Genomic DNA, 57,494 nt, shown 5'->3' with positions numbered 1-57,494 from the left:
TCCGGCCGTCGGCCGTCGGGCGGACGCGTGGCGGGCCGCCGGGGCCGCCACGCGTCCGCGCGGCTCAGCTCGTCAGTGGAAGGCGTGCTCCGCCTGCGGGAACGTTCCGCCGACCACGTCCTCGGCGAAGGCCTTCGCCGCGTCGCCCATGGTCCGGCGCAGGTTCGCGTACTGCTTCACGAACTTCGGCATCTTCCCGCCGGTCAGGCCCATCATGTCCGTCCACACCAGTACCTGCGCGTCGCACTCCGAGCCCGCGCCGATGCCGACCGTCGGGATGTGCAGGGACCGGGTGACCTCGGCGGCCAGCTCGGCCGGGACGAGCTCCAGGACCACCGCGAACGCACCCGCGTCCTGCGCCGCCTTCGCATCGCGCAGCAGCTGGTGGGCGGCCTCGTCGCCGCGGCCCTGCACCCGGTAGCCCATGGCGTTGACGGACTGGGGGGTCAGGCCCAGGTGGGACATGACCGGGATGCCGGACTGCACGATCAGCTCGGTCTGGGCCAGCGACCGCTCGCCGCCTTCCAGCTTCACCGCTCCTACGCCGGCCTCCTTGACGAGGCGGGTCGCGCTGCGCAGCGCCTGCACGGCGCCTTCCTGGTACGAGCCGAACGGCAGGTCGCCGATGATCAGGGCCCGGCTGGTGCCCCGGACGACGGCCGCCGACAGCAGGGTCATCTCGTCCATCGTCACGGGGACGGTGGTCTCGTAGCCGAGGTGACAGTTGCCCATCGAGTCACCGACGAGCATGACCGGGATGCCGGCCTCGTCGAAGACGGACGCGGTCATCGCGTCGTAAGCGGTGAGCATGGGCCACTTCTCGCCGCGCTCCTTGGCGAGGGTGAGGTCGCGGACGGTGATGCGCCGGGTGCCCGTGCCTCCGTACAGGGTGGGGGAGGCCGCCTGGGCGGGTTCGCGGGCAGGCGAAACGGCATGCGTCATTGCAACTGCTCCTTGTGTCATCTCGAGGCGCCCTCACGGCGTCCCCGGACTCACCTCCCATGGTGGCATCCGGGCGGCCCGGGACGGAAGTGGGACGGCCCCGGCTACTCCAATGTGCGCGTTTCGTGACAAGCGGAACCCGTGGCGCACGGTCGTTCGTCCTCCCGGACGTACGACCGCGACAGGCGGTCGTGACGGAGGGCACGGAAGGCGCCGTCCATCGCCTAGGGTCAAGGGGCGGGGACGGAGCGCGAGCGCGAGCACGGCAGCGAGGGCAGTGGCATGGCACAGGCGTACATGACGGAGACGGGGAACGGCGGCTCGGAGCCCGAGCCCTCCGGATCCCGCCTCCGGCGCCGGATGGCCGCCCGGCGCAGTGGCCGGGGGATCTGGCGGCGCGGGATCGTGCTGGCGGCGTGCTCCGTGCTGCTCGCCCTGGTCATGGTCTTCCGCGCCAAGCTCCCCAACGACGTCGGCAACCTCGGCAGCCTCACCGAGACCTTCCTGCCCTGGCTGGGGCTCGCCGTTCCGGTACTGCTGGCCGCCGCCGTCTTCCGCCGCTCCGCGACCGCACTGATCGCGGTGCTGCTGCCGGCCGTGGTCTGGGTCAACCTGTTCGGCGGACTGGTCACCGACAAGTCCGGACCGGGCGGCAACCTCATGGTCGCCACCCACAACGTCGACGCCGACAACCCCGACCCGAAGGGCACCGCCGAGTCGGTCGCGAAATCGGGCGCCGACGTACTGGCCCTCACCGAGCTCAAGGCGGGTGCCGTCCCCGCGTACGAGGAGGCGCTCGCGGGCACGTACAAGTTCCACGCGGTCGAGGGCACCGTCGGCGTGTGGAGCAAGTACCCGCTGACCTCAAGCAAGCCCGTGGACATCAAGATGGGCTGGACCCGGGCCATGCGCACCACCGTGGCGACCCCCTTCGGCGACATCGGCGTCTACGTCGCCCACCTGCCCTCCGTCCGGGTCAAGCTGAACGCGGGCTTCACCGCGAACCAGCGCGACAACAGCGCCGACGCCCTCGGCGCGGCCCTCGCCGACGAGCCCCTCAAGAAGGTCATCCTGCTCGGCGACCTCAACGGCACCATGAACGACCGCGCCCTGTCCGAGGTCACCTCGCAGATGCGCTCCACGCAGGGCGCGGCGGGCGACGGCTTCGGCTTCAGCTGGCCGGCCCAGTTCCCGATGGCCCGGATCGACCACATCCTGGTCCGCGGGATCAAGCCGGAGGCCTCCTGGAGCCTGCCGCGCACGGGCAGCGACCACCTGCCGGTCGCGGCCCGGCTCACCGCCCTGCTGTAGCCGGGCGTCGGGACCGGGCGTCGGGCCCCGGGCGGCGAGCCGCCGCCCGGGGCCCGACGGGCGTCAGGTGCCCTCGCGCCAGCCGTTCGTGATCGGCAGCCTGCGGTCCTTCCCGAAGCCCTTCGCGGAGATCTTCGTGCCCGGCGGGTACTGGCGCCGCTTGTACTCCGCCGTGTCCACCATCCGCAGGGTCCGCGCGACCAGCTCCCGGTCGAAACCGGCCGCGACGATCGCCTCCAGGCCCTGGTCGCGGTCCACGTACAGCGCCAGGACGGCGTCGAGCACCGGGTAGTCCGGCAGCGAGTCGGTGTCCACCTGGCCCGGGCGCAGCTCGGCGCTGGGCGGCTTCACGATCGAGTTCTCGGGGATCGGCGGGGTCTCCCCGCGTTCGGCCGCGGCCCGGTTGCGGTACCGCGCGAGCCGGAACACGTCCGTCTTGTAGACGTCCTTGATCGGGCCGTAAGCGCCCACCGAGTCCCCGTAGAGCGTGGAGTAGCCGACGGCCAGTTCCGACTTGTTGCCCGGGGCCAGCACGATGTGGCCCTCCTGGTTGGACAGGGCCATCAGCAGGGTGCCGCGCAGCCGCGACTGGAGGTTCTCCTCGGCGAGGCCGGTGAGTCCCAGCGCGCCCATGTACGCGTCGAACATCGGCGCGATGGAGACGGTCCGGAAGTTCAGGCCGGTCCGGGCGGCCAGCTCGGCCGCGTCGCCCTTGGAGTGGTCCGAGGAGTACTTCGAGGGCATCGAGATGCCGTGGACGTTCTGCGCGCCGATCGCATCGCAGGCGATCGCGGCGACCAGCGCCGAGTCGATGCCGCCGGAGAGCCCGATGAGGACCGAGCGGAAGCCGTTCTTCAGTACGTACGCGCGCAGGCCCACGACCAGCGCGTCGTAGACCTCCTCGTCGTCGTCGAGGCGGTCCGCGTAGCCGCCGGTGACCACGGGCTCGTAGGGCTCCACGGGCTCCTCGGAGAGGATCACGCGGTCGATGCGCAGCCCGTCGTCCACCAGGCCCTCGGGGGCCTCGGCGGACGCGGCGGGCAGGTCGAGGTCGACCAGCACGCAGCCCTCGGAGAACTGGGGGGCGCGGGCGATGACCTCGCCGTCGCGGTCGACGACGATGGAGTCCCCGTCGAAGACCAGCTCGTCCTGGCCGCCGATCATGGCCAGGTAGGCGAGGGTGCAGCCGGCCTCCTGGGCCCGCTTGCGGACCAGTTCGAGGCGCTGGTCGTCCTTGTCGCGCTCGTACGGGGACGCGTTGACGGAGATCAGCAGTCCGGCCCCGGCGGAACGGGTGGCCGGGACGCGCCCGCCGTCCTGCCAGAGGTCCTCGCAGATGGCCAGGGCCACGTCGACGCCGCGCACCCGGATCACCGGCTGCGTGTTGCCCGGCACGAAGTACCGGAACTCGTCGAACACGCCGTAGTTGGGGAGGTGGTGCTTGGCGAAGCGCAGGACGACCTGCCCGCGGTGCAGCACGGCCGCCGCGTTCTCCGGGGAGCCGGCCGGGCGGCCGAGGCGGGGGGCGGCCTTCTCGGTGCGGTCGAGGTAGCCGACGACGACGGGGAGTTCGCCGAGGCCCTCGGCGGCCAGCCGCTCCGCGAGGTCGCGCAGCGCGGCGCGGGAGGCCTCCACGAAGGACCCGCGCAGGGCGAGGTCCTCGACGGGGTACCCGGTCAGCATCATCTCCGGGAACGCCACCAGGTGGGCGCCCTGCTCGGCGGAGTGCCGGGTCCAGTGGACGACCGAGTCCGCGTTGGCGGCGATGTTGCCGACGTGCGAGTCGATCTGATTCAGAGCGAGACGAAGTTGAGGCACGCGGATCAGTCTAATCGTCTTTCTGACGCGATGTCCTGGAAATGGCTCCGGGAACGCGTGAGGCGCCCCGCTCGGGGGCGCCTCACGGGCCGCGTCGGCAGCTCCCGCGGGGAGCTGCCAGGAGCTGCCGGTCAGCCGATCGGGCCGCTCCAGATCGCGTCGTCGTAGTCGCTCGGCAGGCCGGGCGAGATCTCGAAGTGCAGGCTCTTGGAGTCGTTGGCGACGTCGAAGAGGAACGAGCCGGTGGCGGACTCGCCCGGCATGACCGAGCCCTTGAAGAGCTTCGGCAGGGAGCCGTCGAAGACCATCTCGGCTTCGGTGCCCTTGTCGTCACGGGCGTGCGGCAGCGCGGTGGTCACGTCGATCGGCGCGTCCGACTTGTTGGTGATCTTCACGGTCACCTTCACCCCGCGGCCGGTGCGCTCCTTGGGGTAGGCGTTCTTGCCCACCGTGTACGGGGTCGCCTCCTGCACGGTCAGCTCGACGCCGTCCGCGTAGGTGAAGGTGCCGCCCCAGGGCAGCGCGGAGTTCTTCCCGGGGATGTCGGACGGGCTGGACTTCGGCTTCGGCGTCGGGTAGGTCGGGTAGCCGGACGGGTCGATGTCCAGCTCCGAGATCTCCTTGTCGATCTGCTTGTCCACCTCCTTCACGAAGGCGGCGGTGATGAAGAAGCCGGCCACGGTCGCGCCGAGGCTGAGGACGCCGAGGACCACGCCCACGATGGCCATGCCCTTGCGCGGGGCGCCGTTGCGGGCCTTGACGAGGCCGCCGATGCCCAGGCCGAGGCCGGTCAGGCCGAGGATGGCGCCGGACCAGAAGAGGAAGGGCGTGACGCCGGCGAGCACGCCGAGGATGCCGAGGACCAGGGCGGCGATGGCCAGCCCGTTGGTGGCGGGGGCCGTCTGCGCGTAACCGGGGTACGGGATGCCGTTGAAGCCCGTACCCGGGTGGCCCCAGGGGTTGCCGGGGCCGCCGGGCACGCCCGGGCCGCCGGGCATGCCGGGGCCGCCGGGTGCGGCGCCGTAGGGCGGGGCCTGCGGGGCGGAGGCCCCGGCGGGCGGTGCGAAGGGCGAGGGGGCCGGGGCGGCGGGAGCGGCGGGGCCGGCGGGCGCGGGCGGCCCGAAGGACGCGGGAGCCGGGGCTTCCGGGGCGCCCGGGGCCTGCGGGGCTGCCGGGGACGGGGCCCCTGCCGAGGCCTGCGGGGAGTCGGCGGGGGCCTGCGGGGTCTCGGCGTCCGACGGGGCCGGGGCGGGGGCCGGGGTCTTCTTCTCCAGCGAGGTGGGCTGCGCGGGCGCCGGTGTCGAGGGCGCCTCGGGTATGGGCGTACCGGCCGGCTCGGTCGGCGGGCCGGGCGTGTTGCTGGGCGGGTTCGGCGGGGTGCTCATACCGGCGGGCGCATCCTTATGTCGCGGCAGTGGTGATCACCGACAGAGTGCCACGCTGCCGCCCGGGCCCCACCCGGATTTCCGGCGCTCCCCGGCGCCCCCGGCCCGGCCGGGGGCGCAGCCTGCGGACCCCGCCGGCGCAAGCACCCCGGACCGTAGCGGGCGCCACTGCACCGCCCGTGACCTGCGGTTGGCGCGGTGCGCGCCGCTCCGGGCGCGCCCGCAGCGCCGGTCCGGCCCGGGGGCCCCGGCGGCCCGGGTGCCCGATGCCGGGGCGGGGGACCGGCCGCCGCGGGCGACACATCGTTGCCGAGTCGTTGGACTGCGCGGGCCCGCGCGGCGTGGTGCGTCTCACCCCGCCCGGACGGGGCCGAGGTGGCCGCCGAGGCAACGCGGGGCGTCGCGCAGACGTCTTCCGGGGCGTGGGACCCGGTCGGACGCGCCCGGGCGTGCGGGGCGGAGCTGCCCGCCGCCGGCCGCGGGCGGCTCGCCGGGCCCCGCGCGTCATGACCGCGGGCCCTGACCGGGGTGGGGTTCCGCGCAGAGGACCGACCCCGGGCGCGCGCTTAGGATCAGTCCAATATGTCCAGAAAAGGCACCTCCTCGGGCACCGCCTGGCCGGTCGCCCTCCTCATCGGCCTGGGCGCCGCCGCGTACACCGCGTGGGTGCTCGAAGTCGTCTTCTCCACGGGCCTCAACCCCATCGAGACGTACGTCAGCGAGCTCGCGGCCCAGAACCAGCCGCTCGGCGGCCTCTTCCGGGCCACCGACTTCACCGCCGGACTGCTCGCCTTCACCGGCGGCCTGCTGGCCCTGCTCCGGCTGGTCAGGCACCCGGAGTCCCGCCGCCCCTGGGCGGTCCTCGGCTGGGCCGGGGTCACCCTCTTCGGCGCGGCCACCGCCGCCGACGCCTGGCTGCCGCTCAGCTGCGCGCCCACCGTGGACCCCGAATGCGCCGCCCGCGAGACCGCCGGGCTGGTCCCCGCCACCCACCAGGCCCACGCCGTCAGCAGCAGCCTCGCCATGACCGGTGCCCTCGTCGGCCTGGTCTGCCTCACCGTCGCCGCGCGCCGCTACGGCTGGTTCGCCCCGCTCGCCCGCTACGGGCCCGCCCTCGTCGCCCTGGAACTGCTCGCCACCGCCTGGACCCTGACCGCCATCGCCCTGTTCACGGCCGGACGCGGGACCTGGGCCCTCGGCGCGGGTCAGCGGCTCCAGGTGCTGCTCGTGGCGCTCTGGCTCGGCCTGCTCGCCCATTCCGTCCACAAGGAGCGCCGTACGTGAGACCCAGGATCGTCCACGGGGTCGGCGACGACGGGGTCCCGCTGCACGTGCTCGTCGAGGGCCACGGGCCGGTGTGCGTCCTGTCCGCCGGACTCGCCATGGCCTGGTTCGACTGGGACCCGGCCGCCGCGCTGCTCGCTGCCGCGGGCCGCACCGTCGTCCGCTTCGACCGCCCCGGCCACGGCCTCAGCGGCCCGGCCCGTACGCCGCCCGGCGCCGCGGGCGAGGCCCGCCGGATCGCCGGGCTGCTCGACGCGCTGGGCCTGGACGGGCCCGTCACCGTGGCCGGGCACTCCATCGCCGGGTTCCACGCCGAGGCCTTCGCCCGCCTGTACCCGCGGCGCACCGCCGCCCTGGTGCTGCTGGACTCCAGCGTGGAGGAGGCCCCGCAGCCGCTGCTGCCCGCCGCGGTGCGCACCGGCGCCGCCCGCGCCCTCGGCCTGGCGGCGACCGCCGCCGGGCTCCCCGCAGCCCTGGGGCCCGCGGCCCGGCGCGCCGCCGTACGGGCCTCCCGGACCGGCGGCGCCGACCCGGCCGCGCGGGACCTCGTACGCCGCTGCTACCGCACCGGCCGGGTCTGGCGCGGGGTCCTGCTGGAGAACTCCCGCTACCTGGACGTGGCCGCCGAGGTGCTGGAGCTGCGCCGTACGCATCCGCTGGCCGCGCCCGCCACCGTCCTCGCCGGCCACGACGGGAGCGCCGGCCGGGGCGCCCTGCGCTGGCTCGCCCGGCAGGCCGCACTCGCCGATGCGCTCGGCGCCCGGTTCGAGGTCGCCGAGCCCGCCGGGCACCTGGTCATGCTGGACCGCCCGGACCAGGTGGCCCGGGCGATCCGTACGGCCGCGACCGGCTGAGGCGGTGCGAAACCGCCTGGCGCGGTGCGGCCGGTTTGCGCCGTGCGACTACCCGGCGCCGTGCGGCCGCCCGGCGCGGTGCGGCCGCCTGGCGCGGTGCGGCCGCCTGGCGCGGTGCGGCCGCCTGGCGCGGTGCGGCCGCCTAGCGCGGTGCGGCCCCGCGCTTGCGGAGCATGTCCGCCATCAGGGTGAGCTCCGACTGCTGCGCCTCGACCATGCCCTGGGCCAGGGCCCGCTCCGCCGGGGTCCCGCACTGCCGTGCGCAGCCCTCGGCCATGGTCACGCCGCCCTTGTGGTGGTCGGTCATCAGCTGGAGGTAGAGCACCTCCGCGTCCCGCCCCCCGAGGCCGCCGAGCCGCGCGAGCTCCTCCTTGGTGGCCATGCCGGGCATCAGCGCACCGGAACCGGCGTCCTGCGCAGCGTGCCCGGAGTGCTCGCCGCCCGTCCCCATCCAGGACATCGGCGGCTCCCCGGCCACCACCTTCGGCAGCCCCCACAGGTCCAGCCAGCCCAGCAGCATGCCGCGCTGGTTGGCCTGGGTGTTGGCGATGTCGTAGGCGAGGGTCCGTACGGGCTCGTCCTGCGTGAGGTCCCGTACGACGAAGGACATCTCCACCGCCTGCTGGTGGTGGACGGCCATGTCCCGGGCGAAGCCCGCGTCGGGGGAGTGCAGCCCGGGCGGCCGCGACGGCGCGCCGTCCGCGTCGCCGCCGCTCGCCGCGGAGACCGTGGCCCCCGCGGCGAACAGCAGCGCGAGCAGCACCGCCGCGCCCGCCGCCCAGTACGTACGGCTCACTTGTCGGCCAGCCCGTTCGTGCAGGCCGCGCCGGGCTCGGGGGTCTGTGCGCCCTGCACGTACTTGGTGAAGAACTGCGCCACCCGCGGGTCGGCCGCGTCCTCCACCGTCAGCTGCTTGCCCCAGGCGCTGAGCATGATCGCCCCGGCCTGCTCCTTGACCGGGCTCATCAGCGTGTAAGGGGTCTTGCGGACCGTCTCGGCGAGCTTGTCCACGTCGCCCTTGGCGGCCTTCTCGCTGTACGTCACCCACACCGCGCCGTGCTCCAGCGAGTGGACGGCGTTCACCTCGGGCAGCGGGTTGGCGTACACGTCGCCGTTGCAGTTCATCCAGCGCGGGTGGTGGTCGCCGCCCACCGGCGGGTTCATCTCGTACTTCACCGGCGTCTCGACGTGGTTGCGGCCCAGCGTCTTGGCGTCCCAGCTCTGCTCGCCGTTGACGGGGGCCTTGCGGGCCGCGGCCTCGGCGTCCTTCTTCTCCTGCTGGTCGATCATCACCCACGCGCCGAAACCGACGAGGGCGGCGACGATGAGCGCCGAGGTGGTGATCGCGATGGCCTTGTTGCGCCGGTCGCGCGCCTTGTCGGCCCGGCGCATCTCGGCTATCCGCGCCTGACGGGAGTGCGGGTCGTTCTGGTCGTTCCGGTTGCTCTTGCCGGTCCTGCTCGCCATGTGCCGTGGTTCCTTCTGCTGAGGGGGGTGGAAGGTGATCCGGTGGTGCGCGGTGCGGCGCCGGACCCGTCAGGTCCGCAGCACTTGGAGGGCATGGAGATCGGGAGCGCGCGCCAGGGTCCCGGCGGGCCGGGGACGCGTGGTGCGCGAAGGGCGCGCGTCCGGCACCGGCCCCGTCCGGACGAAGTCCACGGCGGGCGGCGGGACGGGCAGCACGCCCGGGGTGACGTGCGAGAGGCCCGAGCAGCCGGGCAGCTCGTACGGGGCCAGGCAGACGACGTGCGCGTCGTGCCCCGGGGCCGCCGTGGCGGCGGCGTGCGACCCGCCCGGCCGGGCGCAGAGGAACAGTGCGCCGGCCAGCACCCCGAAGGCCATCAGGAGGACGGCGCGGCGCGCCGCGGGACGCCCTCGGCGCCCGCCCTGCGTGTGCTCCCAGCCCCCCATGGGCGCAGATGGTAATGCTCATGACGGGCCCGAGGTCAGTGCGGGGGTGCCGCGACCTTTGGCGGGTGCGTAATGTGGCGGAAACCACCGCTGGCGATACTGGGTCGGCCCGACTGTGCCCAAGCCCTCGCGGTGGTGGTGCACAGGCCGTCTGAACTGCGAGGATGAAGGCATGGACAAGCAGCAGGAATTCGTCCTCCGGACGCTTGAGGAGCGCGACATCCGCTTCGTGCGCCTGTGGTTCACCGACGTACTGGGCTTCCTCAAGTCCGTCGCGGTCGCCCCCGCGGAGCTGGAGCAGGCCTTCGACGAGGGGATCGGCTTCGACGGCTCCGCGATCGAGGGCTTCGCGCGGGTCTACGAGTCCGACATGATCGCCAAGCCGGACCCGAGCACGTTCCAGATACTGCCGTGGCGCGCCGAGGCTCCCGGGACCGCCCGGATGTTCTGCGACATCCTGATGCCGGACGGCTCCCCGTCCTTCGCGGACCCCCGCTACGTCCTCAAGCGCATCCTGGCCAAGACCTCCGACCTGGGCTTCACCTTCTACACCCACCCGGAGATCGAGTTCTTCCTGCTGAAGGACAAGCCGCTGGACGGTACCCGTCCGGTCCCGGCCGACAACTCCGGCTACTTCGACCACACCCCGCAGAACGTGGGCATGGACTTCCGCCGCCAGGCGATCACCATGCTCGAATCCATGGGCATCTCGGTGGAGTTCAGCCACCACGAGGGCGCCCCCGGCCAGCAGGAGATCGACCTCCGCTACGCCGACGCGCTCTCCACGGCCGACAACATCATGACCTTCCGCCTCGTCATGAAGCAGGTCGCCCTCGAACAGGGCGTGCAGGCCACCTTCATGCCGAAGCCCTTCTCGGAGTATCCGGGTTCGGGCATGCACACCCACCTGTCCCTCTTCGAGGGCGACCGCAACGCCTTCTACGAGTCGGGCGCCGAGTACCAGCTTTCGAAGGTCGGCCGCTCCTTCATCGCGGGCCTGCTCAAGCACGCGGCGGAGACCGCGGCCGTGACCAACCAGTGGGTCAACTCCTACAAGCGCATCTGGGGCGGCTCCTCGCGCACCGCGGGCTCGGGCGGCGAGGCCCCCTCGTACATCTGCTGGGGCCACAACAACCGCTCGGCCCTGATCCGCGTCCCGATGTACAAGCCGGGCAAGACGGGCTCCTCCCGCGTCGAGGTCCGCTCGATCGACTCGGGCGCCAACCCGTACCTGACGTACGCGGTCCTGCTGGCGGCGGGCCTCAAGGGCATCGAGGAGGGCTACGAACTCCCGGCGGGCGCCGACGACGACGTCTGGGCCCTCTCGGACGCCGAACGCCGCGCGATGGGCATCGAACCCCTCCCGCAGAACCTGGGCGAGGCCATCGCCCTGATGGAGCGCAGCGAACTGGTCGCCGAAACCCTCGGCGAGCACGTCTTCGACTTCTTCCTGCGCAACAAGAAGCAGGAGTGGGAGGAGTACCGCTCGGAGGTCACGGCCTTCGAACTCCGCAAGAACCTCCCGGTGCTGTAACCCCAGGTCACAGCCCCTGCGGGGCGCGCACGGCACTCCGGGCCGGTGGTCACCGACCACCGGCCCGGAGTCGTTTCACCGGACCTGGGCCGTCCGAGGGCCGCCTGGGTGTGTTGTGCCCGGGTGGGGTGCGGCCTGGTTCGGGGTGGGGGCGCCGGGAAGAGTTCGCCGTGGCCACCGGCGATCCACCCGTAGGGAGACAGGCATGACACGGACCATCGAGGACGCGGCGATCCACGACGACCTGCTGCGACGGCTGCGGGACCTGGAGGACCAGGACGCCCTGCGCGCCCTCCTCGTGCACGGCTGGAGGGCGCTGGACCGTAAGGACTGGCGGACCTGGACCGAATGCTGGGCCGAGGACGCCGTGCTGGAGTTCGCTCCCTGGGGGAGCATCCGCGGCAAGGAGGCCATCCGCAGGAAGGTGGAGGAGGCCGAGTCCCCGTACCCGGGCATGCAGCACCACATCCTGAACACCCACTTCACCGTGGAGGGCGACCGGGCGACCGGCGTCGGCTACATGTGGTTCGTCGCCGTCACCCGCCCCGGCCGGACCTCCGCCCCGTACGCCATGGGCGGCACCTACGCGTGGGAGTTCACCAGGGGCGCCGCCGGCTGGCTCCTGACGCGCCAGCAGCTCGGGCTCAGCTGGACCCAGGGCGACGACGCCGTGCGGGCGTTCGACGGGGACGGTCACTGAGCCGCGCCGCAGGACAACCGTCGAAGGGTGCCCCCTCGCTGGGAAGATGGCCCGGAGCCATGGCGTCGTGGCGGCGAGGAGGCCGAGGGCATGAGCGTCCACACCGCGGTACGTGCCGGGCCCGGCGGGCTGCCGGTGCCCGAGCGGGTCTGGTACGCCTCGTACGGGTCCAACATGCACCTGGACCGGCTGGCCGCCTACATCGCCGGCGGGACGCCCCGCGGGACGACGCGGACCTACCCGGGCTGCCGGGACCGGCGGGCGCCGGAGCGGTCGATCGCCGTCGAGCTCGACGGCGCCCTGTACTTCGCCACGGAGTCCGCGGTGTGGACGGGCGGCAGGGGCTTCTACGATCCGACCGCGCCCGGCCGGATGCGGGGGCGGGCGCATCTGGTGACCGTGGGTCAGCTGTCCGACATCGCGGCGCAGGAGATGTACGGGGTGCCGGGCGCGGACCTGGACCTGGCCGGGGCGCTGCGCGAGGGCCGCGATGCGGTCGGCCCGGGGCGCTACGAGACCCTGATCTGCCCGGGGGAGATCGAGGGCATCCCGGTCCTGACGTTCACCGCGCCGTGGACCCTGCACGAGGTCGAACTCCGCCCGCCCTCCGCCGCCTACCTGCGCTACCTGGCCGGCGGCCTCCTGGAGGCGGGGCCGTGGGCCGAGGGGGACATCGCCGGGTACCTGTCCGGCTGCCCGGGCGCGGCCGGCCGGTGGACGGCGGCCCAGGTACTGGAGCTGCTGACGGACGGCCTCTCCGGCTGAGGCCGGGGTGCGGCGGAGCGGCTCAGGGGGTCGCCGGGCGCCAGACGGGGTGGGTTGCGGTGGCGGCCGGGGCGGTGCGGACCGTGGTCGTGTGGAGGCGGGCGTCGAGGCCGAGGGCCGTCGTGGTGGTGGCCGTGGCTTCGAGGGCGGCCGCGGGGGCGCCCGCGTACAGCAGCTGGGACTCCGACCAGGCGGGCGGGCCGCCCAGGTCCGTCGTGCCCGCGGCGCCGCTGGTGGCGCGGCCCGCGACCAGGCGGCCCGCGGCGGCGACCGCGCCGTAGCCCGCCCGGCCGCCCGCCTCCGCGACGCTGGAGACCCGGGGCCCGGCCGGGCCCGCCGTGACCAGGGCGGTGCGGACCACGCCCGAGTCCGGGCGGCGGAAGTACAGGCGGACGCCCGCCCCGTCCGGGCCGGCCGAGAGCGGGACCGTCGTGGCGGGCAGGCCCGTCGGCCGGGGCCCGCTCAGGGGGGCGCCCGGGGCGGGCTGGATCCAGGCCAGGACGGACTTCGAGGTGGTGGCGTACACGTGGCGCAGGCCGGCGGTGTCGGTCACGGCCACCGGGTCGCCTTGGAGGTCCGCGCCGCCGAGGTGCTGCCAGGCCGAGAACTGCCCGTCGGGCTGCTGGGTGCTGGCGCGCAGGGTGCGGCGGGAGTCGCGCAGGTGCACGGTGAGGCGGCCCTCGGCGTCCACGGCCGCCGAGGGGGAGCTGATCGAGGAGGTGCCGGCCTCGTCGGAGACCTCGGGGGTGCCGAGGGACTGCCAGGGGCCGAACGGGCCGTCGGGGGCGGACTGGACGGCGTACACGACCTCGCGCCGGTAGGCGTCATCGGCCCCGGGGCCTTCCCCGAGGACGGTACGGGTGGCCAGGACCCCGGTGCGGCCGTCGGGGAGGCGGACCGCGCACGCGCCCGGGTCGATGCCCGTGCCGGGCAGGAGGACCGGGCCCGTCCAGGTGCCGCCCGGGGACCGGGTCCAGTACGCGGTGCGGCCGTCGAGGGTGGCGAAGGCCCACAGCCGGCCGGGGGCGCCCTCCGTCAGCCAGGACGTGCTGTCGGCGCGGGTGTAGCGCAGGGACTGGGCCCAGTTGCGCCCGGTGGGACTGCCCGCGACCTTGCGGTCGCCGCAGCCGGAGGGGCTTGCGCAGTAGTTGCGGTGGTCCTGCCAGGCGTAGGTGCGCAGGTAGCCCGTCTTCGTCTCGACGGTCTGCGGGTCCAGCGCGTGGGGGAGGGCGCCGTTGTGGTAGCCGAGGTAGTTCTGCACCGAGAAGTGCGGGCGGTCCGTGACCCGTTCGGCGTACGCGGCCGCCGCGGCCTGTACGAACCGGGCGCCGTACATGTGGTCCTGGTGGTCGGTGCACTTGCCGGTCCGCTCGTACCGGCCCGGTGTCGGGTCCTGCATCCGTATCGTCGTGGGCCGGTACCGCTCCAGGACCCCGGCTATCGTCCGTATCACCTGGTCCTTGGTGTACGCGTACGGCCGTTTCACCGGGGTTCCCGAGGCCAGCTGGGCGCCGAGCGTGCCGATCCGCCCGTCCCACAGGCCGTGGAGGCTGTCGGGGGCGTCCCCGGCGATGGTGCGGGCCTCGCGCAGTTGCAGCCACACCAGATTGACCTGCGGTTTCGCCACGAGGACATCCAGCTCGGCCTGGCCTCCGCCCGCGGTGGGCACGACCGTACGCCGCCACACGCCGGTCCGGTCACCGGTCGCCATCTGGGCGTACGCGCCGCGTATGCCGTTCTGCCGGGCCTCGGCGTAGTGGGCGCGGTCGGCGGGCTGTTCGGGGTCCTTGAGGCGGGCGCCGCGGGCCTCGTTGCGGCCGTCGGCCTCGCCGGAGGTCAGGTAGACGGTGGTGACCGGGATGCCGGCGGCGAGGGACCGGCTGAGGTCCGGGTTCATGAAGAACAGGTCGTCGTCGGGATGGGCGACGACCTGGACGACCGAACCGGCCGTGGCGCTCGCCGGGAGGACGGCCCCCGCCGTGGCGTCCTGCGCCGCCCCGGCCGAGTTCCGGCGGCCGGAGGCGACGGCGAGCAGGCCCGTCGTGCCGGCGGTCAGTGCGGTGAGCAGCGCCGCGAAACGGCGTCGGGTAACGGCCATCGGTCACGCCCTGGTTCGTTCCGGACGGGGAGGAGACCCGCAGTCAGGAAGAGCGCCGTACCGCGGAGTTGGTTCGCGGGGTCCGGCGATTCACAGGGTCCGGCGATCCACGGGGTCCGGCGATCCACGGGGTCCGGCGATCCACGGGGTCCGGTGATGCGCAGGGTCCGGCGATCCGCTGAGTTCGCCGGTCCGGCGGTCCGCCGGTTCGCTGACTTCGCCGGTCCGCTGACTTCGTCGACGTGAGGGTGTTCCGTGCAGATCCTGTTCCCGCGAGGTGGCCGGCAGATGGCCGTCGCCCGTCCGCTCCCTGAAGCAACCGGGTCGGCGGGCCCCGGTGTTGCGCCGGCCTGCCGCGGCCGCCGTGCGGCAGGCGCGCCGCCCCCGCCCGGACGGCCCGCGGAGCCGGCGCCCGGTGCGTCGGACGCGGACCCGGCCCGATCGGCAGGACATCGCCTAGGCTCGGACCCAGGCAGGCCAGGGCAGTGGCCGTGGCCGTAGCAGTGGCAGAGACGACCGCAGGAGGCGGCGGGATGACAGTCCCGGGACGCAGGAGCAGCACCTTCATCCGTCTGCTGCGCAGCGGTTTCACCGACCCGTCCGCCGCCGCCCGGCTGCTCGACGCCGACGCGCTGGCCTCCGTACGGGCCGATCCGGTGCTCCTCGACGCCCTCGGTGCGACCGCCGACCCGGACCTCGCCCTGCTCGGGCTCGTGCGGCTCGCCGAGGCGCAGCCGCCGGACGAGCTGCCCGGGCTCCTCGACACCCTCGTCAGCGCCAAGCCCCTGCGCGACCGCCTCCTCGGCGTCCTCGGCGCGTCCGAGGCGCTCGGCGACCACCTCGCCCGCCACCCCCGCGACTGGCAGGCCCTAGTCACGTACGAGGCCGCCGACCTCCATCCGGGCCTGCGCGAGTTCGAGCGCGGGCTGGCCGACGCGCACGAGCCCGTCGCGCTGCGCGTGGCCTACCGCCGCTGCCTGCTCTCGATCGCCGCCCGGGACGTCTGCGGCACCATAGACGTCGCCGACACCGCCGCCGAGCTCGCGGACCTCGCCACCGCCACCCTGCGCGCAGCCCTGCGGATCGCCTCCGCCGCGGCCCCCGGGGACGCGGCCGCCTGCCGCCTCGCCGTCATCGCGATGGGCAAGTGCGGCGGCAACGAGCTGAACTACGTCTCCGACGTGGACGTGATCTTCGTCGGGGAGGCCGCCCACGGGCACGACGAGGCCAAGGGCATCCAGGCCGCCACCCGGCTGGCCTCCCACCTGATGCGGATCTGCTCCGAGACCACGGTCGAGGGCACCATCTGGCCCGTCGACGCCAATCTGCGCCCCGAGGGCAGAAACGGTCCGCTCGTGCGGACCCTGTCCTCCCACCTCGCCTACTACCAGCGCTGGGCCAAGACCTGGGAGTTCCAGGCCCTCCTCAAGGCCCGCGCCGTCGCCGGGGACCCCGGGCTCGGCGCCGAGTACATCGACGCCATAAGCCCCCTGGTGTGGCAGGCCGCCGAACGCGAGAACTTCGTCGCCGACGTCCAGAAGATGCGCCGCCGCGTCGTCGACAACATCCCCGCCGCCCAGGTCGACCGCGAGCTCAAACTCGGCCCCGGCGGCCTGCGCGACGTCGAGTTCGCCGTCCAGCTGCTCCAGCTCGTGCACGGCCGCAGCGACGCCACCCTGCACTCCGGCAGCACCCTCGACGCCCTGCACGCCCTCGCCGCGGGCGGCTACGTCGGCCGTGCCGACGCCGCCCAGCTGAACGACGCGTACCGCTTCCTGCGCGCCATGGAGCACCGCATCCAGCTCTACCGGCTGCGCCGCACCCACCTCGTCCCCGAGGACGAGAACGACCTGCGGCGCCTCGGCCGCTCCCTCGGCCTGCGCACCGAACCCGTCGCCGAGCTCAACAAGGCCTGGCGCCGGCACGCCTCCGTGGTCCGCCGCCTGCACGAGAAGCTGTTCTACCGGCCCCTCCTCGACGCCGTCGCCCAGCTCACCCCCGGCGAGACCCGGCTCTCGACCCGGGCCGCCGGCCAGCGCCTGGAGGCCCTCGGGTACGCCGACCCGGCCGCGGCCCTGCGCCACCTGGAGGCCCTCGCCTCCGGCGTCACCCGCAAGGCCGCCATCCAGCGCACCCTGCTGCCCGTCATGCTCGGCTGGTTCGCCGACTCCGCCGACCCGGACGCCGGTCTGCTCAACTTCCGCAAGGTCTCCGACGCCCTCGGCAAGACCCCCTGGTACCTGCGCCTGCTGCGCGACGAGGGAGCCGCCGCCGAGAACCTCGCCCGGGTGCTGTCCGCCGGACGCCTCGCCCCCGACCTGCTGCTGCGCGCCCCCGAGGCCGTGGCCCTGCTCGGCGACCCCGAAGGCCTGCAACCGCGTACGCACGAGGCCCTGGAGCAGGAGGTCCTCGCCGCCGTCGGGCGCGCGGAGAACCCCGAAGCCGCCGTCGCCGCCGCCCGCGGGGTGCGCCGCCGCGAGCTCTTCCGCACCACCGCCGCCGACATCATCGGCTCCTACGGCACGGAGGACAGGCCCGCCGAGGAGGACCACGGGGCCCTGGTCGACCGGGTCGGCGGAGCCGTCTCCGACCTCACCGCGGCCACCATCGCCGGGGCCCTGCGCGCCGCCGTGCAGAGCCACTTCGGCGACACCCTGCCCACCCGCTTCTGCGTGATCGGCGTCGGCCGCTTCGGCGGACACGAGCTCGGCTACGGCTCCGACGCCGACGTCCTGTTCGTCCACGAGCCCCGCGAGGGCGTCGACGAACAGGAGGCCGCCAAGGCCGCCCAGACCGTCATCGCCGAGATGCGGCGCCTGCTCCAGCTGCCCACCACCGACCCGCCGCTGCTCATCGACGCCGACCTGCGCCCCGAAGGCCGCTCGGGCCCGCTGGTGCGCACCCTGGCCTCCTACGCCGCGTACTACCGGCGCTGGTCCCTGACCTGGGAGAGCCAGGCCCTGCTCCGCGCCGAACCGGTCGCCGGGGACGACGAGCTCGGCCGCCGGTTCATCGACCTGATCGACCCGCTGCGCTACCCCATGGAGGGCCTGGGGGAGGACGCCGTACGGGAGATCCGCCGCCTCAAGGCCCGGATGGAGTCGGAGCGGATGCCACGCGGCGCCGACCCCACCCTGCACACCAAACTCGGCCGCGGCGGCCTCAGCGACGTCGAGTGGACCGTCCAGCTGATGCAGATGCGCCACGCCTGGGTGGAGCCGGGCCTGCGCACCACCCGCACCCGCGAGGCCCTGGCCGCCGCCCACGCGGCCGGGCTGATCCGGACCGAGGACGCGCAGATCCTCGACGAGGCCTGGGTGCTGGCCACCCGGGTCCGCAACGCCGTGATGCTGGTCCGCGGCCGGGCCGGGGACACCTTCCCGTCCGAGACCCGCGAACTGGCGGCGGTGGGCCGCTACCTCGGCTACGCGGAGGGCACGGTCGGCGAGATGCTGGACGACTACCGCCGCATCACCCGCCGCGCCCGCGCGGTGGTGGACGAGCTGTTCTACGGGGCGTAGGCCGGGCCGGGTCCGTACGGTCCGGGCCCGGACCGTAAGGTCCCGGGCCGGGCCCGGGCGCCGCCCGGTTCAGGCCTGAGCCCTGCTCAGCCCGCCTCCAGCAGCCCCCGCGCGTACGCCAGGAACGCGGCCAGCCCCAGCTCGAAGGCCGCGTCCGCGCGCCCGGTGCCCACCGTGGCCAGGGCGCGGGCCAGCAGCGGGGTCTGCGGGGTGGGCTCCCACATGGCCTCCGGGGCGGCCAGGTCCAGCGCCGAGCCCAGGACCAGGTTCTCCAGGCCGGTCAGCAGCGGCATCACCTGCTCCGTACGGAAGCCCGCGGCGAGCAGCAGCGCGACGGCCCGTTCGTAGTGGTCGAGCACCTTCGGGGCCCGGACCGGCGTGGTCATCAGCAGCGGGACCGCGCGCGGCCAGGCGGCGAAGGCGGCCCGGTACGAGCGGGCCCACTCCTCCAGGGCCCGGTCCCAGGGGTCCAGGTCCAGGGTGTCGCCCGCGATCCGCTCGCACACGAGCTCGCGGACCAGCTCGACCACCCCGGCCCGGCCGTCCACGTGGTGATACACCGACCCGGTCTGCACGCCGAGCGCCCGGGCGATCTGCGGAACGCTGAAGTCCCCTTGCTCCGCGACCAGTTGCAGGGCGGTCGTGGCGATCCGCTCCCGGTCGAGCAGCGGGGTGCGCGGCCGTGCCATCGGTGTCCTCTCGCCGTCAGGTCTTCCCGTACGCCAGAACCGGAGGCTACATTGCCGCGAACCGAAAGCCTTTAGGTTTTCGCTTCCCCGCCGCCTGCCGTTCGCAGAAGGGTGCCCCCGCATGCCCGAAACGCCAGCGCCACCACCCGCCGAGACCGCGACCAGGACCGCGACCCCGACCGCGGCCACGACCCCGGCCCTGCGCAGCGCCGCCCTCGGCACCGCCGACATCTCCTTCTTCGTGGTCTCCGCCGCCGCCCCGCTCACCGTCATGGCGGGCGTCGCCCCCGTCGCGATCCTGCTCGGCGGGATCGGCGCACCCGCCGGATACCTGCTCGCCGGCCTCACCCTCGCGGTCTTCGCCGTCGGCTTCACCACCATGAGCCGCCACGTCCGCAGCGGCGGCGCCTTCTACGCGTACATCGCCCGAGGCCTCGGCAAGCAGGCGGGCATCGGCGCCGCCCTGCTCGCCCTCGTCGGCTACAACGGCATGGAGATCGGCGTCTACGGCCTCCTGGGCACCACGACCGCCGACACCGCCCACGCCCTGTGGGGTCTCGACGTCCCCTGGCTGCCCGTCTCCCTCGCCGGACTCCTGCTCATCTGGTACGGAGGGTTCCGCTCCATCGACTTCGGGGCCCGGCTGCTCGGCGTCCTGCTCGTCGCCGAGACCGGGATACTCGTCCTGCTCGCCGCCGGGGTGCTCGCCGAGGGCGGCGCCCAGGGACTCTCCCTCGCGGGCTTCGCCCCCGGAGCCGTCCTCGTCCCCGGCACCGCGGCCGTCCTGGCCTTCGCCTTCGCCGCCTTCACCGGATTCGAGTCCACCGCCATCTACCGCCGCGAGGCCCACGACCCGGACCGCACCGTCCCGCGCGCCACCTACATCGCCGTCGCCTTCCTCGGCCTCTTCTACGCCTTCGTCGTCTGGACCGTCATCCAGGCCTTCGGCGACGAGCAGGTGATCGCCGCCGCCGCAGCGGACCCCGGCGGCCTGTTCTTCGCCGCCATCACCACCTACGTCGGCCCCTGGGCCGCGGACCTGACGCACGTCTTCATCGTCACCAGCGTCATCGCCTCCCTCCTCGCCTTCCACAACGCCATCAACCGCTACGTCCTCGCCCTTTCCGAGGAAGGCGTCCTGCCCGCAGCCCTCGGCCGGATCCACCCCCGCCACCGCTCCCCGTACCTCGCCGGACTCGCCCAGACCGTCCTCGGCGCCGTCATCGTCCTCGGTTTCGCCCTGGCCGGCGCCGACCCGTACCAGCAGCTGCTGCTCTGGGTGAACACGCCCGGCATGATCGGCCTCATGGCACTGATGCTGCTCGCCGCGATCGCCGTACCCGTGTACTTCCGGCGCACCGCCCACGCGGAGGGCCCCTGGCGGACCGTGGTCGCGCCCGTCACCGCCGCCGTCCTGCTGACCGTCGCGATCTTCCTGGTCGTCTCCAAGGTGGGGCTCTTCACCATGGCCTCCACCACCGTCAACACCGTCCTCGTCGCCCTCGTCCCCGCCGTCTTCCTCGCCGGACTCGCCCTGGCCCGGCGGCTCAGGACCCGCCGCCCCGAGGTGTACGCCCGGTTCGCCGCAGAACCCGCCCCCGAAGGAGAAGAACCGCCGTGCTCGCTGCCGACACCGTCCTCACCGGAGCCCACGTCCGCACCCTCGACCCGGCCCGCCCCGAAGCCCGCGCGGTAGCCCTGCGCGACGGCCAGATCGTGGCAGTCGGCGACGAGGCCGACGTACGCGACTGGCGCGGCCCCGGCACCGAGCAGATCGACCTCGGCGGCGCCACCCTCACCCCCGGCCTCACCGACGCCCACAGCCACCCCGTCTGGGGCATCGAGATGGCCACCGGCACCGACCTCTCCCAGGTCCGCGACCTCGGCCAGCTGCGGGAGGCCCTGCGCGCCGCCGACCGCCCGGGCGGCTGGGTCCTGGGCCACGGCCTCGACCACAACGCCTTCGGCGGCCGCCCCGTCCACCGGGAGCTCGTCGAGGAGGCCCTGGACGGCGCCCCCGCCTTCCTGCGCCTCTACGACGGCCACTCCGCCCTGGCCAGCGGCGCGGCCCTGGCCGCCGCGGGCATCACCGGCCCGCGGGACTTCAGCCAGCGCTCGGAGATCGTCTGCGACGGCTCCGGCAGCCCCACCGGACACCTCGTCGAGCACGCGGCCATGGACCTGGTCGGGGGCCTGGTGCCCAAGCCCGCGCGGGCCGAGCGCCGCAGCCGGCTCGTCGCGCTCCTCGACGCCATGGCCGCCACCGGCCTCACCGGCGCGCACGTGATGGACCTCGGCGACGGCGACGTGCCCGCCCTGCTGTCGACCGTCGAGTACGAGGGCCACCTGCCGCTCCGGCTGAACCTGGCCCCCTGGTGCATGCCCGGGGCGGACGAGGAGGAGCTGGACGGGCTGATCGCGCTCCAGCGGCTGGCCGGGCGCCACTGGCGGGTCGGCGGCGTGAAGTTCTTCATGGACGGCACGGTCGAGGGCGGCACCGCCTGGCTGGAGCACGCCGACTGCCACGGCCGGGGCACCGAGGCCTTCTGGCCCGACCCGCAGGCCTACGCACGGGCGGTGCGCACCCTGGACGCCGCGGGCATCCGCACCGCGACCCACGCCATCGGGGACGCAGCGGTCCGCTACGTCCTGGACACGGTGGCCGCGCTGGGCGACCAGGCCCGGATGCGGCACCGGATCGAGCACATCGAGACCGTGCCCGACGACCAGCTGGAGCGGTTCGCGGAGCTCGGGGTGATCGCCTCCATGCAGCCCCCGCACACCGCGTACACGCGCGCCGACCACACCGACGAATGGTCCACGCGCCTCGGCGGGGAGCGGGCCCGCCGGGCCTGGCGCTGCCGCGACCTGCGGGACGCGGGAGCGGTGCTGGCGCTGGGCTCGGACTGGCCGATCGCCCACTACGACGCCCGCCAGGTGCTGGTCACCGCCCGCAGCCCGCTCGGCGCGGCTGCCGCCGGTCCCGCCCTGACCGGGCTGATGGCCCTGGAGGGCATGACCTCGCACGCGGCGCTCGCGGCCGGGGAACAGGGGGTGGCGGGCCGGATCGCGCCCGGCTTCCGGGCCGACCTCACGGCCTTCGCCCTCGACCCGGTCACGGCCGGCGTGGACGAGCTGGGCGAGGCCCCGGTCCGCCTCACGGTGTCGGGCGGGCGGATCACCCACCGCGCGGACACCTGACGGCGCCCGACGGCACCCGGCAAGATCCGAAAGAGACGACCTAGCGGCGGAAGCGGACCAGCAGCGCCGTCGCCGGGTGCGGTTCCGTGTGCTCGGGGTGGCGGGGCAGGCGGTGGGGGAGGGAGCCGAACCAGGCCCGCGAGACCGCGTAACCGAAGGTGAGGCAGAGCATGCCGCCCACGGCGTCGAGCCAGAAGTGGTTGGCGGTGGCCACGATGACCACGAGCGTGACCGTCGGGTAGAGCAGGCCCAGGATCCGGGCCCAGGGGGCCGAGGCGACCGCGAAGATCGTCAGCCCGCACCAGAGCGACCACCCTATGTGCATCGAGGGCATGGCGGCGTACTGGTTCGACATGTGCTTGAGGTTCCCGGAGGCCATGGAGCCCCAGGTGTGGTGGACCAGCACGGTGTCGATGAAGTTCTGGCCGTTCATCAGCCGGGGCGGAGCCAGCGGGTACAGGTAGTAGCCGACGAGTGCCACGCCCGTGGTGGCGAAGAGGACGAGCCGGGTGGCCGCGTAGCGGCCGGGATGGAAACGGTAGATCCACACCAGCACGCCGATGGTCACGACGAAGTGGAGCGTGGCGTAGTAGTAGTTCATGCCCACGATCAGCCACGTCACCGAGTTCACGGCGTGGTTGACGGACTCCTCGACGGCGATCCCCAGAGCGCGCTCGGCGTTCCAGATCCAGTCGGCGTTCGCGAGGGCGGCCGCCTTCTGCTCGGGCACCGCGTTGCGGATCAGCGAGTACGTCCAGTAGCTGACCGCGATGAGGAGGATCTCGAACCAGATGCGCGGCCGGCGCGGGCTGCGCAGCCGGGTCAGCAGGGCGCGTTCGGGCACCGGCCGGTGCTCGCTCCCGGTCACGGGGTGCGACGAGACGTCCGTCCGGGTTTCCAGTGTCTTCACGCTCGCTTCACCCATGGGGAGAGAGTCTGCCAGATACGATCTCGCCTCCGATCATCCCCCGGGACGGTCTTCGGCGCCTGTGGTCCCCCTTGGGGACGACCCGCCCCCTACGGCGCGCGGCCTACGGCCTGCGGTGCTGGCCCGGACCGGAAGCCGTGGATCCGCGGACCACCAGTTCCGGCAGGAACACGAACTCGCTGTGCGGGGCCGGCGTACCGCCGATCTCCTCCAGCAGGGTCCGTACGGCGGCCTGTCCCATGGCCTGGACCGGCTGCCGGATGGTGGTCAGCGGCGGATCGGTGAAAGCTATCAGGGGGGAGTCGTCGAAACCGACGACCGAGACGTCCTGCGGGACCCGCAGCCCCTGCTGCCGGGCGGCCCGGATCGCGCCGAGCGCCATCATGTCGCTCGCGCACACCACCGCCGTGCAGCCGCGGGAGATCAGCGCCGTCGCGGCGGCCTGGCCGCCCTCCAGCGTGTACAGCGAGTGCTGGATCAGTTCCTCGGCCTCGGCTTCGGAGAGCCCGAGGCGTTCTTGCATGCCGAGCCGGAAGCCCTCGATCTTGCGCAGGACGGGCACGAACCGCTTCGGTCCGACCGCGAGCCCGATCCGGGTGTGCCCGAGGGCGGCGAGGTGGGTCACGGCCAGCTGCATCGCGGCGCGGTCGTCGGGGGAGACGAAGGGGGCCTGCACCTTGTCGGAGAACCCGTTGATGAGGACGTACGGGACGCCCTGGCCGCGGAGCTGGTCGTAGCGGCCCATGTCCGCAGTGGTGTCGGCATGCAGACCGGAGACGAAGATGATGCCGGAGACCCCGCGGTCGACGAGCATCTCGGTCAGCTCGTCCTCGGTGGACCCGCCGGGCGTCTGCGTGGCCAGGACCGGCGTGTACCCCTGGCGGGTCAGCGCCTGGCCGATGACCTGGGCGAGCGCCGGGAAGATGGGGTTGTCCAGTTCGGGGGTTATCAGGCCGACGAGCCCCGCGCTGCGCTGGCGCAGCCGCACGGGCCGCTCGTATCCGAGCACGTCGAGCGCGGCCAGTACGGATTCACGGGTGCCCGCGGCCACACCGGGCTTGCCGTTGAGCACGCGGCTGACTGTGGCTTCGCTGACCCCCGCCTGGGTTGCGATGTCGGCAAGCCGTGCGGTCACGGGATTGGACTGTACCGGTCGCACGTTCAGATTGCCCACCACGTGCACGAATCCGCGGGCAGCAGCACGGTGCGGCCGTCGGTCTCGACGGGGGCGCTGGAGAGTACGGGGCGTCCGGGCGCGGGGAGTTCGACCGGGGCGGGGCGGGTGTTGAAGGTACAGGCGAAGCCGGGGCGGGTGAACAGCAGGACGCCCTCGGGTGCGGGCTGCCAGCACATCCCGGTGGGACCGGGGTGTCCGGTGGCGGCGTCGTCCGGGGCCTCGGCTCCGGACCCGGCCTCGGTGCCGGCTCCGGCGTCGGCGCCGCCCGCCTCGGGGGCGCCGAGGCCGGGCAGGGCCCGGCGCAGTTCCAGGGCGGCCCGGTAGAGCTCCAGCGTGGAGTGCGGGTCGCCGGTCTGGGCGGCGACGCTGAGCCCCTCCCACCCGGCGGGCTGCGGAAGCCAGCTGCCGGCCGGCCCGAACCCGTACGGGGGCTCCGTACCGGACCAGGGGAGCGGTACGCGGCAGCCGTCGCGCAGCCCGTCCTGCCCGGCGGTGCGCAGGAAGGCGGGGTCCTGGCGGACCCCGTCCGGCAGGTCGGTCACCTCGGGCAGGCCCAGTTCCTCGCCCTGGTAGACGTACGCGGACCCGGGCAGGGCCAGCATCAGCAGCGCGGCGGCCCGCGCCCGGTCCAGGCTGCCGTAGCGGGTGCGGTGGCGGACCACGTCGTGGTTGGACAGCACCCAGGTGGTGGGCGCCCCGACGGAGGTGGTCGCGGCCAGGGACCCGTCGATGACGGTGCGCATCGCGTCGGCGTCCCAGGGGCACTTCAGGAAGCGGAAGTTGAAGGCCTGGTGCAGCTCGTCGGGGCGCACGTACAGCGCGAGGCGTTCGGAGGACGGGGCCCAGGCCTCGGCGACGCCGATGCGCTCGCCCGCGTAGGAGTCGAGGAGCCGGCGCCAGGAGCGGTGGATCGCGTGGACCCCGTCCTGGTCGAAGAAGGGGAGGGGCTGGCTGCCGATGAGGGTGGCCTGGGCGCCGTGGCCGAGGTCGGGCAGGCCCGGGGCCTTGACCATGCCGTGGGCGACGTCGATGCGGAAGCCGTCGATGCCGAGGTCGAGCCAGAACCGCAGGACCGAGGCGAATTCGGCGGCGACCTCGGGGTCCTCCCAGTTCAGGTCGGGCTGCTCGGGCGCGAAGAGGTGCAGGTACCAGGCGCCGTCGGGGGTACGGGTCCAGGCGGGCCCGCCGAAGACGGACTCCCAGTCGTTCGGCGGCTGCCCGCCGCCGGCCCCGCGTCCCGGGCGGAAGTGGTAGCGCTCGCGGGCCGCCGGGTCCCCGGCGAGGGCGGCGCGGAACCAGGGGTGCTGGTCCGAGGTGTGGTTCGGCACCACGTCCACGATGACCCGCAGGCCCAGGTCGTGTGCGGCCCGGACGAGATCGTCGGCGTCGGCGAGGTCACCGAAGAGGGGGTCGACCGCGCGGTAGTCGGCGACGTCGTAGCCGCCGTCCGCCTGCGGGGAGACGTAGAAGGGGGTGAGCCACACGGCGTCGACCCCGAGCCGGGCCAGGTGGGGGAGGCGTTCGCGCACCCCGCGGAGGTCGCCGATGCCGTCGCCGTCGCTGTCCGCGAAGGACCTCACGTACACCTGGTAGATGACGGCATCACGCCACCAGCCGCCGCTTGCGGTGGCGTTGCTGGAAGCGCTTGCAAGCCGGGAGGCGGTCAGCTCATGGGTCATATCGGGGTCAACGCGAGCACAGCCCCCCTGGTTGCGGGCCCGGACAGTCGAAGCTGACTCGAACTAACAGCAAGCTGCGGCAACCGTACGGACACACGGATGTAACGATCAGCAGGTCTTGCAGAAAATTGCCGCAAGGTCTTTCGGACGGCTTTCAGTCTTGTTACGTTCCTGGCAACTCGGGACCGCGAGGAAGCGGCCGGGATCATCGAAGGAGTTCATATGCGGCGTGGCATAGCGGCCACCGCGCTGGTCGCGGCCCTGGCGCTCGCGGCGACGGCTTGCGGCGGTGACACCAAGGGCGACGGTGACGAGACGAAGGCCGGCGGCGAGCTGTCCGGCACGGTCACCTGGTGGGACACGTCGAACGACGCGGAGAAGGCCAGCTTCCAGAAGATCGCCGAGGCGTTCACCGCGAAGCACCCCAAGGTCACCGTCAAGTACGTCAACGTCCCGTACGGCGACGCGCAGAACAAGGTCAAGAACGCCTTCAGCAGCGGCTCCGACGCTCCCGACGTGATCCGCGCCGACGTCGGCTGGGTCGCCGACTTCGCCTCGCTGGGCTACCTCGACGAGGTCCCGGCCGAGACGGCCAAGAAGGTCGACGCCGAGTTCCTGCCGCAGGCCGCGGCCAGCGGCAAGTACGAGGGCAAGACCTACGCGGTCCCGCAGGTCATCGACACCCTCGGCCTCTTCTACAACAAGAAGATGCTCGCCGACGCCGGCGTCCAGCCCCCCAAGACGCTGGCCGAGCTGAAGACCGCCGCCGAGGCGATCAAGGCGAAGACCGGCAAGGCCGCCCTCTACCTGCGCGGCGACGACTCCTACTGGTTCCTCCCGCTGATCTACGGCGAGGGCGGCGACCTCGTCGACGCGAAGAACAAGACGGTCACCGTCGACAACGAGGCGGGCGTCAAGGCCTTCAAGACCGCCCGCGACCTGGTCGCCTCCGGCGCGGCGATCACCAACGCCACCGACGGCTACGCCAACATGCAGACGGCCTTCAAGACCGGCGAGGCCGCCATGATGATCAACGGTCCGTGGGCCGTCGCCGACACCTACGCCGGCGACCAGTTCAAGGACAAGGCCAACCTCGGCGTCGCCGCCGTCCCGGCCGGCTCCGCCAAGGCGGGCGCCCCGCAGGGCGGCCACGACCTCGGCGTCTACGCGGGCTCCAAGAACCGCGCCGCGGCCCACGCCTTCGTCGAGTACATGACCTCGCAGGACGTCCAGGTCCAGTCCGCCAAGGACCTGAGCCTGCTGCCCACCCGTACCGCCGCGTACGAGGCGCCGGACGTCAAGAGCAGCGAGATGGTCGCGTTCTTCAAGCCGGCCGTGGACAAGGCCGTCGAGCGCGCCTGGATCCCGGAGAACGGCTCCCTCTTCGAGCCGCTGAAGGTCGAGTACACCAAGGCGATCACCGGGGCCTCGACCCCGGAGGACGCGGCCAAGTCGGCCGGCGCCGAGTTCCGCAAGATCCTCAAGGGCTGGAAGTAAAGAAACCATGGCTGCTCACACCAGCCAGTCGGTGGCCACGGCCGCGGGCGACGGAGTCGGCAAGACCGACGACGCCCGCGGCCGGGGCCGCAGGACTGACAGCGGGAAGAAGCGCGGTGGAGCGGGGCGCGCCCTCGCCACCCACTGGTACGCCTGGGCCATGATCGCCCCGGTGGTGCTCGTCCTCGGCGTGATCATCGGCTGGCCGCTCGTCCGCGGCATCTACCTGTCGCTGACGGACGCCAACGAGCGCAACGTCTCCCGGACGATCGGCGCCAACCACATCGAGGCCACGTACGAGTTCGTCGGACTCGACAACTACGTGGCCGTGCTCGGTGACCCCGTCTTCCTCCAGCGGCTGGTGTGGACGGTGATCTGGACCGTCGCGTGCGTGTCCATCACCTTCGGCCTCGGCCTGGTCCTGGCCAACATGCTCAACCGGGACTTCCGGGGCCGCGCCGCCTACCGGATGGCGCTCATCCTGCCCTGGGCCGTCCCCGGCTTCGTCTCCGTCTTCGCCTGGCGGTTCCTCTTCAACCGCGACAACGGCATCCTCAACAAGGTCCTCGAAGGCGGCGGGATCTCCGCGATCCCGTGGCTGGACGACCCGACCTGGGCCAAGCTCTCGGTCATCACCGTCAACGTCTGGCTCGGCGTCCCCTTCATGATGGTCGCCCTCCTCGGCGGCCTGCAGTCGATCCCCGGCGAGCTCTACGAGGCCGCCGAGATGGACGGGGCCAGCGCCTGGCAGCGGTTCCGCCACATCACCCTGCCCGGCCTGCGCGCGGTCAGCATGACGGTGATCCTGCTGTCGACCATCTGGACCTTCAACATGTTCCCGGTGATCTTCCTGCTCACCCGGGGCGGTCCGGGCGACTCCACCGAGATCCTGGTGACCCAGGCCTTCCGCGAGGCGTTCATCTCCAGCCCGCGCGACTTCGCCGGGTCCGCGACGTGGGGCGTCCTGATCCTCGCCCTCCTCATGATCTTCGCGCTGGTCTACCGGCGCTCGCTGCGCAAGCAGGGAGAGGTGTGGTGACCATGACCACCCGCACGCGGGGCCGCCGCGCCCCCCTCGCCTCCGTCGGCCTGCACCTCACGCTGCTCGTCGCGTCCGTGATCGCCGTCTTCCCGGTCCTGTGGATCCTGCTGACCTCGCTCAAGCCCCAGCAGTACGCGATCACCACGGACTTCGTGAAGGAGCCGACCTTCGGCAACTACCGCTACCTGCTGGAGGACAGCCACTTCTTCAGCTGGTTCGCGAACTCCGTGCTGGTCGCGGGCGTCACCACCGTCCTCGGCGTGTTCATCGCCGCGACCACCGGCTACGCGGTCAGCCGCTTCAAGTTCCCCGGCATGCGGCCCCTGATGTGGACCCTGCTCATCACGCAGATGTTCCCCATGGCCATCCTGATCGTCCCGCTCTACAACCTGATGGGCGACCTGGGGCTGCTCAACCAGCCCCTCGGCCTGATCATCACCTACCTCACCATCGCGGTGCCCTTCTGCGCCTGGATGATGAAGGGGTTCTTCGACACCATCCCGGTGGAGATCGACGAATCCGGCCGCGTCGACGGCCTCAACCCCTTCGGCACCTTCTGGCGGCTGATCCTGCCGCTCGCCAAGCCGGGCCTCGCCGTCACCGGCTTCTACGCCTTCATCACCGCCTGGGGCGAAGTCGCCTACGCCTCCGCCTTCATGGTCGGCGAGGAGAACCTCACCCTGGCCGGCGGTCTGCAGACCTTCGTCACGCAGTACACCTCCAACTGGGGTGCGATGAGCGCCGCTTCCGTGCTCATCGCGATCCCGGCAGCGATCTTCTTCGTCTTCGCCCAGCGTCACCTCGTCGCCGGAATGACCGCAGGCGCCACCAAGGGCTGACCACCCTGCCTGCTCTCCGTACCGGCCCGATCTCTTCAAGGACGACATGACCCAGCACCTCGCCGACGCACTTCCCACCTCCACCGGCACCCAGCCCGGCTGGTGGAGAGAAGCGGTGATCTACCAGGTCTATCCGCGCAGCTTCGCCGACTCCAACGGGGACGGCATGGGGGACCTCGAAGGCATCCGCAGCCGACTGCCCTACCTCAAGGAACTGGGTGTCGACGCCGTCTGGCTCAGCCCGTTCTACGCCTCCCCGCAGGCCGACGCGGGCTACGACGTCGCCGACTACCGGGCCATCGACCCGATGTTCGGCACCCTGCACGACGCCGACGCCGTGATCCGCGAGGCCCACGCCCTGGACCTGCGCATCATCGTCGACCTCGTCCCCAACCACTGCTCCGACCAGCACGAATGGTTCAAGCAGGCGCTGCGCGAAGGCCCCGGCACCCCGCTGCGCGAACGCTTCCACTTCCGCCCGGGCCGCGGTGCCGGCGGCGAGGAGCCGCCCAACGACTGGGAGTCCATCTTCGGCGGCCCGGCCTGGACCCGCGTCCCGGACGGCGAGTGGTACCTGCACCTCTTCGCGCCCGAGCAGCCCGACTTCAACTGGGAACACCCGGCCGTCCAGGACGAGTTCCGCTCCATCCTGCGCTTCTGGCTCGACCTCGGCGCCGACGGCTTCCGCATCGACGTGGCCCACGGCCTGGTCAAGGCCCCCGGCCTGCCGGACCTCGGCCGCGACGAGCAGCTCAAGCTGCTCGGCAACCAGGTGCTGCCCTTCTTCGACCAGGACGGGGTCCACGAGATCTACCGCTCCTGGCGCCTGGTCCTCGACGAGTACGCGGGCGACCGCATCGGCGTCGCCGAGGCCTGGACCCCCAGCGCCGACCGCACCGCGATGTACCTGCGCCCCGACGAGCTGCACCAGGCCTTCAACTTCCACTACCTGAACACCGACTGGGACGCGGAGGCGCTGCGCGGGGCCATCGACGACTCGCTGGACTCGATGCGTCCGGTGGGCGCGCCCACCACCTGGGTGCTGTCCAACCACGACGTGGTCCGCCACCGCACCCGGTTCGGCAGCCTGGAGCGGGCGCGGGCCGCCGCGCTGCTGATGCTGGCCCTGCCCGGGTCGGCGTACGTGTACCAGGGCGAGGAGCTGGGCCTGCCCGAGGTCACCGACCTGCCGGACGAGGTGCGCCAGGACCCGTCCTTCTTCAAGGCGAACGGCCAGGACGGGCTGCGCGACGGCTGCCGCGTGCCGATCCCGTGGTCCGGCGAGGAGGCCCCGTACGGCTTCGGCACCGGCGGCAGCTGGCTGCCGCAGCCCGCCGAGTGGGCCGGGCTGAGCGTGGCCGCGCAGACGGGCGACCCGGCGTCCACGCTGGAGCTGTACCGGGCGGCGCTGCGCATCCGGCGGGCGCACCCGGCGCTGGGCGCGGGCGACGGAGTCGAGTGGCTGCCGGCGCCGGAGGGCGTCCTGGCCTTCCGCCGCGGCGACTTCGTCTGCACGGCGAACACCACGGACGTGCCGGTACGGCTGCCCGCGCCGGGTACGGCGCTGCTGTCCAGCACGGACCTCGCCGAGCCGGACCTCCTCCCGGCGGACAGCACGGTGTGGTGGCAGGGGTGACTTCCCCGCTACGGCTGACGGACATCGCCGCGCAGGCCCAGGTCAGCGAGGCGACCGTCAGCCGGGTGCTCAACGGCAAGTCGGGCGTGGCGGCCGGCACCCGGCACAAGGTGCTGGCCGCGCTCGACCTGCTGGGCTACGAGCGGCCCGTACGGCTCAAGCGCCGCAGCAACGGGCTGGTCGGGCTGCTGATCCCGGAGCTCACCAACCCGATCTTCCCGGCGTTCGCGCAGGTCATAGAGCAGGCGCTGGCCGGGCACGGCTACACCCCGGTGCTGTGCACGCAGACCCCGGGCGGGGCCACCGAGGACGAGCTGGTCGAGCAGTTGGAGGAGCGGGGGGTCACCGGGATCGTGTTCCTTTCGGGCCTGCACGCGGATTCGGCGGCGGACCCGGCGCGCTACCAGCGCCTCGCGGCGCGCGGGGTCCCGTTCGTGCTGATCAACGGCTTCAACGAGCGGATCAGCGCGCCCTTCGTCTCCCCGGACGACCGGGCTGCGGCGGACATGGCCGTACGGCACCTGGAGGACCTCGGGCACCGCAGGATCGGCCTGGCGATCGGGCCGACGCGGTACGTGCCGTCGGCGCGCAAGGAGCAGGGCTTCGTGGCGGCGGTGCCCGGGGCGGAGGCCGAAGGCCTCGTCCAGCGCACGCTGTTCACGGTGGAGGGCGGGCACGCGGCGGGCATCGCGCTGCTGGAGCGCGGCTGCACGGGCATCGTGTGCGGCAGCGACCCGATGGCGCTGGGCGTGATCCGCGCGGTGCGCGAGCGGGGGCTGCGGGTGCCGGAGGACGTGTCGGTGGTCGGCTTCGACGATTCCCCGCTGATCGCGTTCACGGACCCGCCGCTGACCACCGTGCGCCAGCCGGTGCGGGCGATGGCCACGGCGGCGGTGGGTGCGCTGCTGGAGGCGGTGTCGGGGACACCGGTGCAGCGCACCGAGTACGTCTTCCAGCCCGAGCTGGTGGTCCGCGGCTCCACCGCCCAGGCCCCGGCCTGAGCGGGCCTGACCGCGGCGCCGCGGTCAGGCCGCCTCAGACCACGCAGAACTCGTTGCCCTCGGGGTCCTGGAGCACGACCGCGTAGTACGGCATGTCCGGCACGTCCATGACCCGCTGGACGGTGGCTCCGGCCGCGGTGAGGCGGGCCACGGTGGCGTCGACCCGCTCGATCCGGAGGGCGATGGGCACGTCCCGGCCGCCGCCGACCTTCAGGTCGAGGTGGAGCCGGTTCTTGCCGGTCTTGGGCTCGGGGACCTGCTGGAACCAGATCCGCGGGCCCCGTCCCTCCGGGTCGACGATGGACTCCGGGGTCTCCCCGGCGTCCTCGCCGAGCTCCTCCGGGGGTACGCCCATGTCCTGCCAGTAGGCGCGCCAGGTGGGGTGTCCGCCGGGCGGGGGTTCGGGCACGTAGCCCAGGGCCTCGGTCCAGAAGGCCACCAGGCGCGGGGGGTCGGCGCAGTCCACGGTCAGCTGCAGGGTCATCTCCATGCCCCCAGGGTTGCAGCCCCCACCGACAGCGGCCCCGAGCCCGCGCCGCCGTACTCGTGCCGCCGCGGGGACACCTTCGCGAAACAATTCTGCAATCTCTTGCGCAAGGTCTTGCAGGGGTGGGGTCCGGCCCCTACGGTCGCCAGCAATCCCCACCTCTCCCGCCAGGAGGACCCACATGCCCCGCACCCGCAGAGCCGCCCTCGCGGCCCTGGCCGCCGCGGCCGCCACCCTCGTCGCACCGTCCGCCCCCGCGGCGGCGGCCCCGCCCGGGGCGCGGGACGTGACCGCCGTGCTCTTCGAGTGGAAGTTCGACTCGGTGGCCACGGCCTGCACCGGAACCCTCGGCCCCGCGGGGTACGGGTACGTCCAGGTCTCGCCTCCCCAGGAGCACATCCAGGGCCCCCAGTGGTGGACCTCGTACCAGCCCGTGAGCTACAAGATCGCCGGGCGGCTCGGCGACCGGGCCGCCTTCAAGCGGATGGTGGACACCTGTCACGCCGCCGGGGTGAAGGTCGTCGCGGACTCCGTCATCAACCACATGGCCGCCTCCGACGGCACCGGCACCGGCGGGTCCTCGTACACGAAGTACGGCTACCCCGGGCTGTACTCGGGCGCGGACATGGACGACTGCCGGGCGACGATCTCGAACTACCAGGACCGGGGGAACGTCCAGAACTGCGAACTCGTGCAGCTCGCCGACCTCGACACCTCCGAGGACCACGTGCGCGCCACGATCGCCGGCTACCTGAACGACCTGCTCTCCCTGGGCGTCGACGGCTTCCGGATCGACGCCGCCAAGCACATGCCGGCCGCGGACCTCGCGAACATCAAGTCCCGGCTGAGCGATCCCGGCGCCTACTGGAAGCAGGAGGCGATCTTCGGCGCGGGCGAGGCGGTCTCGCCGAGCGAGTACCTGGGCAACGGCGACGTGCAGGAGTTCCGCTACGCGCGGGACCTGAAGCGGGTCTTCCAGAACGAGAACCTCGCCTACCTGAAGAACTTCGGCGAGGCCTGGGGGCACATGGCGAGCGCCAAGTCCGCCGTCTTCGTCGACAACCACGACACCGAGCGCGGCGGCGACACCCTCAGCTACAAGAACGGCTCCGCCTACACCCTCGCCAACGTGTTCATGCTGGCCTGGCCCTACGGCTCCCCGGACGTGCACTCGGGTTACGAGTGGACCGACAAGGACGCGGGCCCGCCCAACGGCGGCGCGGTGAACGCCTGTTACGCGGACGGCTGGAAGTGCCAGCACTCCTGGCGGGAGATCTCCTCCATGGTCGCCTTCCGCAACGAGGCCCGCGGGCAGGCCGTCACGAACTGGTGGGACAACGGCGGCGACCAGATCGCCTTCGGGCGCGGCTCCAAGGCCTACGTGGCGATCAACCACGAGGGCTCGGCCCTGACCCGGACCTTCCAGACCTCCCTGCCGGCCGGCGGCTACTGCGACGTGCAGAGCGGCGCCGCCGTCACCGTGGACTCCGGCGGCCGGTTCACCGCCACCCTCGCCGCGGGGACGGCCCTCGCCCTGCACACCGGCGCCCGCACCTGCCAGGGCGGCGGCACCACCCCGCCGCCCGCCGCGACGTCCGGCGCCTCCTTCGCGGTGACCGCCACGACCTCGCCCGGCCAGGACATCTACGTCACCGGGGACCGTGCCGAGCTCGGCGGCTGGAACACCGCCGCCGCGCTCAAGCTCGACCCGGCCTCCTACCCCGTCTGGAAGCTCGACACCGCGCTCCCGGCCGGGACCTCCTTCGCGTACAAGTACGTCCGCAAGGACGCCTCCGGCTCCGTCACCTGGGAGAGCGGAGCCAACCGCACCGCGACCGTCCCGGCGAACGGCAAGGTCACGCTGACCGACACCTGGCGCAGCTGACCGCCCCACAGACCAGGGCCGCCCGGCGCCACCACATCCCCGCCACCGGCGCCGGGCGGCCCTCATCCACGCGACACGTGACCAAGGAGACCCGCCTTGATACGCCCCGCCGCAGGAGTCCTCGCCGCCGCACTGGCCGTGACCCTCCTGCCCTCCCTCCCCGCGGCAGCCGCCGCCCGGCCACCGGCCCCGCCCTCGGACGCCAAGCTGGCAGCGGAACCGGCCCGGCACGACCTGACCCGCGAGCAGTTCTACTTCGTGCTCCCGGACCGGTTCGCGAACGGCGACCCGCGCAACGACCGCGGCGGTCTCACCGGCAGCCGCCTGCAGACCGGCCTGGACCCGACGGACAAGGGCTTCTACCAGGGCGGTGACCTCAAGGGACTGACCGACCGGCTCGACTACATCAAGGGCCTGGGGACCACGGCGATCTGGATGGCGCCGATCTTCAAGAACCAGCCGGTGCAGGGCAAGGGCGACGACGTCTCGGCGGGCTACCACGGCTACTGGATCACCGACTTCACCCAGGTCGACCCGCACTTCGGCACCAACGCCGACCTGGAGAGGCTGATCGACAAGGCGCACGGGAAGGGGATGAAGGTCTTCTTCGACGTCATCACCAACCACACCGCCGACGTCGTCGACTACCGGGAGGGCTCCTACAACTACCTCTCCAAGGGGGCCTTCCCCTACCTGACGAAGGACGGGGTGCCCTTCGACGACGCCGACTACGCGGCGGGCAAGGGCGCGTTCCCGAAGACCGACGGCGAGTCCTTCCCGCGCACGCCGTTCGTGCCCGAGGAGAAGAAGAAGCTCAAGACCCCGGCCTGGCTCAACGACCCGTCGATGTACCACAACCGGGGCGACTCCACCTTCGCCGGGGAGTCCTCCGAGCAGGGCGACTTCTTCGGCCTCGACGACCTGTGGACCGAGCGTCCCGAGGTCGTCAGCGGGATGGAGAAGATCTACGAGAAGTGGGTCAAGGACTTCCGGATCGACGGCTTCCGTATCGACACGGTCAAGCACGTCAACACCGAGTTCTGGACCCAGTGGGCGACCGCCCTCGACGCCTACGCCGCCGAGCGGGGCCGCGACGACTTCTTCATGTTCGGCGAGGTGTACTCCGCCGACACCGCCGTCACCTCCCCGTACGTGACCCGCGGCCGCCTCGACGCCACCCTCGACTTCCCGTTCCAGGACGCGGTGCGCGCGTACGCCTCCCAGGGCGCGGCCGCCGGCCGGCTGGCCTCCGTACTGGCCGACGACTACCGGTACACCACCGACAAGGCCAACGCCTACGAGCAGGTCACCTTCCTCGGCAACCACGACATGGGCCGCTTCGGCACCTTCCTGAAGCAGGACCGGCCGGGCGCGGGGGAGCAGGAGCTGCTGGACCGCTACCGGCTCGCCAACGAGCTGATGTTCCTCACCCGGGGCAATCCGGTGATCTACTCCGGCGACGAGCAGGGCTTCACCGGCGCGGGCGGCGACAAGGACTCCCGCCAGCCGCTGTTCGCCTCCCGGGCCGCCGACTACCTCGACGACGACCAGCTCGGCACGGAGCGCACCCATGCGAGCGACGCCTACGATCCGCAGCACCCGCTCTACCGGCAGATCAGCGCCCTCTCGAAGCTGACCCGGGAGCACCCGGCCCTGCGCGACGGCATCCAGAGCGAGCGCCTCGCCGACGGCTCCGTCTACGCCTTCGCCCGGACCGACCCCCGCAGCCGCACCGAGTACCTGGTCGCCACCAACAACGCCGCCGAACCCCGCACGGTCGAGATCGACGCCCCGGCCGGTACGCAGTACCGCACCCTGTACGGCGGCTTCGCACTGCCGCGCGCCTCCGCGGCGGGCAAGCTCCGGGTCAACGTGCCCGCCTTCGGCTCGCTGGTCCTCCAGGCCGGCGCCCCCCTCGCCGCACCCGCCACCAAGCCCGGCGTGACCCTCAAGGCCCCGGCCCCCGGCGCCACCGGCACCGTGGAGCTCACCGCCGAGGTCACCGGCGGCGGCCTGAACCGGGTCGTGTTCGCCGCGCAGAGCGGCAACGGCAAGTGGCAGGTCCTCGGCTCCGCCGACCACGCCCCGTACAAGGTCACCCAGCACGTCACCGCCCCCGCGGGCACCGCTCTGCGCTACAAGGCCGTGGCCGTGGACTCCGCGGGCCGCACCGCGAGCGCCCTCGCCGAGTCCCTGGCCGGCCAGGCCCCGCCGAAGGAGACCCCGACCGCCACCCAGCGCGACTACGCGGTCGTCCACTACACCCGGCCCGACGGCGACTACACGGACTGGCGGCTCTACGCCTGGGGCGACATCGCCGAGGGCGAGGCCACGCCCTGGCCCGAGGGACACGGCTTCACCGGCCGTGACGCCTACGGAGCCTTCGCGTACGTCAAGCTCAAGCCCGGCGCCTCCTCCGTCAGTTACCTCGTCATCGACAAGAACGGCACCAAGGACGTAGCCGCCGACCGCACCCTCGACGTGACGAAGAGCGGCGAGGTCTGGCTGGAGCAGGGCAAGGAGCCCGTCCGCACCGAACGCCCCGCCCAGCCCCCGCAGGACACCACGAAGGCCGTCCTGCACCACAAGCGCCCCGACGGCGCCTACGAGGGCTGGGGCCTGCACGTCTGGACCGGCGCCGCGAACCCGACCGACTGGTCCAAGCCGCTGCTCCCCGTCCGCACCGACTCCTACGGCGCCGTGTACGAGGTCCCGCTCGCCGCCGGGGCCACCTCGCTCAGCTACATCCTGCACAAGGGCGACGAGAAGGACCTGCCCACCGACCAGTCCCTCGACCTCAAGGCCACCGGTCACGAGGTCTGGATGCTGAGCGGCCGCCAGGACTACCTCCTGCCGCAGCCCGCGGGCTCCGCCGCCGCCCTGGACCTCACGACCTCCAAGGCCGTGTGGATCGACCGCGACACCCTGGTCTGGGACGCCCCCGCCGCTGCTGCCTCCGTCCAGCTCCTCGCCTCCCGCGACGGCAGGATCACCGCCGACAAGGGGGCCCTGCACGAGGGCGGGGCCCAGTGGCTCCGCCTGAACCGCTCCGAACTCACCGCCGCCCAGAAGCAGAAGTTCCCGCACCTGGCCGCCTCCGCCGCATTCGCCGTCGACCCGCGCGACCGCGACCGGGTGCGGGAGGCCCTGCGCGGGCAGCTCGTCGCCACCGCCCGCACCGCGTCGGGCGCCGCCCTCGCCGCCACCGGCGTCCAGCTCGCCGGGGTCCTCGACGACCTGTACGCGACGGCCGCCCCGCTCGGACCCGTCTTCAAGGACGGCCGCCCCACCCTCTCCGTCTGGGCCCCGACCGCCCAGCAGGTCGCCCTCGAACTCGACGGCCGCACCGTCGCCATGCGCCGCGACGACGCCACCGGCGTCTGGTCGGTGCGCGGCGAACGGAACTGGACCGGCAAGCCCTACCGCTACGCCGTCACCGTCTGGGCCCCCAGCACCCGCCAGGTGGTCCGCAACCTGGTCACCGACCCGTACTCCACGGCACTGACCGCGGATTCCACCCACAGCCTCGCCGTGGACCTGACCGACCCCAAGCTCGCCCCGCCCGGCTGGCGGGACCTGCGCAAGCCCGCCCCCGTCCCCTTCACCTCCGCGCAGATCCAGGAACTGCACGTCCGTGACTTCTCCGTCGCGGACCGCACCAGCGGCCACCCGGGCCAGTACCTGGCCTTCACCGACACCGGCTCCGCGGGCATGCGGCACCTGCGCGACCTGGCCGCGGCCGGCACCTCGTACGTGCACCTGCTGCCCGTCTTCGACATCGGCACGATCCCCGAGAAGCCCGCAGACCGCACCGAACCCGCCTGCGACCTCAAGGTCTACGCCCCCGACTCCGAGGAGCAGCAGGCCTGCGTGGCCGCAGCCGCGGCCAAGGACGCCTACAACTGGGGTTACGACCCGCTGCACTACACCGTCCCCGAGGGCAGCTACGCCAGCGACCCGAACGGCACCGCCCGCACGGTCGAGTTCCGCAAGATGGTCCAGTCCCTCAACGGCGCCGGGCTGCGCACGGTCATGGACGTGGTCTACAACCACACCGTCGCCGCCGGGCAGTCGGACAAGTCCGTCCTGGACCGCATCGTCCCCGGCTACTACCAGCGGCTCCTCGCCGACGGCTCCGTGGCCACCTCCACCTGCTGCTCCAACACCGCACCCGAGAACGCGATGATGGGCCGCCTCGTCGTGGACTCCGTCGTCACCTGGGCCAAGGAGTACAAGGTCGACGGCTTCCGCTTCGACCTCATGGGCCACCACCCGAAGGCCAACATCCTCGCCGTGCGCAGCGCCCTGGACGGCCTGACCGTCGCGAAGGACGGGGTGGACGGCAAGAAGATCGTCCTCTACGGGGAGGGCTGGAACTTCGGGGAGATCGCCGACGACGCCCGCTTCGTGCAGGCCACGCAGAAGAACATGGCCGGCACCGGCATCGCCACCTTCTCCGACCGGGCCCGCGACGCGGTCCGCGGCGGCGGCCCCTTCGACGAGGACCCGCGCGTCCAGGGCTTCGCCTCGGGCCTGTTCACCGAGCCGAACGGCTCCCCGGCGAACGGCACCCCCGCCGAGCAGAAGGCCCGGCTGCTGCACGCCCAGGACCTGATCAAGGTCGGCCTGACCGGGAACCTCGCCCCGTACACCTTCACCGACACCACCGGCCGTCGCACCAAGGGCTCCGAGGTGGACTACAACGGAGCCCCGGCGGGCTACGCGGCGGCGCCCGGCGACGCCCTCGCCTACGCGGACGCCCACGACAACGAGTCCCTGTACGACGCCCTGGCCTACAAGCTGCCCCCGGCCACCTCCACCGCCGACCGGGCCCGCATGCAGGTACTGGCCATGGCCACGGCCGCGCTCTCCCAGGGCCCGGCCCTCTCCCAGGCGGGCACCGACCTGCTCCGCTCGAAGTCCCTGGACCGCAACTCCTACGACAGCGGGGACTGGTTCAACGCGATCCAGTGGGACTGCCGGGGCGGCAACGGCTTCGGCCGCGGGCTGCCCCCGGCCGCCGACAACCGCCCGAAGTGGCCCTACGCCAAGCCCCTGCTCACCGGTCCGGCCCCGGGCTGCGCCGAGATCGGCGCCACCTCGGGCGCCTACCGGGACCTGCTGAGGATCCGTACGGCGGAGCCCGCCTTCGCCCTCACCACCGCGCAGGCCGTCCAGGACCGGCTGGCCTTCCCCCTCTCGGGCAAGGAGGAGACGCCCGGGGTGATCACGATGACCCTCGGCGACCTGGTCGTGGTCTTCAACGCCACGCCCACCGCGCAGGCCCAGCGGCTGCCCGCCCTCGCGGGCACCGGGTACGCCCTGCACCCGGTGCAGGCCGCGGGCTCCGACCCGGCGGTCAAGGGGTCGGCGTACGCGGCGGCGACGGGTGAGTTCACCACCCCGGGCCGCACGGTGGCGGTGTTCAAGCGCTCCTGAGCCCAGGACGGACGACGGGGCGGTGCCGGCCGCGGACCGGCACCGCCCCGTCGTCGTGTGTCACCTCAGGTCCTGGTGGACCCGGTCAGACCCAGACGCGCAGCGCTTCCATCCGGCGGGACTGCCCGGTGGTCCCCACGTAGACCGGGTTCCCGCCGACCGCGTTCAGCCAGGCGTGGTCCTGTACGTGGGCCTGCGCCGCCACGCTGCCGGAGCCGGCCTGGAGGCCGAGCGCCTCCATCCGCCGGGACTGGCCCGTGGTGCCGACCCCCACGACGGTGCCGTCGCCGGCGCAGGCCCAGCCCTGCCAGCCCACGTCGGCCAGGTGGGCGTTGGCGCAGATGCCCCCGACGCCGCCGGTGGAGATCAGCACGGCCTCGATGCGGCGGCCCTGCCCGGTGGTCCCGGCCACCTCGCCGTTGCACACCGTCGGCTGCCATCCGACGTCCTGGACGTGGGCCGCGTAACAGACGGCGCGGGCGCCCGGGGCCAGCGAGGCCCGGGCGGTGGCCGCCTTCAGTTCCCCGACCACGGCGGCGGGCGCCTGGACGGCCGAACCGGCGGCGACCGACGCCGCGTTCGCGGGCGCCGGGGCGGGCGCCGGCTGCTGCTGGGCCCCGGCCGCCCCCGCGGCCCCCAGCACGCACGCCAGCGCCGTGCCTAAGACGGCTGCCGCGGTGCTGCTCCTCGAAATCTTCACGGTGTTCCCCTCCTGGTACCGACTGGTCGCGCCCATCAGTACCGTCGCGGCCGCGGGGCGGGCAACCGGTTGCCCGCCCCGCGGCCGAGAGCGCACCGGGTCTGGCGGACGCCGGGTGGTTGCGTCCGGCCGCCCGTTGTGCGGGGCGGGCTCCGTCAGGCGGCGAGCCGCCGCTCCAGCAGGATCACCCCGTACACCCGCCCGTCCTTGCCCTCCTTGGACGGGAACTCGCCGACCACCCGGTAGCCCGCGGACCGGTAGTACGCGAGCAGCCGCGGGTTCGTGGAGACGCAGTCCAGGCGCGCCAGCTCCCGCCCCGTCCGGGCGATCCGCCGCTCGGCGTGCTCCAGCATCCGGCGTCCGGCCCCCGGGGGCGCGGCGTCGCGCTCCACCATCAGACGGTGCACGTAGCCCGCGACGGGCGGCTGGACGCCCCAGGCCTCCTCGTCGGACCACCACAGCTCGTACCCGCCCACGATCCGCCCGTCGGCGTCCTCGGCGAGCCACACCTCGCCCTCGCGCATCTTGGCGCGGAAGTGCGCGGCGTCCTTGTCACCGGGCTTCCACTGGTCGATCCCGTTCTTGCGCATCCACCGGGCGGCCCGGTCGTACAGGGCCACCAGGACGCCGGCGTCCTTCTCCTCGGCCGGCCGGAACAAGATCCCGTCGTCAATGATCACGCGGGCATTATCGCCGTGCGCATGATCACCGCGGGCCGGGGACCCCGGTCGGTACGAGCGCGACGAGCCTGCCGACCAGCTCCCCGAAGGGCCCGTCGGCCGGTTCCCCGGCCAGGATCTGCACCAGGATCGCCGCCATCTCCGCGTCGTACGCGGCGCTCACGGCGGCCAGCGCGGCGAAGTCGTGCACCAGCTGGAGCTCCAGCTCGGCCCGCGGGATGCGCCGCCCGTCCAGCCAGATCAGGGCGGTGGACTCGGCGAGGGACACCCAGGAACGCACCACGAGCTCCAGCCGCGCGGGCGGGTGCTCGACGCCGATGTGCTCGATGATCTGCTCGTACGCCGCCTGCCGGACCTCGTCGATCATGGCGTTGGCCCGGCTGCTGCCGGCCGCCGGACCTCCGCGCATCAGGGCCGAGAAGCCGGGTCCGTGATCGTCGACGAAGGCGAAGAACCGCCCCATGACCCGCAGCAGCCGCGCCCCGAGCGGCCCCTCATGGGGCTCCACGAACCGCAGCGCCAGCTCGTCGGCGGCCCGCCGCAGCGCGGCCTCGTACAGGCTCAGTTTGCCCGGGAAGTAGTGGTAGACGAGCGGCCGGGAAATCCCTGCCGCCGCCGCTATCTCGTCGATCGACACGTCGTCGGGGGACCGGTGGCTGAACAGCTCCAGGGCCACCCCGATCAGCTGCTGCCGCCGCTCCTCGACACCCATCCTGCGTCGCACCCCGGTTGTCATGCGGACACCCTACTTCGCCCCTCCCCGCCCCCGGCCAGGCCCGCAGCGACCTGAGAGGGCGTCAGCCCCGGCCCGTCACAGGTCCAGGACGAGGCGGGCGGACTTCGCGCGGGAGACGCACAGGAGCATCGAGTCCTCGCGCTCCTGGTCGGTGAGCAGTTCGTCGTGGTGCTCGACCTCGCCCGACAGGACGCGGTGCTGGCAGGTGCCGCAGAATCCCTGCTCGCAGGAGTAGGGGGTGTTGGGCAGGACCCGGCGGACCGCGGTGAGGGCGGACTCGTCCGCGGCGACCTCGACGGCGGTGCCCGAGCGGTGCAGTTCGACGGTGAAGGGCGCGGCCGGGCCGGGCGCCGCCGGGGCGAAGCGCTCCAGGCGGACCGCCGAGGGGTCCGGGGCGGCCGCGGTGACCGCCCGCATGAGCGGGTCCGGGCCGCAGCAGTAGACCAGGGTGCCGGGCCGGGCCGAGGCGACCGGGGCCAGGTCGGGCAGGCCCGTCTCGTCCTCGGGGAACACCCGCACCCGTTCGCCGTGGACGGCCAGTTCGGGCAGGAACGGCATGCTCGCCCGGCTGCGGCCCCCGTACAGCAGGGTCCAGTCGGCCCCGGCGGCCGTGGCGGCCCGCAGCATCGGCAGCAGCGGCGTGATGCCGATGCCGCCCGCGACGAAGACGTACGAGGGCGCCGGGAGGAGCTCGAAGCGGTTGCGCGGGGGCCGCAGTTCCAGTTCGGCGCCCTCCACCAGCTGCTCGTGCGCCTCGCGGGAGCCGCCCCGCCCGTCCTCGACCAGCCGGACCGCGACCGTGTACGTGTCCGCGTCCGCCGGGTCCCCGCACAGCGAGTACTGGCGGACCAGCCCCGACGGCAGGATGACGTCCACGTGCGCGCCCGGGGTCCAGGCCGGGAGTCCGGGCGCGTGCAGGGCGAGCCGCAGCACGCCCTCGGCGGGTTCGGTGCGGGAGGTGATCAGCGCCCGCAGCGGCCGGCGCGGGGAGTGGCCCGAGACGGGGGTCTCCAGGGCCGGCAGCGGCCACAGGGGCGAACGGGCGATGCGGCGGCGCAGGGCGCGCTTCGTCACCCAGGCCGCTCCGGCCACCGCCGTGACGGTCAGGGCGCGCCTCACGCGGCACCGCCGTTCGCCCCGGGGGAGGTGGCGAGGTAGGCCGCGGCCTGGGCGGTCGAGCCCTCCTGCGAGGGGTGGTACGTCCGCGAGAGGTACTTCGGGATGGACTTCAGCATCGCGCCCGTGGAGGGCAGCGTCCCCTGCTGGCCCGCCCGGAAGAACTGGCCGAAGGAGGCCTTGCCGTCCACCAGGTGCGGGTCGTTCTCCATGAAGAAGCGCACGCCCCGCTGCCACAGGAAGACCAGGGCGGAGAAGCCGGTCGCCCAGGTCCGGGCCCGGCGGCGGTAGTTGCCGTCCACGTGCATGAAGAGGTCGAAGGCCACCGACCGGTGCTCGACCTCCTCCGCCCCGTGCCAGCGCAGCAGGTCCAGCATCGTGGGGTCCGCGCCCCGCCGGTCCAGTTCGTCGGCGTTCAGCACCCAGTCGCCGAGGAACGCCGTGTAGTGCTCGATCGCCGCGATCATCGCGACGCGCTCCATCAGCCACCAGTGGCGGGCCCGGCCGGGCGGCAGGGTGCGGTCGCCGAGCAGCTTCTCGAAGAGCCAGTCCACCTGCGCGGTGTAGGGGGTCGGATCCAGGCCGAGGCGCTTGAGGTGCGGCAGGACGTCGTCGTGCGCGGCGGCGTGCATGGCCTCCTGGCCGATGAAGCCCACGACGTCCGCCCGCAGCCGCTCGTCCTCGATGAGGGGGAGCACCTGCTTGTAGACGTGCACGAACCACCGCTCCCCGGCGGGCAGCAGCAGGTGGAGCACGTTGATGGTGTGCGTGGCGAAGGGGTCGCCCGGCAGCCAGTGGAGCGGGGTGTCCTCCCAGCCGAAGGAGACGTTCCGCGGGGCGAGGTCTATGTGTTCCGACGCCACGGGGGCGGGCGCGAGCGGCGTATTAGACATGGCGTCAATGTACTGATGGGTAGAGGGGAGGAAAACCCCTCTGCGCCCACTTCCTCAGCCGCTGCCGCACGCCGCTCCCACGAGTCCTTCCCGCACCGGGGAGAGCCTCCTAGCGCAGTACGCCCGCCTTGGAGCCGTCAGTGAGTTTGCCCGACAGGTCGACCTGCGCGCCCTCCGGCGCCTTGACGGCCAGTCGATTCCCGTTCGCGGACCCGCTGACCCCGGCGCCCGACACCGACAGCGAGGCGAACTGTGCACTGCCCGCCGCCAGTACGTACCACTGGCCCGCCCGCGACTTCCACAGCACGCCCGCCAGCACCCGCGGCTCCCGGGGCCCGCACGCCGCGGACCCCTCCGACTTGGCCGCCTGCGCCGCCAGCGGGGCCCCCGGGGCCAGGAACTGCGCCTGCACCCGGTCGGCCTGGCCCTGCCAGGTCTCGGCCCGCGTGCACAGCCAGGCCGCCGTGCCGTCGCCCTCCGGCAGCGGCTGCTTCGCGTAGGTCCAGGCGTTGACCGTACGGACGCCGTGCGAGCGGACCGAGGGCAGCAGACAGGCGATCCTCGACCAGTCCCCGAGCTCCGCCGCCTCGGTCACGTCCCGCTCGGCCCCCGGCGCGCCCGCGGTCAGCCGGGCCGCGGTGAGCTCCCCGAGGTCGGTGACCAGGCGGGTGGCCCCGTCCCCGGTCAGGGCGACGGCGTTCCAGCTGGTGCAGCTGCCCGCCGGGGCGGGTCCGGCCAGCGGCGGGGTGACCCCGTCCGGGGTCAGCTTCAGCGCGGCCGCGGCCTCGCCGGGCTTGAGCAGGTCCCGCAGGGCCGCGCCGGTGACCCAGGGCGCGGTGAGGTAGCGGACGTTGCCGTCGGTGCGGCTGAGCACCAGCGCGGTCGCGGTGTCCGAGGAGGCCCCGTCGGTCCGGGCGAAGTCGAGGGCGGCCCCGGCGGTCCCGGCGCGCGGCTCGGCGTACCGCACCACGCGCAGCCCGTCGTACAGCAGGACCACCACGGCCTGGTCCACGGCGCCCGCGAACAGCAGCTGCGGCGGACCCATCGGCGGGCCCGGCGGGGTGCCGGGGGTGGCCGAGACGACCACGGAGGAACCGGGACGCGCCCACACGGCCAGGGCCCGGCGCAGCAGCTCCGCGTCGTCGGCACGGTCGCCGCGGGCGGGCCAGGCCGAGAAGTCCGTACGGGAGGACGTGCGCCAGAGCGCGGGCGCGGCCCGGACCAGCTTGCCCGGGTCCAGCGCCTGCTCGGCGGCGGCGTTGCGCGCATACGGCGGGGCGGCGGGCCCGTCCGACCCCCAGCCCCCGCCGGGCAGTGCGAGCAGCGCCCCGCACACCGCGAGGGCGGCCCCCGCGGCGATCCCGGCCCGCGTCAGGCGGCGCCGGCGCAGCAGGTCGGTGGGCCGGGCCTGGAGCACGCACGGGTCGAACTCGGGGGAGGCGAACAGGGAGTCGTGGGCCGGGTCCCCGGACCCGGCGACCGCGGCGGCGGGGTCCGCGACCCCGGCCTCGGTGAGCACCCGGAGCACCTCGGGCTCGGCCAGCCGCTCCAGGGCCCGCAGCACGCAGGCGGCCCGCCCGGGGCCGTCGAGGGTGGCCAGCCACTGGTCCAGGGCCAGCTCCTCGGCCCCGCCGGAGCGCGGGAACAGCCGCAGCCCCCACACCTGGGGGAGCACCGGCGGGAGCTGTGCGCGCCGGGGAAGGGCCCGGAAGGTCAGCGGGATGCCCGCCTCCAGGGCCGCGCGCAGCACGCGCAGCCGGACGTACGGGTACCCCGAGTCGTCCACGCCCCCGCGCTGGCCCGGCACCCCGCCCCGCACGGCCGCGGCCGTGTCGGACTCGCTGGCCCGGCGCCCGCGCGGCAGGGCTCGCTGGACGAGCGAATGGGCGGTGAGCACCCGCCGGTTGCGGCCGAGGGCGGGCGGCAGCACCAGGTAGGCGAGCCGCACCAGCCGCGCGTAGTGCTCGACGATGGCGGCCTCGGCCTGTTCGACGTCGGGAGACAGGGGGCGGGTGGCGGTATCCGGCGCAGTCACGTTCAGCAGAACGAGCGAATCGTCGGATGGTCACCCGCGCCCAGTGCACGCGTTCGGGCCGGAGCGGCCCGGGGGAGCGCCCGGGTTCAGGCCACCAGGCGGGCCCGCAGCGCCTCGACCGTTCCGTCGGGGACGCCGAGGCCCTCGCGCACGTACTTCTCCATGGAGCCGTAGCGCGTCTCGACCTCGGTCAGCGCGGCCTGCAGGTAGGACGGGAAGACACCGATCAGCGCGAGGGCTATGTCCGGGTCCCCGCCGGACGCCGTGAAGCCCTCGATCATCGGGGCGAAGGCCTGCCTGACCGCCGGATTGACGGACAGGTACTCGGCCATGACCGTCTCCTCGTCCGCGCCGAGCAGCGTCAGGACCACGGTCGCGCCCCAGCCCGTGCGGTCCTTGCCGGCCGTGCAGTGGAAGAGCAGCGGGCCGGCCTCGGGGTCGGCGAGTTCGGTGAGCAGGGTCCGGTACGCGGCCTGGGCGGAGCCCGAGGTCACGAAGGACCGGTAGACGTCGGCGAAGAGCGCCTGCGCCTTGCCGCCGCCCAGGTGCTCCTCGGCCACCGCCGGGTCGGCCAGCAGGTCCTTGAGCTGCGCGGCGGCGGGCATCCGGCCGGCGCTCACCTTGTCCGCCAGTACGTCCTCCACCAGCATGCGCACACCCTCCGGAGCCCGGTCGGGGTAGGCCGTGCGCTCGCCCTCGGTGCGGAAGTCGATGACCGTCCGCAGGCCCAGCGCGGCCACGGCCGGGTCGGCGTCGAGGTCGAGCCGGTCGAGCTGGCCCGAACGCAGGACCAGGCCGGGGCGCACGGTGCGGCCGCCGGAGAGCGGGGTGCCGCCGAGGTCGCGGAGGTTGGCGACGGTGGTGGACGGGGTGGCGGTCATCGGGGCAGCTCCAGCATCGGACGAGTTACTCGTGTCATATGGTGATCGGTGTAATTTTCTGACGGTTTGCTCCGGAAAGACAATCGGCGGCCAGCGAGACCCCGATGCCGATCCCCAGCGCCGCCAGGTGCCCGGCGTCGGTGAAGGTGCGCTCGCGCCGCAGGACCGGGGCAGCGGCCAGCGCCAGCAGCCCGGCCCGGGCGGCCGTGCGGACCGCCCCGCGCGGCAGGGCCGAGGTCAGGGCGCCGAGCACCGCATTGAACCCGTAGGAGGTGCCCACGTCCAGGGCGCGCCGGACCCCCGGGTCGGGAGACCTGCGCAGGGCCCCGTAGACCAGGAGAGTGGCGGCGGTGTGCCCGAAGAGGAACACCGCGGCCGTCCACCAGGCGCCGTAGGCGTACTCGGCGTACCCGAGGACCGCGACCAGCAGCAGCGCGTAGGGCAGCGGCATGGGCTCCTCGACGACGCAGGCGCTGCTGAGGAGCGTCTCCCAGCGGCCGGCGGCTAGGTTGTCGACATTCGTCGAGCAGGCCCGCAGCACCTGCTCGCGCTCCGCCGCCCCGATCCGCTCCAGGGCGTACGCACCGAACTGCACGGCGCCCGCGTACAGCGCTCCCAGTGGCAATGGATTCACCCGTCCATGATCGGTTACGACCCTCCGTCGGGCGTCGGCGGGCCCCGTGGGAGCATGTTCCGGCCATGTCAGAGGATTCCGCGCCGATGCGCGTCATACGTGCCGCGATGTTCGCGGCGGTGTGCGTGACTTTGGGTGCGGTGGGGCATTCCTCCATGTCCGGTGCGGATATTCCCTTCCCGGGGCTCTTGGCGGCCTTCGGGGTGACCTGCGCCCTCGCCTGGCTCGGCGCCGGGCGGCGGCGGGGGCCCGCGGGGATCACCGCCGCGGTGCTCCTCGTCCAAGGGGTGCTGCACCTCGTCTTCTCGGGCAGCGGGGCGGCGCACGCCGGACACGCGCCCGCGGCCCTTCCGGCTTCCGCTTCCGCCCCGGACCCGGTGCACGGGCACCACCACATGACCGACGCGGACCCGACGGCGATGCCCGCCCCGCCCGGGACGGCCGGCATGCCGGGGATGGCGGACGTGCCCGCGATGGCGGACATGCCCGGGATGGCCGACCTGGCCGGCGCCGCGGGCCACGGGGGCGCCGGGATGATCGCCGCGCACGTGCTCGCCGGACTGTTCTGCGCCCTGTGGCTGGCCCGCGGCGAGGCCGCGGTCTTCCGGCTGACCGGGATCCTGGGCACCGCCGCGCTGCTCGCGGCCCGTCCGCTGACCCGCGCGCTGGCCCTGGTCCGGGCCCGGACCGCGGCGCCGCTGCCCCCCGCGCCCCGCGCGGGGCGGCCCGTACGCGTACGGCCGCGGCGGCTGCGCGGGGCCGTGCACGCGCACGCCGTCGTACGGCGGGGACCGCCCGGCCGGGGCCCGCACCGTGCCGCGGCCCCCGGCCGTCCCGCCTGCGCCTGAGCGCGAACGGCGGTGCCGGGGGTCGGTCTCCCCTGTCCCGCCGTTCCTGAGGACCACCATGTCTCTTGACGAGCTCACGCATGCCCACCCGCCGGAAGCGTCCGATCCGGATACCTCCGCCGAGTCCGCTCCCGCCCCCACCGCCCCGCCCGGCTCCACCCCGGATGCCCCCCGGCCGCGGCGCGGCGGCTGGTCCGCCCTGCGCCCGCTGTTCCTGCGGATGCACTTCTACGCGGGCCTGCTGATCGCCCCGCTGCTCTTCCTCGCCGCAGCCACCGGGCTGCTGTACGCGGGCTCCTGGCAGGCCGAGAAGATCGTCTACGCCGACGAGCTGACCGTCGCCCGGGTCGGTGCGGACGTCCGCCCGCTCAGCGCGCAGGTCGACGCGGCCCGGGCGGCCGCGCCCGCGGGCAAGGTCGTGTCCGTCGCCCCCGCCCCCGACGCCGAGGCCACCACCCGGGTCGTCATGGAGAGCCCCGGGCTCCCGGAGGGCGAGACCCTCACCGTGTTCGTCGATCCGTATACGGCCGAGGTGCGCGGGCAGCTCGCCACCGTCGGTGACGCCCTGCCGCTGCGGGCCTGGCTGAGCGAGTTCCACTCCAGCCTCCACCTCGGGGAGTCCGGCCGCCTCTACAGCGAACTCGCCGCGAGCTGGCTCTGGGTGGTCGCGCTGGGCGGCCTCGCCCTGTGGATCGGCCGTCGCCGCAAGCGGGCGGCCGAGCTGGTCCGCCCGGTCCGCGGGGCCGCCGGCCGGCGCCGCACCCTTTCCTGGCACGGGTCGGTCGGTCTCTGGGCCGCCGTCGGCCTCGTCCTCCTCTCCGTCACCGGCCTGACCTGGTCCACGTACGCCGGGGAGAACATCGGACAGCTCCAGGACCGCCTCGGCGGTGCCACGCCCGCCGTCTCCGCCGCCGTGGCCCCCGGCGCCCCCTCCGGCGGCGACGAGCACGCCGGCCACACCATGACCGAGGGCATGGAGATGCCCGCGCCCGCGCCCGTCGCCGACATAGGTCTCGACCGCGCGGTCGAGGCCGCCAGGGCCGCCGGGGTCACCGAGTCCCTCCAGGTGACCCTGCCGGCCAAGGGCAAGGGGTACGTGGTCAAGGAGAAGGACAAGCAGGTGCCGGTGCACCTCGACGCCGTCGCCGTCGACCCCGCGGACGGCCGGGTCATGGACGAACTGCGCTTCGCCGACTACCCGGTGCTCGCCAAGATGACGCGCTACGGCATCGACCTGCACATGGGCCTGACCTTCGGCCTCGGCAACCAGATCGTGCTGGCCGCACTCGCCCTCGCGGTGATGTTCCTCGTGTTCTGGGGCTACCGGATGTGGTGGCTGCGCCGTCCGACCAAGGACCGCGCGCTCTCGGCGGGCCGCGCGCAGCCGCGCGGGGCCTGGCGGAAGCTGCCGGTCACGACCCTGCTGCCGCTGGCCGCGGTGACCGCCGCCGTCGGCTGGTTCGTCCCGCTGCTGGGGATCAGCCTGGCCGTGTTCCTGGCGGCCGACGCCCTGTTCGGCTTCGTCGCCGCACGCCGCCGCCGCGGGGCCGCCGCCTAGGCCGGGCCGGCCCCGTACGTCGTGTCAGGGGGCCGGTCAGGGCGTGTACTTGTAGCCCACGCGGCGCACGGTCTGGATCGAACCGCGGTGGGCGGCGCCCAGCTTGCGGCGCAGGCGGGCGATGTGGACGTCCACCGTCCGGCCGTCGCCGACGTGGCCGTAGCCCCAGACGGTGGTCACCAGCTGGTCGCGGCTGTGCACCCGGTGCGGGTGCGCCACCAGGTGGGCCAGCAGCTCGAACTCCAGGTACGTCAGGTCGAGCACCTGCCCGTCGACCTCGGCCGTGCGCTGCGCCGGGTCGATGCGGACCGTGGCGTCGCCCACGACGGCGGGGGCGGCCGGGGTCTGCGCGGCCGGCGGTGCGGCAACGGCGTGCGGGGCGAAGGCGATCGGCGGCTGCTGGTCGGCCGGAACCAGGACCAGGTAGCCGACCATCGGCGGCCGGCCCGGGACCGCGGGCAGGGTGTGCTGGGGGGCGGGCAGCCAGGTCGCCCCGGGCGGCAGCAGGTCCACCACGCGGGCCACCTCGTCCCGGTCCACGGCGCGCAGCCGATGGCGGGCACTGGGCGGGAACGGCGGCAGGGGAACGGTCGCAGCGGAGGAAGCGGAGGTCAGGGTACGGGTGTTGGCCATGAGTGGTCAGCTCTTTCAGGCGGAGTGGACGGCAGGAGACGTACGGACGTCGTCGTACCGCGCAGACCGAAGGCCCCGGGAAGGTCTGGTGAGAGAAGTTCCGGAGGCTTTAGAGGGCCGGCGCGTTCTTCGCGCGGCAACACACCCGGTCGAAATCATGGTCCTGACGGGAAGGCCAGAACGGCTCGAGGTCGCTGCGACCGTTCGAGGTGTGCGAGTAGCTGGCCATGGCCTCATTCAAGCAGATGTCCGGGTCCCGGGGCAGACCCCGTCTCACCCAGTGGAGCGGAATCTCATATTCCGCGATCAGTTCTCGATTGCGCGCCGGACGAACCCTGCCAATAGGGGACATGGCGCAACGGGCGACGCCCGCCGTGCCACGGGGGCTCGGCGGGCGTCGGACGGGCGGGGTCCTGCGGTCGGCAGGTCCTCGGACCGCGTCTTCCTCAGATCAGGCCGTCCTTCTCCAGGCCGGTGCAGCAGGTGTCCGTGATGAGGCGGGTCACCACGTACGGGTCCACGTTCGCGTTCGGGCGGCGGTCCTCGATGTAGCCCTTGCCGTCCTTCTCCACCTGCCACGGGATGCGGACGGAGGCGCCGCGGTCCGAGACGCCGTAGCTGAACTCGTTCCACGGGGCCGTCTCGTGCAGGCCCGTCAGGCGCTCGTCGATGCCGGCGCCGTAGTTCTTGACGTGGTCCAGCGGCTTGCTGCCCTCGCCGAGGGCCTCGCACGCGGAGACGATCGCGCGGTAGTCCTCGCGCATCGCCTTGGTGGAGAAGTTGGTGTGCGCGCCCGCGCCGTTCCAGTCGCCCTTCACCGGCTTCGGGTTGAGCGTCGCGGAGACGTTGAAGTCCTCGGCGGTGCGGTAGAGCAGCCAGCGGGCGATCCACAGCTGGTCGGAGACCTCCAGCGGGCCGACGGGGCCGACCTGGAACTCCCACTGGCCGGGCATGACCTCGGCGTTGATGCCGGAGATGCTCAGGCCCGCCGCGAGGCAGTGGTCCAGGTGCTTCTCGACGATGTCGCGGCCGAAGATCTCGTCCGAGCCGACGCCGCAGTAGTATCCGCCCTGCGCGGCCGGGAAGCCGTTGACCGGGAAGCCGAGCGGACGGGTGCCGTCGAAGAAGGTGTACTCCTGCTCGATGCCGAAGATCGGCTCCTGGCCCGCGAACTTCTCGGCGACCGGACGCAGCAGCGCGCGGGTGTTGGAGGCGTGCGGGGTCATGTCGATGTTCAGGACCTCGCACAGCACGAGGAGGTTGTCCCCGCCGCGGATCGGGTCCGGGCAGGAGAAGACCGGCTGGAGCACCCGGTCGGAGGCGTGGCCCTCGGCCTGGTTGGTGCTCGATCCGTCGAAGCCCCAGATCGGCAGCGCCTCGCCGTCGGCCAGGATCTTCGTCTTCGAGCGAAGCTTCGCCGTCGGCTCGGTGCCGTCGATCCAGATGTACTCAGCCTTGTAGCTCACGGGCCCCATCCTCAGACTCTGCGGGTGCTGCTGGTCGCTGCTTCATCGCTGCGGTGATGACCGCAGCGTGCCCGGCCGCGATTTCCCGGCCGTTGCCCGTGTGTGAACCCCGTGTTACCGAGGTTTGCACCGCAGGTCGGCCGCCTTGTGCGGGTTGGTGGGGGAGCACCCTTGCGGGTGGGGCAGACTGGGTGCGTGAGCATTTCGTCTGATTTGAGCCCCGCTGGAGACAACTCCGTGAACGCCGCCGACCAGGCCCCGTCGGGCCGCCGCCCCCGGGTCGGGCTGCTGGGCACCGGCCCCTGGGCCCACCGGACCCACGCCCCCGCCCTCGCCGCGCACGCCGGTTCCGAGTTCGCCGGGGTGTGGGGCCGCCGCCCCGAGGCCGCGGCCGAGCTGGCCCGCGCCCACGGCGTGAAGGTGTACGAAGACCCCGACGCGCTGTTCGCCGACTGTGACGTCGTGGCCTTCGCCCTGCCGCCGGACGTGCAGGCCCCGCTCGCCGTCCGCGCCGCCGCCGCGGGATGCCACCTGCTGCTCGACAAACCCGTCGCCACGACCGTCGAGGACGCCCGGGCCGTCGCCGACGCGGTGGCCCGCCATTCGGTCGCCTCCGTCGTCTTCCTCACCCTGCGGTTCGCCGAGCCGACCTCCGGCTGGGTCGAGGAACAGGCAGCGCGCACGGGCTGGTTCACCGGCGCGGCCCACTGGCTCGGCGCCGTCTTCCCGCCCGACGGCACGCCCAGCGCCTACGCCGACTCGCCCTGGCGCAAGGACAAGGGCGGGCTGTGGGACGTCGGCCCGCACGCCCTGTCCGTCCTGATCCCGGTGCTCGGCGACGTCACCTCCGTCAGCGCCACCCGCGGCCCCGCCGACGTGGTCCAGCTGGCGCTGAGGCACTCCTCCGGCGCGGCCAGCACCGCCGTGCTCAGCCTCGGTGCGCCGCGCGCGGCCGCCGGTGTGGGCATGGAGCTGCGCGGGGCCGAGGGCGTTTTCGAGCTGCCCGGCTGGAGCGACGTGCCGGGTGCCTACGGGCGGGCCCTGGACGCCCTGCTGGCCTCCGTCCGTACCGGGGTGCCCGACCCGCGGGGCGCTGAGTTCGGTGCGCGGCTGACCGAGATCCTCGCCGAGGCGCAGGAGCAGCTCCCGCAGGACTGAGCGCGGCCGGAGCGCCGGGCGGGCTGCCGGCCTGCCGCTACTTGATGAGGGCGTTCGCCACGATGATGGCCAGGCCGATCGTGGCGTCCGCGAGGCCGATCAGCAGGGCGGAGCCGAGCCGGTAGCCCACCCGGAGCGCGACGACGGCGCCCCAGGTGAACAGCAGCGCGGTGTTCAGGCCGAGCCCGACGGCGGTCACCCCGTAGGACTGCCAGTCGGTGAGTCCCGCGACGACCAGCAGCACGACGGTGGGGAGGGTGGCCGCGATCATCGGCCACTCGTTCCACAGGGCCGTGCTCAGCATGCGCCAGCGGTGCGCGGCGGAGCCCTGCTGGTGGGAGGCCATGTGGTGCGAGTAGCCGTGCGCCAGCGCGGCCGTGGCCGCCGTGACGAGCACCCAGCTGGCGTCGTACAGGGGGGTGTACTCCCCGCCCTTCTGGTCCAGCGCGGCGAGCAGTGCGCTGGCCAGCACCGTGCCGTAGATCCCGCCGAACATCCAGTCGGCCCCCCGCCGGGACCGGGGGAAGGGGCGCTCGCCCGGGCCCGGCTGCGCGATCGGCTGCTGCTGCTCGCTCACGTCGTCCCTTTTCCTGTAGAAGATCCCTTTCCTTCCCGGGTCACCCTACGAGGTGCGGTGTGGGGACGAGATGAAGACCGCACGCCGCCCCGGCGGGCCGGCCCGGGCCGCCGGGGCGGTGCGGCCCCCGGCCTCCTCAGCCCTTGCGGGACAGTGCCTCGCGGACGGCCTCCTCGGAGCGGGCGACCACGGCCGTGCCGTCCTCGGCGGTGATGATCGGGCGCTGGATGAGCTTCGGGTGCGCCGCCAGATGGGCGATCCACCGACCCCGCGCCGCCTCGGTCTCCTCGCGCGGCAGCTCGCGCACGCCGGTCTCCCGGGCCAGCGGGTCCGAGGTGCGCGTGATGTCCCAGGGCTCCAGCCCGAGCCGCCCGAGCACCTCGCGGATCTCCTCCTCGGAGGGCACGTCCTCCAGGTAGCGGCGCACGGTGTAATCGGCGCCCTCGGCGTCCAGCAGGGTCAGCGCACTGCGGCACTTGGAACAGGCGGGATTGATCCAGATCTCCATGCGCCCCACCCTAGTCAGCCCCTTCTGGCCAGGGGCTTCTGTCAGTGGTCACCGGTAAAATCGAGGGAGAACGACAGGAAGCCAACTACCGTTTGGGAGGCTGTAGATGGCCACTGCCACCACCGTCCGGCCCGTCCAGAAGAAGCCACTGCCGGCGGGCCTGCCCCGCGAGTGGTACGAGAGCCACAACCGCCGTCTGAAGGCCATGCGGCTGGCCATATCCCTGCTCGACTCGGGGACGTACGACGCGCGGCGCGCCACCAACCGGAAGATCCGGACCATGGCCGTGCGGACGGGCATCCGCCGGCCGTCCAATGTCACCTGCAAGATGGTCCGCTCCTTCATCCGCGAGGCGTAGCACGCGGGCCGGGCGCGGCCGGCGCGCGGCCGGCGCGCGGTCAGAGCGAGGTCAGAGCGCGGCCTCCGGGAAGCCGGCAGCGGTTTCCCGGAGGCCGTCCGCGGACGCGTCCAGCGCGAGCAGCAGCAGGGCCACGTCATCGCGCGGACCCCCGCCGGAGAAGGCCACCAGGTCCTGCCACACCGCCCGGACCAGGCCCGCCCGGTCCCGGCACAGCACCGGCACGCGGTCGGCCAGCGGATAGAAGTTCCCCGCCGCGTCCCGGGCCTCCGTCACCCCGTCGGTGTAGAGCAGCAGCTGGTCCCCGGGGGCCAGCCGCACCTCGGCCACCGACGGCGGGGCCTGCCCCGCCACCCCCAGACCCAGCGGCGGACCCGGCTCCACCGCCACCTCCGTGACCGCGGTCCCGCTCAGCCGCAGGGGCGGCGGATGCCCGCACGAGACGATCCGTACGCGGTCCCGCCCGGGCGGGAACTCCAGCAGCACCGCCGTCACGAACAGCTCGGGTGCCCCCGCCGGCCCGTCCGAGGGCTGCCCCGTGTCCGCCAGCAGCCTCCGGTCGAGGCGGGCCGCCACCGCCACCAGTTCGGCGTCGTCCAGCACCGCCTCGCGGAAGGAGCCCAGCAGCGCCGCCACCGTGGCGACCGCCGCCAGCCCGTGTCCCTGCACGTCGGCGACCAGCGCCCGTACCCCGTACGGCCCCGCCCGCACGTCGTACAGGTCCCCGCCGACCAGGGTGCCGCGCTGGGCCGCCCGGTACAGCCCCGAGCAGCGCACCGGGCCCACCCGGTGCGGCACCGGCGGCAGGACGGCCAGCTGGGCCGCCTCCGCCACCGTCCGTACGCTGACCAGCTGGGCGTCCCGGCGCCGCCGGACCCAGGCGATCACCACGCTCAGCAGCCCGACCGCGGCCACCGTGGCCAGGTCGGAGCCGCGGGCGCGGGCGACCCCGAGGGTCGGCGCGCCGAGCAGGACCAGGACCAGGGCGGCGAAGAACGCGGTCCCGGCCGCCCCGTAGGCGAAGGCCGCGACCGGCGGCAGGGCGGCCAGGAAGAAGCCCAGCTCCACGTCACCGGGGGTGAGGGCCTGGGCGAGGACCAGCACGATCAGGGCCGCGGCGGGGGCGAACCGGGCCCAGCGCGGCGGCGGCGCCCCGCCGAGCCGGCCCTGTTCCTCCAGTCCGCGTCTCACCCCTCCACCCTGGTACCGGGGCGGCGCCCGCGCACCCCGGACCCGCCCCACGGGTGGCCGGGCGCCGCCGGGGCCGCGACAGTGGTGGCGTGACGGACGAGGAAGCCCCCCGCAGGACACCGAGCCGGGCGCACGTCGAAGCCCACGGGTCGGGTGACGGCGCCACCAGCGCGGAGATCAGCACCCGGCTGAACTGGCTGCGCGCCGGTGTCCTCGGCGCCAACGACGGGATCATCTCCACGGCCGGACTGGTGGTCGGCGTCGCCGGTGCCACCACCTCCCGCCCCGCCATCCTGGCCGCGGGCGTCGCCGGACTGCTGGCGGGCGCCCTGTCGATGGCGGCGGGGGAGTACGTCTCCGTCAGCTCCCAGAAGGACTCGGAACGGGCCGCCCTGGAGGCCGAGCGGCGGGAACTGGCCGAGGAACCGGAGGCGGAGCTCGACGAGCTGACCGATCTGCTCGCCGAGCGCGGCCTCAGCCGCTCCCTGGCCCGGGAGGCAGCCGAACAGCTGACGGAGCGGGACGCCCTGCGGGCCCACGCCCGGGTCGAGCTCGGCATCAACCCCGACGAACTGGCCAACCCCTGGCACGCGGCCCTGGCGAGCCTCGTCGCCTTCACCGTGGGCGCGCTGCTCCCGCTGCTGGCGATCATCCTGCCCGGCCCGTCCGTCCGGGTTCCGGTCACCGTGGTGTCCGTCCTGGCCGCCCTCACGCTGTGCGGGGTGATCAGCGCACGGCTGGGCGGCGCCCCGATCCCCCGGGCGGTCCTGCGCAACGTCGTGGGGGGCGCCCTGGCCATGGCGGTCACCTACGCGGTGGGCACCTGGCTCGGCACCGCGGCCTGACGCTCCCCGGTCCTGCCGCGCGGCGCGGCGACCCGGCAGGATGGGGGCATGCGTATCGCAGTCACCGGTTCCACCGGCCTCATCGGCAACGCCCTCGTGAAGTCCCTCCGGTCGGACGGGCACGAGGTGGTCCGCTTCGTGCGCCGGGCACCCGCAGCCGCCGACGAGGCCCGCTGGGACCCCGCGGGCGGTCACGTGGACCGGGCCGGCCTGACCGGCTGTGCGGCGGTCGTGCACCTGGCCGGCGCCGGGGTGGGGGAGCACCGCTGGACCACCCGGTACAAGAAGGAGATCCGCGACAGCCGGGTCCTGGGCACCGCCGCGCTCGCCGCAGCGCTGGCCGCGCTCGACGAACCGCCCGCCGTCCTGGTCAGCGGCTCCGCCATCGGCTACTACGGGGACACGGGCGACCGGGCCGTGGACGAGGACGCCCCCGCCGGACAGGGCTTCCTGCCCTCGGTCTGCGTGGAGTGGGAGGCGGCCGCCGAACCGGCCCGCGCCGCGGGCATCCGTACCGTCTTCGCCCGCACCGGCCTGGTCGTCGCGGGCGAGGGCGGGGCCTGGGGACGGCTGTTCCCGATCTTCCGCGCGGGCATCGGCGGCCGGCTCGGCAACGGCCGCCAGTACTGGTCGCACATCTCCCTCCACGACGAGATCGCGGCCCTGCGCCACATCATCGACACCCCCTCCCTCGAAGGGCCGGTCAACCTCACCGCCCCCGACCCGCTGACCAACCGGCAGGTCACCGCCGCCATGGCCCGGGTGCTGCGCCGGCCCGCGCTGCTGCCCGTACCGGCCGTGGCCCTGCGGATCGTCCTCGGGGAGTTCTCCGACGACGTGCTGGGCAGTCAGCGGGTGCTGCCCGCACGGCTGCTGGAATCCGGCTTCGTGTTCCGCGACCCCGGCATCGAGGACTCGATCCGCGCCGCGCTCTGAGCGCTGCGTGCGACCACCGTGCGACCGTTCGTGACCCGGATGCGACCGTCGTGCGACCGGAGTTGACCGGAATAGCCGTCCTGACTCGGGTTCCCCTGGAGCCGGTTGGGGGAAGGAG

Annotated in this window: 47 protein-coding genes; 22 read left to right on the top strand and 25 right to left on the bottom strand. The window is 73.6% G+C overall.

The genetic code is table 11. The features are described from left to right. Positions 1-72: 72 nt before the first annotated feature. On the bottom strand, positions 73-942 hold the full coding sequence (gene panB / locus IO30_RS0131675) for a 3-methyl-2-oxobutanoate hydroxymethyltransferase (RefSeq protein ID WP_031148720.1): 870 nt from the start codon (positions 940-942) through the stop codon (positions 73-75). Positions 943-1,239: 297 nt separating this feature from the next. On the opposite strand from panB, the gene IO30_RS0131670 reads away from it, so the two are divergent. Continuing rightward, the gene (locus IO30_RS0131670) at positions 1,240-2,253 is read left to right on the top strand and encodes an endonuclease/exonuclease/phosphatase family protein (RefSeq protein ID WP_373316552.1); all 1,014 of its coding nucleotides are present in this window, start codon (positions 1,240-1,242) and stop codon (positions 2,251-2,253) included. A gap of 63 nt (positions 2,254-2,316) precedes the next feature. Here the strand turns inward: IO30_RS0131670 and IO30_RS0131665 are convergent, their stop codons facing one another. Together IO30_RS0131665 and IO30_RS0131660 are read right to left on the bottom strand one after the other, a co-directional pair. Next, positions 2,317-4,071, bottom strand: a complete 1,755-nt coding sequence (locus IO30_RS0131665) for an NAD+ synthase (RefSeq protein ID WP_031148716.1) — start codon at positions 4,069-4,071, stop codon at positions 2,317-2,319. 131 nt (positions 4,072-4,202) lie between these two features. Continuing rightward, complete coding sequence (locus IO30_RS0131660) at positions 4,203-5,456, bottom strand: DUF4190 domain-containing protein (RefSeq protein WP_031148714.1); 1,254 nt, start codon at positions 5,454-5,456, stop codon at positions 4,203-4,205. Positions 5,457-6,038: 582 nt separating this feature from the next. Here IO30_RS0131660 and IO30_RS0131655 point away from each other — a divergent pair. Both IO30_RS0131655 and IO30_RS0131650 read left to right on the top strand, forming a co-directional pair. Then, complete coding sequence (locus IO30_RS0131655) at positions 6,039-6,740, top strand: DUF998 domain-containing protein (RefSeq protein WP_031148713.1); 702 nt, start codon at positions 6,039-6,041, stop codon at positions 6,738-6,740. Then, positions 6,737-7,594, top strand: a complete 858-nt coding sequence (locus IO30_RS0131650) for an alpha/beta fold hydrolase (RefSeq protein ID WP_237403471.1) — start codon at positions 6,737-6,739, stop codon at positions 7,592-7,594. The genes IO30_RS0131655 and IO30_RS0131650 overlap by 4 nt, the downstream gene beginning before the upstream one ends. A 142-nt stretch (positions 7,595-7,736) precedes the next feature. Here the strand turns inward: IO30_RS0131650 and IO30_RS0131645 are convergent, their stop codons facing one another. The 3 genes from IO30_RS0131645 to IO30_RS42325 all read right to left on the bottom strand — a co-directional run bounded on the left by IO30_RS0131645 (position 7,737) and on the right by IO30_RS42325 (position 9,505). Then, positions 7,737-8,390 carry a DUF305 domain-containing protein gene (locus IO30_RS0131645; RefSeq protein WP_031148709.1) on the bottom strand — a complete coding sequence of 218 codons (654 nt, stop codon included), beginning with the start codon at positions 8,388-8,390 and terminating at the stop codon, positions 7,737-7,739. Further along, a complete protein-coding gene (locus IO30_RS0131640) occupies positions 8,387-9,061 on the bottom strand; it encodes a thioredoxin-like domain-containing protein (RefSeq protein WP_031148707.1) in 675 nt (224 codons plus the stop codon). Before IO30_RS0131640 ends, IO30_RS0131645 begins: the two co-directional genes overlap by 4 nt. Before the next feature lie 69 nt (positions 9,062-9,130). After that, positions 9,131-9,505, bottom strand: coding sequence for a hypothetical protein (locus tag IO30_RS42325; RefSeq protein ID WP_051859748.1), 375 nt, complete (start codon positions 9,503-9,505; stop codon positions 9,131-9,133). Between the two features lie 172 nt (positions 9,506-9,677). Here IO30_RS42325 and IO30_RS0131630 point away from each other — a divergent pair, with 172 nt between their 5' ends. The 3 genes from IO30_RS0131630 (at position 9,678) to IO30_RS0131620 (ending at position 12,504) form a co-directional block, all read left to right on the top strand. Further along, positions 9,678-11,039 (top strand): glutamine synthetase family protein, encoded by a 1,362-nt coding sequence (locus tag IO30_RS0131630; protein WP_031148703.1) that lies wholly within the window; start codon positions 9,678-9,680, stop codon positions 11,037-11,039. A gap of 205 nt (positions 11,040-11,244) precedes the next feature. Beyond that, positions 11,245-11,739 (top strand): nuclear transport factor 2 family protein, encoded by a 495-nt coding sequence (locus IO30_RS0131625; RefSeq protein WP_031148701.1) that lies wholly within the window; start codon positions 11,245-11,247, stop codon positions 11,737-11,739. A 90-nt stretch (positions 11,740-11,829) separates the two neighbouring features. Beyond that, positions 11,830-12,504, top strand: coding sequence for a hypothetical protein (locus IO30_RS0131620; protein WP_051859747.1), 675 nt, complete (start codon positions 11,830-11,832; stop codon positions 12,502-12,504). Positions 12,505-12,526: 22 nt separating this feature from the next. Here IO30_RS0131620 and IO30_RS0131615 read toward each other — a convergent pair whose 3' ends face one another. Then, positions 12,527-14,602 carry a PIG-L family deacetylase gene (locus IO30_RS0131615; protein WP_051902685.1) on the bottom strand — a complete coding sequence of 692 codons (2,076 nt, stop codon included), beginning with the start codon at positions 14,600-14,602 and terminating at the stop codon, positions 12,527-12,529. 533 nt (positions 14,603-15,135) lie between these two features. Here IO30_RS0131615 and IO30_RS0131610 point away from each other — a divergent pair. Continuing rightward, complete coding sequence (locus tag IO30_RS0131610) at positions 15,136-18,123, top strand: bifunctional [glutamine synthetase] adenylyltransferase/[glutamine synthetase]-adenylyl-L-tyrosine phosphorylase (protein ID WP_031148696.1); 2,988 nt, start codon at positions 15,136-15,138, stop codon at positions 18,121-18,123. Between the two features lie 86 nt (positions 18,124-18,209). On the opposite strand, the gene IO30_RS0131605 is transcribed toward IO30_RS0131610, so the two are convergent. Next, complete coding sequence (locus tag IO30_RS0131605) at positions 18,210-18,812, bottom strand: TetR/AcrR family transcriptional regulator (protein ID WP_031148694.1); 603 nt, start codon at positions 18,810-18,812, stop codon at positions 18,210-18,212. Between the two features lie 121 nt (positions 18,813-18,933). Here IO30_RS0131605 and IO30_RS0131600 point away from each other — a divergent pair, with 121 nt between their 5' ends. Both IO30_RS0131600 and IO30_RS0131595 read left to right on the top strand, forming a co-directional pair. Continuing rightward, positions 18,934-20,508 (top strand): APC family permease, encoded by a 1,575-nt coding sequence (locus tag IO30_RS0131600; RefSeq protein WP_051902683.1) that lies wholly within the window; start codon positions 18,934-18,936, stop codon positions 20,506-20,508. Continuing rightward, complete coding sequence (locus IO30_RS0131595; RefSeq protein WP_031148690.1) at positions 20,430-22,013, top strand: amidohydrolase; 1,584 nt, start codon at positions 20,430-20,432, stop codon at positions 22,011-22,013. The genes IO30_RS0131600 and IO30_RS0131595 overlap by 79 nt, the downstream gene beginning before the upstream one ends. A gap of 40 nt (positions 22,014-22,053) precedes the next feature. On the opposite strand, the gene IO30_RS0131590 is transcribed toward IO30_RS0131595, so the two are convergent. From IO30_RS0131590 to IO30_RS0131580, 3 genes are all read right to left on the bottom strand, one after another. Further along, entirely contained in the window at positions 22,054-22,938 is an 885-nt protein-coding gene (locus IO30_RS0131590) for a phosphatase PAP2 family protein (RefSeq protein ID WP_037895713.1), read from the bottom strand. 106 nt (positions 22,939-23,044) lie between these two features. Then, positions 23,045-24,076: a LacI family DNA-binding transcriptional regulator gene (locus IO30_RS0131585; protein ID WP_031148686.1), complete on the bottom strand. Its 1,032-nt coding sequence runs from the start codon at positions 24,074-24,076 to the stop codon at positions 23,045-23,047. Between the two features lie 26 nt (positions 24,077-24,102). Beyond that, complete coding sequence (locus IO30_RS0131580) at positions 24,103-25,797, bottom strand: glycoside hydrolase family 13 protein (protein ID WP_031148684.1); 1,695 nt, start codon at positions 25,795-25,797, stop codon at positions 24,103-24,105. A gap of 222 nt (positions 25,798-26,019) precedes the next feature. On the opposite strand from IO30_RS0131580, the gene IO30_RS0131575 reads away from it, so the two are divergent. From IO30_RS0131575 to IO30_RS0131555, 5 genes are read left to right on the top strand one after another with little or no spacing between them, the layout of a single operon-like run. Beyond that, entirely contained in the window at positions 26,020-27,294 is a 1,275-nt protein-coding gene (locus IO30_RS0131575) for an extracellular solute-binding protein (protein ID WP_031148682.1), read from the top strand. 7 nt (positions 27,295-27,301) lie between these two features. Further along, complete coding sequence (locus IO30_RS0131570; protein ID WP_031148680.1) at positions 27,302-28,333, top strand: carbohydrate ABC transporter permease; 1,032 nt, start codon at positions 27,302-27,304, stop codon at positions 28,331-28,333. 2 nt (positions 28,334-28,335) lie between these two features. Beyond that, positions 28,336-29,175 carry a sugar ABC transporter permease gene (locus IO30_RS0131565; RefSeq protein WP_031148678.1) on the top strand — a complete coding sequence of 280 codons (840 nt, stop codon included), beginning with the start codon at positions 28,336-28,338 and terminating at the stop codon, positions 29,173-29,175. Between the two features lie 46 nt (positions 29,176-29,221). Further along, positions 29,222-30,811: a glycoside hydrolase family 13 protein gene (locus IO30_RS0131560; protein WP_031148676.1), complete on the top strand. Its 1,590-nt coding sequence runs from the start codon at positions 29,222-29,224 to the stop codon at positions 30,809-30,811. Then, the gene (locus IO30_RS0131555; RefSeq protein ID WP_234321896.1) at positions 30,799-31,812 is read left to right on the top strand and encodes a LacI family DNA-binding transcriptional regulator; all 1,014 of its coding nucleotides are present in this window, start codon (positions 30,799-30,801) and stop codon (positions 31,810-31,812) included. Before IO30_RS0131560 ends, IO30_RS0131555 begins: the two co-directional genes overlap by 13 nt. A gap of 34 nt (positions 31,813-31,846) precedes the next feature. Here IO30_RS0131555 and IO30_RS0131550 read toward each other — a convergent pair whose 3' ends face one another. Continuing rightward, positions 31,847-32,302, bottom strand: coding sequence for a VOC family protein (locus tag IO30_RS0131550; RefSeq protein ID WP_031148672.1), 456 nt, complete (start codon positions 32,300-32,302; stop codon positions 31,847-31,849). A gap of 178 nt (positions 32,303-32,480) precedes the next feature. Here IO30_RS0131550 and IO30_RS0131545 point away from each other — a divergent pair, with 178 nt between their 5' ends. Both IO30_RS0131545 and pulA read left to right on the top strand, forming a co-directional pair. Then, positions 32,481-34,184 (top strand): carbohydrate-binding module family 20 domain-containing protein, encoded by a 1,704-nt coding sequence (locus IO30_RS0131545; RefSeq protein WP_031148670.1) that lies wholly within the window; start codon positions 32,481-32,483, stop codon positions 34,182-34,184. 96 nt (positions 34,185-34,280) lie between these two features. Beyond that, positions 34,281-39,623, top strand: a complete 5,343-nt coding sequence (gene pulA, locus IO30_RS0131540) for a pullulanase-type alpha-1,6-glucosidase (RefSeq protein WP_107066945.1) — start codon at positions 34,281-34,283, stop codon at positions 39,621-39,623. 85 nt (positions 39,624-39,708) lie between these two features. Here pulA and IO30_RS42320 read toward each other — a convergent pair whose 3' ends face one another. The 8 genes from IO30_RS42320 to IO30_RS0131500 all read right to left on the bottom strand — a co-directional run bounded on the left by IO30_RS42320 (position 39,709) and on the right by IO30_RS0131500 (position 47,298). Then, the gene (locus IO30_RS42320; RefSeq protein ID WP_051902682.1) at positions 39,709-40,323 is read right to left on the bottom strand and encodes a hypothetical protein; all 615 of its coding nucleotides are present in this window, start codon (positions 40,321-40,323) and stop codon (positions 39,709-39,711) included. Positions 40,324-40,478: 155 nt separating this feature from the next. After that, positions 40,479-41,003: a GNAT family N-acetyltransferase gene (locus IO30_RS0131530; RefSeq protein ID WP_031148665.1), complete on the bottom strand. Its 525-nt coding sequence runs from the start codon at positions 41,001-41,003 to the stop codon at positions 40,479-40,481. Positions 41,004-41,028: 25 nt separating this feature from the next. Then, the gene (locus IO30_RS0131525) at positions 41,029-41,739 is read right to left on the bottom strand and encodes a TetR/AcrR family transcriptional regulator (protein ID WP_031148663.1); all 711 of its coding nucleotides are present in this window, start codon (positions 41,737-41,739) and stop codon (positions 41,029-41,031) included. Positions 41,740-41,814: 75 nt separating this feature from the next. Then, positions 41,815-42,858, bottom strand: a complete 1,044-nt coding sequence (locus tag IO30_RS0131520) for a PDR/VanB family oxidoreductase (RefSeq protein ID WP_031148661.1) — start codon at positions 42,856-42,858, stop codon at positions 41,815-41,817. After that, positions 42,855-43,748 carry a metal-dependent hydrolase gene (locus IO30_RS0131515; protein WP_031148659.1) on the bottom strand — a complete coding sequence of 298 codons (894 nt, stop codon included), beginning with the start codon at positions 43,746-43,748 and terminating at the stop codon, positions 42,855-42,857. The genes IO30_RS0131520 and IO30_RS0131515 overlap by 4 nt, the downstream gene beginning before the upstream one ends. 109 nt (positions 43,749-43,857) lie before the next feature. Next, positions 43,858-45,792, bottom strand: coding sequence for a hypothetical protein (locus IO30_RS0131510; RefSeq protein WP_031148657.1), 1,935 nt, complete (start codon positions 45,790-45,792; stop codon positions 43,858-43,860). Between the two features lie 77 nt (positions 45,793-45,869). Further along, positions 45,870-46,664, bottom strand: coding sequence for a tyrosine-protein phosphatase (locus IO30_RS0131505; RefSeq protein ID WP_031148656.1), 795 nt, complete (start codon positions 46,662-46,664; stop codon positions 45,870-45,872). Between the two features lie 34 nt (positions 46,665-46,698). Next, positions 46,699-47,298 (bottom strand): rhomboid-like protein, encoded by a 600-nt coding sequence (locus tag IO30_RS0131500; protein WP_202205133.1) that lies wholly within the window; start codon positions 47,296-47,298, stop codon positions 46,699-46,701. 86 nt (positions 47,299-47,384) lie between these two features. Here IO30_RS0131500 and IO30_RS41265 point away from each other — a divergent pair, with 86 nt between their 5' ends. Together IO30_RS41265 and IO30_RS0131490 are read left to right on the top strand one after the other, a co-directional pair. Continuing rightward, positions 47,385-48,146: a hypothetical protein gene (locus IO30_RS41265; protein ID WP_237403472.1), complete on the top strand. Its 762-nt coding sequence runs from the start codon at positions 47,385-47,387 to the stop codon at positions 48,144-48,146. A gap of 58 nt (positions 48,147-48,204) precedes the next feature. Further along, positions 48,205-49,704, top strand: a complete 1,500-nt coding sequence (locus IO30_RS0131490) for a PepSY-associated TM helix domain-containing protein (RefSeq protein WP_031148650.1) — start codon at positions 48,205-48,207, stop codon at positions 49,702-49,704. Between the two features lie 36 nt (positions 49,705-49,740). On the opposite strand, the gene IO30_RS0131485 is transcribed toward IO30_RS0131490, so the two are convergent. Continuing rightward, positions 49,741-50,337 (bottom strand): winged helix-turn-helix domain-containing protein, encoded by a 597-nt coding sequence (locus IO30_RS0131485; RefSeq protein WP_031148648.1) that lies wholly within the window; start codon positions 50,335-50,337, stop codon positions 49,741-49,743. 446 nt (positions 50,338-50,783) lie between these two features. Further along, a complete protein-coding gene (gene glnII / locus IO30_RS0131480; protein ID WP_031148646.1) occupies positions 50,784-51,803 on the bottom strand; it encodes a glutamine synthetase in 1,020 nt (339 codons plus the stop codon). Positions 51,804-52,040: 237 nt separating this feature from the next. Between glnII and IO30_RS0131475 the strand changes: the two genes are divergently transcribed. Then, a complete protein-coding gene (locus IO30_RS0131475) occupies positions 52,041-52,961 on the top strand; it encodes a Gfo/Idh/MocA family protein (RefSeq protein WP_031148644.1) in 921 nt (306 codons plus the stop codon). 37 nt (positions 52,962-52,998) lie between these two features. Here IO30_RS0131475 and IO30_RS0131470 read toward each other — a convergent pair whose 3' ends face one another. Both IO30_RS0131470 and IO30_RS0131465 read right to left on the bottom strand, forming a co-directional pair. Then, positions 52,999-53,538 (bottom strand): hypothetical protein, encoded by a 540-nt coding sequence (locus IO30_RS0131470; RefSeq protein WP_237403474.1) that lies wholly within the window; start codon positions 53,536-53,538, stop codon positions 52,999-53,001. A 136-nt stretch (positions 53,539-53,674) separates the two neighbouring features. Then, positions 53,675-54,046: an ArsC/Spx/MgsR family protein gene (locus tag IO30_RS0131465; RefSeq protein WP_031148641.1), complete on the bottom strand. Its 372-nt coding sequence runs from the start codon at positions 54,044-54,046 to the stop codon at positions 53,675-53,677. A 106-nt stretch (positions 54,047-54,152) separates the two neighbouring features. Here IO30_RS0131465 and IO30_RS0131460 point away from each other — a divergent pair, with 106 nt between their 5' ends. Next, on the top strand, positions 54,153-54,404 hold the full coding sequence (locus tag IO30_RS0131460) for a hypothetical protein (RefSeq protein ID WP_031148639.1): 252 nt from the start codon (positions 54,153-54,155) through the stop codon (positions 54,402-54,404). A 51-nt stretch (positions 54,405-54,455) separates the two neighbouring features. Here IO30_RS0131460 and IO30_RS0131455 read toward each other — a convergent pair whose 3' ends face one another. Next, positions 54,456-55,595, bottom strand: a complete 1,140-nt coding sequence (locus IO30_RS0131455; RefSeq protein WP_051859741.1) for a PP2C family protein-serine/threonine phosphatase — start codon at positions 55,593-55,595, stop codon at positions 54,456-54,458. An 89-nt stretch (positions 55,596-55,684) separates the two neighbouring features. Between IO30_RS0131455 and IO30_RS0131450 the strand changes: the two genes are divergently transcribed. Together IO30_RS0131450 and IO30_RS0131445 are read left to right on the top strand one after the other, a co-directional pair. Next, complete coding sequence (locus IO30_RS0131450) at positions 55,685-56,440, top strand: VIT1/CCC1 transporter family protein (protein WP_031148635.1); 756 nt, start codon at positions 55,685-55,687, stop codon at positions 56,438-56,440. Positions 56,441-56,488: 48 nt separating this feature from the next. Continuing rightward, entirely contained in the window at positions 56,489-57,376 is an 888-nt protein-coding gene (locus IO30_RS0131445; protein WP_031148633.1) for a TIGR01777 family oxidoreductase, read from the top strand. Positions 57,377-57,494: the final 118 nt, after the last annotated feature.

The organism is Streptomyces xanthophaeus (genome assembly GCF_000725805.1).
In the GTDB taxonomy this organism is placed as follows: domain Bacteria; phylum Actinomycetota; class Actinomycetes; order Streptomycetales; family Streptomycetaceae; genus Streptomyces; species Streptomyces xanthophaeus.
This window is presented reverse-complemented; position numbering and strand designations above follow the sequence as displayed.

Bases quoted from the DNA above. Each gene is read 5' to 3' on its own strand.
- IO30_RS0131515 (WP_031148659.1), bottom strand. From the start codon at position 43,748: ATGTCTAATACGCCGCTCGCGCCCGCCCCCGTGGCGTCGGAACACATA.
- IO30_RS0131505 (WP_031148656.1), bottom strand. From the start codon at position 46,664: ATGACCGCCACCCCGTCCACCACCGTCGCCAACCTCCGCGACCTCGGC.
- IO30_RS0131575 (WP_031148682.1), top strand. From the start codon at position 26,020: ATGCGGCGTGGCATAGCGGCCACCGCGCTGGTCGCGGCCCTGGCGCTC.
- IO30_RS0131615 (WP_051902685.1), bottom strand. From the start codon at position 14,602: ATGGCCGTTACCCGACGCCGTTTCGCGGCGCTGCTCACCGCACTGACC.
- IO30_RS0131465 (WP_031148641.1), bottom strand. From the start codon at position 54,046: ATGGAGATCTGGATCAATCCCGCCTGTTCCAAGTGCCGCAGTGCGCTG.
- IO30_RS0131525 (WP_031148663.1), bottom strand. From the start codon at position 41,739: ATGACAACCGGGGTGCGACGCAGGATGGGTGTCGAGGAGCGGCGGCAG.
- IO30_RS41265 (WP_237403472.1), top strand. From the start codon at position 47,385: ATGCGCGTCATACGTGCCGCGATGTTCGCGGCGGTGTGCGTGACTTTG.
- IO30_RS0131590 (WP_037895713.1), bottom strand. From the start codon at position 22,938: ATGGGTGAAGCGAGCGTGAAGACACTGGAAACCCGGACGGACGTCTCG.
- IO30_RS0131670 (WP_373316552.1), top strand. From the start codon at position 1,240: ATGACGGAGACGGGGAACGGCGGCTCGGAGCCCGAGCCCTCCGGATCC.
- IO30_RS0131600 (WP_051902683.1), top strand. From the start codon at position 18,934: ATGCCCGAAACGCCAGCGCCACCACCCGCCGAGACCGCGACCAGGACC.
- IO30_RS0131445 (WP_031148633.1), top strand. From the start codon at position 56,489: ATGCGTATCGCAGTCACCGGTTCCACCGGCCTCATCGGCAACGCCCTC.
- IO30_RS0131545 (WP_031148670.1), top strand. From the start codon at position 32,481: ATGCCCCGCACCCGCAGAGCCGCCCTCGCGGCCCTGGCCGCCGCGGCC.
- IO30_RS0131660 (WP_031148714.1), bottom strand. From the start codon at position 5,456: ATGAGCACCCCGCCGAACCCGCCCAGCAACACGCCCGGCCCGCCGACC.
- IO30_RS0131630 (WP_031148703.1), top strand. From the start codon at position 9,678: ATGGACAAGCAGCAGGAATTCGTCCTCCGGACGCTTGAGGAGCGCGAC.
- IO30_RS0131640 (WP_031148707.1), bottom strand. From the start codon at position 9,061: ATGGCGAGCAGGACCGGCAAGAGCAACCGGAACGACCAGAACGACCCG.
- IO30_RS0131605 (WP_031148694.1), bottom strand. From the start codon at position 18,812: ATGGCACGGCCGCGCACCCCGCTGCTCGACCGGGAGCGGATCGCCACG.
- IO30_RS0131460 (WP_031148639.1), top strand. From the start codon at position 54,153: ATGGCCACTGCCACCACCGTCCGGCCCGTCCAGAAGAAGCCACTGCCG.
- IO30_RS42325 (WP_051859748.1), bottom strand. From the start codon at position 9,505: ATGGGGGGCTGGGAGCACACGCAGGGCGGGCGCCGAGGGCGTCCCGCG.
- IO30_RS0131610 (WP_031148696.1), top strand. From the start codon at position 15,136: ATGACAGTCCCGGGACGCAGGAGCAGCACCTTCATCCGTCTGCTGCGC.
- IO30_RS0131620 (WP_051859747.1), top strand. From the start codon at position 11,830: ATGAGCGTCCACACCGCGGTACGTGCCGGGCCCGGCGGGCTGCCGGTG.
- panB (WP_031148720.1), bottom strand. From the start codon at position 942: ATGACGCATGCCGTTTCGCCTGCCCGCGAACCCGCCCAGGCGGCCTCC.
- IO30_RS0131560 (WP_031148676.1), top strand. From the start codon at position 29,222: ATGACCCAGCACCTCGCCGACGCACTTCCCACCTCCACCGGCACCCAG.
- IO30_RS0131490 (WP_031148650.1), top strand. From the start codon at position 48,205: ATGTCTCTTGACGAGCTCACGCATGCCCACCCGCCGGAAGCGTCCGAT.
- IO30_RS0131550 (WP_031148672.1), bottom strand. From the start codon at position 32,302: ATGGAGATGACCCTGCAGCTGACCGTGGACTGCGCCGACCCCCCGCGC.
- IO30_RS0131485 (WP_031148648.1), bottom strand. From the start codon at position 50,337: ATGGCCAACACCCGTACCCTGACCTCCGCTTCCTCCGCTGCGACCGTT.
- IO30_RS0131655 (WP_031148713.1), top strand. From the start codon at position 6,039: ATGTCCAGAAAAGGCACCTCCTCGGGCACCGCCTGGCCGGTCGCCCTC.
- IO30_RS0131565 (WP_031148678.1), top strand. From the start codon at position 28,336: ATGACCACCCGCACGCGGGGCCGCCGCGCCCCCCTCGCCTCCGTCGGC.
- IO30_RS0131580 (WP_031148684.1), bottom strand. From the start codon at position 25,797: ATGACCCATGAGCTGACCGCCTCCCGGCTTGCAAGCGCTTCCAGCAAC.
- IO30_RS0131625 (WP_031148701.1), top strand. From the start codon at position 11,245: ATGACACGGACCATCGAGGACGCGGCGATCCACGACGACCTGCTGCGA.
- IO30_RS0131570 (WP_031148680.1), top strand. From the start codon at position 27,302: ATGGCTGCTCACACCAGCCAGTCGGTGGCCACGGCCGCGGGCGACGGA.